A 56,830-nucleotide genomic window follows, 5' to 3' on the forward strand; every position below is an offset into this window, starting at 1 on the left:
GATGCCGAGCGCGATGTAGACGGCCTTGTTCCTGACGAAGCCCTCGTCCCTGATCTTGACCCGGATGGCATCGAAGAAGACGAGCGGATAGACCACATCCAGCGGGCGATTCTGCCACTCTGCCACTTCCTCCAGGACAGCGTCGGTGACGGCCGAGATCAGGTCCGGCGACACCTCTATGCCGTAGAGCTCCTCCAGGTGGCCGCGGATCTCGCGCACCGTCATGCCGCGCGCATACATGGAGATGATCTTCTCGTCGAAGTCTGGGAAGCGGCGCTGATATTTGGCGATCAGCTTCGGATCGAAGGTTCCGGCACGGTCGCGCGGGATCGTCAGCGTCATCTTCGATGTGCCCGTCAGCACCGATTTCCGCGAATGGCCATTGCGGCGATTGGCGTTGCCGTCGGTTCAACCTGAATGTCCGACGCTCTAGAGGTCGAACTGGCACTCCTTGATCCGGTACTCCCTGCCGATCGCCGACACCGACAAGCTAAACTGGGGGAAGATCCAAACGGCACTTATGGGGAGTATTGAGCCGGCATCGACACAGTCTGATCGGTTGTTCCAGCGCCATGACATCAGTCGCCTGCCAGGCATCGAAGGCGCCAAGCCGCGCAAGAAGTTCAAGGCGTACCCGATCGGCTACTTCCATATCGACATCACCGAAGTTTGGACCGAGGAGGGCAAGCTCTACATGTTCGTAGCCATCGACCGAGTAAGCAAGTTCGCCTTCGCCGCCTCGTCCTGACGGGCTCGGTTGATCCGACCTTTGCGGCCGCCATCGTGGATGCCTGCGTGTGCGGCGGTGATTGCGCGGCGACGTGAAGGTCGTGGTGGCGAGGCAGCCAGTCGAGTTTCGCCGCGGCATCAATGGCCTCATAGCCCTGGTCGCCTCAGCTCTTGCAGCCGATCTCTATTGCGGTGACATCTTTGTCTTCCGCCCAAGCACGGCGACAGGTTTGCACCTTCTTTTTTGGGACGGAAGCGGCATGGTTCTGGCCTCCAAATGGCTCGAATACGGGCGCTTCACCTGGCCACCTATCCGCGACGGCTCGATCCGGCTGACGCGCGAGGAGTTCGCCCTTCTGGTGGCCGGCCTCGGCGGGACGAGGGTGGCAAAGAAACACGTCAAACGACCGGTCAGAGCGGCGTGAAGTGACTGGATTGCTTGAAACTTCGGGGCTGCTTGGTAGGGTTGATCATGTCGCCCCGCCCTGATTCGGCCATCGGATCCTGCCGAGCTGCAGAGAATCGTTCTGGCAATTGAAGCCGAGAACGCGGAGCTGCGCGTCTATGCCGATCTGCTTCGGCAGATGATCTTCGGGGCAAAATCGGAGAAGCTGGCCGTCCTCGATCCGACGCAGATCGCGCTCGATCTCGGCGACCTCTGCGAGGTGCCGGTCGCGGCCAATGACGATGCCGCCGAAGACAAGGATCATCCGCGACGCAAGCACCGGTCGGCATCGCGCAACATCGGGCTGCCAACGCAGCGATGAAGACGATGCCCAACAAGACCAACCGCAATGACGCCCGCGCGCTGGCGCAGATCATGCGCACTGGCTGGTGTCGGCAGGTGCACAAAAGCAGGCAGTGCCGGCTGTGGCGTTCGCCGAACGTAGTGCGGGCTGATCCTGCGCGCGGCCCGCGTCAAGCTGGGCCTGCCGTCGCGCAGCGCGTTTGCCGGCCGCCTGCGTGAGTTGACGGGCAGCCGACGCCGAGGTGATGGAGATGGTCGACCTGCTGAGACTCGGGCGCGGAGAACGGCAGACAATCGCGATTTTCGGACGCTTAGAAGGCGTTCGTTGTCAAGCAGGGTAAAGACTACGCCGGTGGCAGAAACTTGTGGCAGGGTAGAAGAACGCAATCCCGAACACCCCGTGTCGAATTGACGGCAGGTCGACCATTCGCGCACTGCTTCCGCGACTTCAAGCAGCCGAAATGTAGTAATACCGTTCTTCGTCGTAAAATCTCAACCTTGATTTAGGATTGACAGTTGCTTTGAACGAGACATTGGAATCCGCGCTTTAAAATTCAATAATTCCGAGTTTCAGCGCTTTTAGAGCCGCGGTTGTTCTGCTGGCCGCATCCATTTTTCGCTTTACGTTTTTTATGTGAAAGTTAACAGTATCTACAGATATTCCTAGAATCATACCTATTTCCCACGACGATTTCCCTTTCGCCGTCCAAAGGATGCACTCTTTCTCTCTTGGGGAAAGATTAGGTGTCTGCTCGATGCCGCTTGATTGAGCGAATTTACCAACTCTCAGATGGAAATGTAACGCCGCGAGCTGCAAGTAGGTGATTGCTCTATTTTGGAATTCACCGTCCCAGGCTTGAGCAAAGTTCATGATCGCAAAGCGGCCGTCGGGCCCGTGCAATGGAACGCTAATGCCTGATCTTAAGCCGAACGTCGCCGCCTCGTCGAAAACGCGCCGTTCGTCTTCGGTCGTGCTTTCGTCGTTGTACACATCGCTCCACCGAAAGACTTCTGCTCGCCTCCGACTCCTCTTGATGGTGGGGTCTATCCTGTCATAACCCATTTCGAAATATCGCTCCTGCCATTCAGGAGGATAATTCAGCATGACCGCCGGATCGCCTCGGGCCGGCCTTAGGCCTTTTTGGTCCGGTGCAATAGAGCCATACGCAATCCACGGACAATCAAAATTCAGGGCAAAATCAGACAACAGGTCGAACAAATGCTCGGATTTTGCAACACGATCGGTTTGGTCGAGAAATCGGCCAAACTCGAGCGCAAACGCCTCCCTGGCAGCCTCAGGAAAATGCATCGCCGGGACCAAAGAAAACTGGCCGGACACTCTGGCTGAGAGCCCTCGAAGTGGAGAGACAGCAGTCATCCGCGGGCGTTCCATGGTCTCTGCTCCGTAGCCATTTTGCGCTGGATTTGTCACTGGCGCACCAAAGCTGCCGGCAGTAGAGCTAGGGGCTTCGCGCGCCGTCCTAAGCAGGCCAGCATCGTCAAAGTTCTAACATCTCAATGCGATCGGCGTAGTTATTTTAGTTTGAAGTTATTTCATGCTGGCGTCATTCGCACGCAACAAAGCTAGAACAAAGTCGACGTCGTATTTTTTATATACGCGATAATGGGTATCAATATTTTTGAGCGTTTTACATACCGCATGATTTAGCCGCCGCGCAGACATTCTACCGAGAAAGTAGTCGAAATCCGCGACCTCAGACCGGCGTGTCACATCGGCGGCGCGAAGACTTTTCTTGCACCTGCGCGGCCCGTGCGGTGGTGCACTAGTTGGGTCCAGCTCGAATAATTGCGATCCTATCTGAGACCGGTAGCACCTGGAGCGCCAAGAGCTTTATGATAATGTCGGTTCGGATCAACCCGAGGCCGTGACTGAAAGGCCCCCATTGCGGCGGATGTGACACCTTCACCTGTCAGCGGAGGCCGGTCGGTCGCCTGACATCCAACTTCAAGTCCACCAGAGAACTAGATCCGGCCGCGCAAACCCGAAAAAGCTGTTCAATACCAGGCGACGCTTTCCGTTGCCAGATTGACCTGTGACTCCGTGAACGAAACCGCCATCGATCAGGCCGATATCCCCCGCCCTAAGCTGGAAGTCGCGACAAGGAACGCCCTCGAGATAGGCTGCCGAATAGGGATAGCCCGTAGTCTCTACACCTTGAGACTTTCGGTCGGTCACTGTCGGCTTGTGGCTCCAGAGCCGCAGATTGCCACCTTCCTCGGGCATGCTGGGATAGAAGTTGAGTGCTGCGACGGTGTTGTGCGCCACCGCAGAAAGCTCGTAATCGTTCCCAGCACATAACACTTGAGCGACGTCGTCGTGGGGGTCCAAGGAGAATGTGCCGCTGCCAGACCAACTGAGAGCGCGACAAACATTAGCCTGACCGTGCTCCGAACGGGCCAGCCGCAATTCAATGCCCTGTTTGTGAAGCTCGCGCTTCAACGCGTCGAACAATGCTCGGACCGGATCAACCAGATTCTCGAAAAGGGCGTCGACGTACGGTCGCGTACTTTCCGCCTCTGCGAAATAGGTGGCTGCATCCTTCCTGTAGTGGGATGCGCCGACATATTGTCCGGGGACGCCATCCTTACGCTCCTTGAGACCGGGACTATCACTGAAGTTCGCGGTGATCTCCTCGGCTATTTCGGTGCTGAAAGCTTGCCTGATGTGCAGAGCGGTGATCTCACCTTTCAGGACTGAGATGATGTCCGCAGTGCTGATCGAGCCGGTTCGTTCTCTGATTGCAACTGGCGAGGTGGCGGGGGCTTGGGATACTTGATTAGTCTCCATTGGCTTGCTCCTTTAGTGCGTGATCAAGGATGGCGATGCCCCGATGGAGTTCGTCATCGGTGATAGTTATCGGTGGGAGGACTTTGATGACGTCTCGATTTGGTCCTGAAGATTCGATCAGCAGGCCATTTTCGAATGCGACATCGTGCACACGGCCGACAACGGCCTGTGAACGGCATTTGAGACCGGCCATCAGACCACGGCCGCGCTTTTGTTCGATGCACCTGGGAAATTTCGCAACAAGCCTGTCCAGGTGTCTTTGCAGTTTGGCGGCCGTCCGCTCGACGCCTGCAGTAAACTGCCTGTCGGACCACATTTTGCACATGGCCCCTGCAGTCACAAACGCGAGATTGTTGCCTCTGAACGTCCCGCTATGTTCGCCGGGATTCCAAATATCCAAGTCGGGGCGAATTAGAACAATGGAGAACGGACTACCTGACCCGCTTAGGGACTTCGAGAGGCATACGATGTCGGGATTGAGCTTCGCGAACTCGAATGAGAAGAACTCGCCCGTTCGGCCCGCACCAGCCTGAATATCGTCGACGATCAATACAACGCCGTGTTTGCGGCAAATGCGCTGGATTTCGGTTAGCCAAGCTGCTGATGCGGCGTTCATGCCACCTTCTGCCTGAATGGTTTCCAGAATGATTGCGGCGGGCTTTTCAATGCCGCTTCCCGGGTCGCCCAATAAGGAGTCTATGTAACTCGTGGAATCGAAATCTTGGTTCGGGTATCCGTCATAAGGGACACGGATCACATCGTGGCGAGCAACGCCGCCTAGTTGCCTGGTCGAGGCCGAACCCGAGACCGCCAGAGAGCCGAGCGACATACCATGGAACGCATTCGTGAAGGCCATGACGCTTGAGCGGCCGGTATATTTTCGCGCCAGGGCTAGTGCCGCTTCGTTAGCGTTTGTGCCGGTCGGCCCAGGAAATTGTATTTTGTAAGAAAGGTCCCTGGGCTTCAGGATCGAACCCACAAACACCTCAATAAAGTCCCGCTTCGCCGCCGTATACATATCAAGCGACAGGAGAATGTTCTCACCAACGAGATATTCGATTGCCGGTGCAATAATATTTGGGTTGTTGTGTCCGTAGTTGAGTGCGCCGGACCCCACAAGGAAATCGATATATGGCTTACCGGCCTCGTCCCAGATTGTCGCTCCAAGGGCCTTCGTAAAGACTGCGGGAAACGACCGCCCGTAGCGACGAACGTTGGACTCATGAGCCGTGAAGATTTCAGTGTTCATTTCAGGGTCCCTCTGCGTGTCGCGTCGCGTTCAACGAGCAAGTGATTAAATGCGTTTGGTTTGTTGCGGTTGTTTTCAGCTTCACTTGAAGATCGGAACGGTCCGGGCGGAACTTTGGACGGTCGTGACCTCCCATGAATATGTTAGGAATGCCGACACGCTCCTCAAAAACGTCCGTTACAAAAGGGAGACCGGACTCGCGCGGCAGCTCAACTGCTGCACTGACGCACTTCGAAACCTCCTCTACCGTAGTCACGTTGCTCTGCACGGCGATATCTCTCGTCTAAGCGTTGGTCGAGCTCCGTTCTAGAGTTTTCGGGGAGGCGTCGATACTACGGCATTTGGTAGTTGACGCACCTCTTGTACCCGGCGAGACGCCCTGCCAATCCTATCAAGCTCAGCGCTTGCACCGGCTCATGGATGACAGGCGCTTCTGCCATGCAGCAGCACGCTAAAGTGTTGCAGGCGCTCCGGGCAGCAACACGAACCATCGTGCCCCGGCTCGTAGTGTAGCTCGGCGGTAGCGAAGCCGCTCGCGAGCGCGCCCTCAACAGCGCTGTAGCGAGCGAGCGGCGTAGCGGCGATGATCGGCGTTCTTCGATGTCGGGGCCGCTTTCGGACCGCTTCTGAAGCGTCTCGACCAATTGTCTCTGAATAAGGATCAGGGTCCCGAAAAGCCGACGGCGGAGGATATTGCAGTCTGTATGTGGGACCAGACTAAGCCGGTTCTGCCCCCTTTTAGGCCAACAAAAGTTTACCAGACACCTTGTGGTGGGAGATGCGACCACAGGTCGGTCGGAGCCGCGTAAGAATAGGCGACTAGACTCGTCGACCGGGTCCACATGAGCCCGCCTTATGCAGTCTCAAGAGGATCGACATTCGCTCGCGCTTCAGGCGGTTTGCCGACCTCCAGTCAGCATGCGGACGCCTTTGGATGGGCATATTCGCACATCCTACAAAGCAGAAAGCCATCCGTCCCATTCATGCGGTCGACGATTTGCCTAAAAACTAGCCCTTCAAAAAGATCTGCGTATTCGTCGCGCAGAAGATTGCCCAATACGTGGCGCCGTTCAAAATCCATGCAGCAGAGCGTAACGTCACCGTTTGGGAGAAGAACATTCCGATACTGCCGTCCGTCAACGCATGTCAGCGCGCCGACGACTGGCTGCCGTGGTTCGACGACCTTCGGGTCGACGCTTCAACCCCTGCTGCTCAGAGGCCGCGCGCGAACTAGCGCTTCGGCGGGGATTGCCCCGGCGATATCCGGATGGACCTCGCCCAGGACTATAAACCGAATCGAGGCGATGTCCGTGTCGACCACGTGACGAATCAAAGCGAGATAAGTGTCTCCGACAAGACGGCTATTCATGTATGCGCCATCATCGAGAACATGGACCACGAATACCCTTGAGCGCAGCGCTTGCAAGCGGTGTAGATCCCGCCCCTTCATTCCTACAAGCGTCGTGAATATCCGGATGCCATGGCCTCTGGCGTAAGCGTGCTCGACCATTTCGGTGCAATCCGGATTGAGCCAAGGCTCGCAGTACCCGGCGAAACTAATGTCGACGGAAGTTGGTACGCGCGCCAGACATCGCTTGAAATCTTCAAGACGAAGATGCTTCACATGAGAGACCGCTCTTTGCCGATGGGCGAACTTGTCCTGCGGACAATAAGCACATCCGACGATGCAGCCGGTGGTCGTCGTTATTTCCAAAACCGTGCCGCCCGGGATGGCAGAGCCCAGTTCCTGTAAGATCATCGGATATGCCTCCACTTGTCTGGTACTCTTGGCCAATTCTGAATATTCAACTGAAAAGTTAGCTTGTCAATTCTGTACATCGGCCGCAAAACAGGTGTTGAATTATGGCTATTATCGTATCTGTCGTTCAACTATATTTCAACACTTTCACGATAATACTCTAAAGCAAATTTAGATTTCGCTCAGCAAATATCCATCGATCAAAATTGTCAAAATGAACTCAGTCAGCTTCGCGTTGGGCGGCAATCAACCGCCGGCTCCCTCGGTTTGCTGGGCGGCCCTCGCACCTACTTTGGGCGCATCGCCGGCACGGCAGGACGGCGAAATCGCAATCTGTCGAGCGTCAGCCGTTGCGGAAGGTGTAGCTGTACCCGTTGATGGCCGGCCCGCCGCCGAGATGCGCGTAGAGCACCCTCGATCCCTCTGGAAAGAAGCCTTTCTGGACGAGGTCGATCATCCCTTGCATGGATTTGCCCTCGTAGACGGGATCGGTAATTATACCCTCGAGCCGCGCACACAGGCGGATGGCCTGCTTCGTTGCCTCGGACGGAAGGCCGTAACCGGGAGACGCGTACCCCTCGAGCAGCACCACGTCATCCTCGACGATTTCCATGCCCAGCTTGACGAGCTTCGCAGTATCCCGGGCAATACTTAGCACCTGCGCCTTGGTTTGGGCGGGGGTGGCGGAGGCATCGATACCGAGCACGTTGCGCTGTCGACCGTCCTTGGCGAATCCAACGAGCATGCCGGCATGCGTCGAGCCCGTGACCGTGCAAACGACGATGTAGTCGAAGCCAAACCCAAGCTGTTTCTCCTGGGCTCGCACCTCCTCCGCGAACCCGACGTACCCAAGCCCGCCATATTTGTGAACTGAGGCCCCGGCCGGTATCGCGTAGGGCCTGCCGCCTCTTGACTTGACCTCATCGAGCGTTTGTTCCCAACTGCGGCGGATGCCGATGTCAAAGCCCTGGTCGACCAGGCGTACCTCTGCTCCCATGACGCGGCTCAAGAGAATGTTGCCGACCCGGTCGTAGACGGCATCCTCATGTGGAACCCAGCTCTCCTGAACCAGGAGGCATTTCATGCCGATCTTGGCGGCGACCGCGGCGACCATCCGCGTGTGGTTGGACTGCACGCCGCCGATGGAGACGAGCGTATCGGCATTTGACGCGATCGCGTCGGGGATAATGTATTCGAGCTTGCGGAGCTTGTTTCCGCCGAACGCGAGACCGGAGTTGCAGTCCTCGCGCTTGGCGTAGATTTCCACCTTGCCCCCCAGATGCTTGGAGAGGCGGTCGAGCTTCTCGATGGGCGTGGGTCCAAATGTGAGCGGATAGCGTTCGAACTTTTCCAGCATCTTCTCTCCGGCAACACGCGATGGAGCTGAATTAGCCATTCACTTTCATTCTAGAGGCGTCTTTGATTTGACGTCATCTGATCATCCGGCGCCAGAAGAATCCCATTACTATTTCCAGCGCCTCGTTCGTCATTGAGAGTTGCAACCGCACGCCGGCGTGCGAGAGACTACCCCAATGCGTATGGCATTCAAGAACTGCATCTCCTGGATAACTAGAATGACCGGATTGCGGTCACCATCGACTTCTCAAGCACAGTATTCCTTCTAATATCTGCTCAATGTTTATGGTTGGTCCAAAGTGGCGCCAGCTTGAGCACTGACCTTGTCATGGGGCCTCAGGGCAGCAGCAGCGATATGGCCAGCATTTGATCGCGCTGGAGCAAATCTGCGGATTCATTCGTCACCTCATCAAGGTCTGGCGGCTCGGATCCAACTTCCTTGCAACTGTCGAAATGCTCAGCCCTTTGGCCAGCTCGGCTAACGCAGCCAGACCGCCAGATCAGAAAGAGCACGCTTGCGAAATACGCCAGCTGAAGGATCAGCGAACAAGTCAGCGTCGTGACGACCACTGTGCCGATGGAATGAGAAGCGAAGTAGAGAGTCAGTGCGGTGCTGCACAGCACCAGCCCCAGGACGCGACAAAAGATTCTAAAGGGCAACGCCGTTCTCCTGGTTTTGTCTCCTCAGATCATGCTGCGACCTGGTCGGCCGCAACATGGGTCTGGCAGTTCTTCGGGCAGACGCGGGCGCAGGCTCCGCAGCCAATGCAGCGGCCGGCATGATCGACGACCATGATCATGCGATTGAGCTCGCCATCGAAATCGTCGTCTTCGCCGTCGCAGGCGCCGAGGATTTCCCCCGCGTCATCGACGCCGTAAAGATGCATGACCCCGCGCGAGCAGACCTTGAAACAGCGGCCGCAGCCGATGCAGGTCGTGCCGTCTATAGCGGTGAGATATTCCGGCACCCATCCGGAGCCGTCGCGGGTGGTGAATGTGCTCGTCATCGCGACTTCTTCATTGCAGCGAACTCTCTCTTGGCACCATCCAACTCGGCAAAAACGGCCGACGTTTCCTCGGCAACTTCCTCTATCTCCGTCCATTTTCCCGGGAGATTCTCTGCAAGGTCGCGCAATTTCATCTTGGCAACTGCCGCGCGCAGCTGAAGTCTTCGGACTTTCTTCCCCATCTCATCTAGCTTTGACATAAGTCCTTCCTCGAAATCGGTTTCTTCACGCCCGTGCCACGTCGGGATAGGCTTCGATGGCTGTAGTCGCATCGTCGACCAGTTTCGTACCGGCCTCCGCGAGCTTCCTGAACGTCTCGAAGCCGAACCGGTGGATGTCTCGACAGAGCGACCAACCGCTCGGCCGTGAAAAATCGTCCGAAGCCCCCATGGGTTTCATCTCCATTGTTGGCGACGTGATCAGGCCGGAGCGTTCCTCGATCCAAAGCCCGACGGCCGTGTAGTAATATTGAGCCTCCACAGCACGTCCGGATCGGGATCGCCGATGATGGGGATCGCACGGCGCTGTTTTCTGGTGATGATGAAGTCGCCCAGCAGTTCGGTGTCCGATTTGCCTTCCAGTGACCCGGAGGCATCCTGAGCACGGATCAGCCGCACGAGGCATCTGACAAAAGGCATGGCAAGGGCCGCCTCGTCCTCGTTGACAGCCGGGCTGACCGCAGCAATAGACATTTCGCCTTCTCCTCATTTCAGTCCTCTTCGTCGAAGCACGATGTCTGTTTTCTGGGATGCCTACTTCGGGCACACTTGCGCAGCCGACGCCCGGCTCGGCGCCGCTGACGCCACGCAATTGATATCCCTCTGGCCGACCTTGAACACGTCCTTGACTGCGAAGTCTTCAACGTGAATTCGCGTCGAACATCACTTCCGCCGCAATGCGGCCGGAGGCCATGAAGTTTCGAGCCTCGATCCTGCTGCAGACGATCGACCAAGTGCTGCATGGACCCTCCTGCTGCGGTCACGCCAGGGAAATGGACGAATTGCCCAGTAAGCCATTTCGACCAATTACCCTTTTTTATCTTTCCTCCTCGCCCGACCGCGCTTTGGCACCTTCGGGAAATGGTTTTGCGGAGCCGCACAGAGTGCGCCGCAACAAACCTTCCCACCCCTGTACTTGGCGAGGGCCTGCAGCAAATCCGGCAGATGCTGCTCTTTCAATTCGGCCGGGATAGGCTCCGGACCGTCCAGCGACGTCAGTGCCAGTTCGACCAACTCGATCGCGCGATCATTGTTGCCGTTCTCGTGATAGTACCGGGCGACCGCGGGATAGGACCGGAACTTAGGGCTGTCGCCTTGCGGGGGATTCAGCGCCAGGATGTGTTCGGACAGCTCCTTGCCCATCGCGAAGCGCTCAGCAGGGGGAAGGCGCGAATGGTCATTCGCCGGATGGAAAAGTTGGTCTAGCGCCGAAACCATCCAGTCCTCAGAGTTTTTGTCGATCGCGTCGCGCACGAATTCGCGCATCACGGGCAAGCCGGTCCACATGTCTTGTATTTTGTGAAGCAACAGGTGCGCATGAGCCAGGCGGAAATGGATGTCGTCGGGCATCAAGGCGATGCCCTCTTCGATCGCCCAGAGCGCCGTCTTCCAATCTTCTAACTTCACCGCCGCCCAGAATCTGTCATCGATCGGCTGCTTCAACGCTTGTTCGCGCGCCATGGGTTCGCTTGTGGCGATCCGCTCCGTATCGGCGGCTTTAGCTTTATCGCTGATGCGCCAGCTGCCGTTGAGCACTTTCGGCAAAACCTCATCGAGTAGGCTGGGATGACCGATAAAGGCGATGTGGCCGTCTCGGTCGACCACGAACGAGGTCGGAATCCCAACAGAAAAGCTGGGTTTCATCCAAAGCTTGTTCATTTCACCTGTGTGGTCGAACGCGATCCGATAGCTCAGATGCGAGCACTTTTCGGTCAACCACGCGTCCAACTTGGTGCGAGCCTCAACGGCCGTTGGAGCGTCTTCATTAGCCGCGACACCGACGACCTCAAGTCCGCTGTCCCTGTATTTTTCCTGGAGCCGCATCAGATCGAGCATCTCCGCCATGCATAGTTCGCACCAAGTTGCCCAAAATTCGATGATATAGACTTTGCCGGGCTGGAAGTTCGCAAGGGGCTCGCCACGCAGCCAGTCCTCCATTTTGATCGAAGGAGCCGGTGACCCCATCTGCAATACCATGTTGTCTCCAAAGCTGTTGCCAAGAGTTGCGTGACGTTATGCGCAAGCTTGTTCCCCCTTTCAGACGGGGCACGAGGGTTCAAGGAATGGAGAGCATCGCTCGTCTTGCGCATCTGCGTGCAGTCAGCCTTCACTCAGTGTTGCTGATCTCAATTCGCAAAGGCCGTGCCAACGCGCTCAGCGCGCAGTAAACGCTTGATTACACTTTAAAAGACTACCGGGGTGCGCAAGATAGCCGGTTGTATTGGACGCGACATGTTTTCTGCCACTGTCAGGTCTTGAACAGCATCACGCGCTTCGCGTCGCCCGAGAAGCGTGGCCACGGACGACTCGACAGGGTATTCGGCTGAGGGACGTGATGGACATTATGACTGCGTTGGCTACCGTCAGGCTCGTGATCATCGTCCGCCTCAAGCCTTGCTTGAGCTTCTTGCCGTTTCGGTCGCTCAGGTGGTAGCGGAACGCCGCGATTGCAGGGGCCGCTCCATCCGAGCATCGCCTCTGCCCTACCTCTTCCGCTTTCGATTGAATTCCTGGCTCGCGACGCCGGAGTTCTTCACGACGAAGCCGGTCATGTCCGGCTGCGGGTCGCGAGTACCGTCTTCGCCAGATTGACGATGATGATCGTGGCGAAGAGGGCCAGGATGAGTGCCGGCCTGTGCCGGCGCGGTGAACTCTCCCGGATTCCTGCTTTTGTCGTTCTGTGTCCCTGTTCACAGGGCCTACAGGGACCGCCTGGTGCGAATGTGAGCGTTGTCGGAATTGACCGGCCAAAGACCACTCGGTCGCCACGTGGGTTGGGCCGGACCTACTGAAAACGCTGAGATGCGGCCGTCTTCACCCCTAACCCGCCTGCCATTCCAGACCATGGCAACGTGATTTATGCGATCGATTCCCGCCGACCGCGGCAGGAGCTCGACCGTTTCGACTCGAAGTTGAGGGCGTCGGCCACGGCACGGTCGTTGCTTTGTTAAGCTCCTGGCTGGTAATGAGGAGATCGTGATAGCGCGCATACGATGCCGCTTCGGGTCCGAACTCGGCCTGCCGCGCTGAACGACTCTCTTTGACCCGACGCCGACCTGCGCCGTGATCGTGGCTGCATTGAGGACTGCCCATACCTCTGCCCGGCCGTTGGTCTCAGCATCACGGACCAACTCGGGCGAGCAGAACCACCCCCGCGCGCGCGTTAGCGGCGTGCGCGGATGTTGTCGGGCGGCGCGTGCAGATTGGCTCCGAGAAGCTCCGCGAAGCTTGCACGTTTGCCGCGATCTTTCTCTGACTTGGCATCAGGATAGTGACCCAGTGAGTAGAGTTTCGAACAGCGTCGGTGCTGCTTCGGAACCCGTCAGCGAGCCAAAAACAGCGGCAATGGCGGCTTCCCAACTATCCATCTCGTCACCCCACCGAAGAGCCGCTCGCGCAGCCGGCGGCTGCCATAAGCTCCCATGACTATCACATCGGCAGACGTGTCGATTGCGTGCTGCGCGAGCACCATAGCCACCGGTTTGCCGGCGCTCGCCAGCCGGTCAACCGACACCCGAGCACCGTGCCGAGTGAGATAGGCAGCGATGTCGGCTCCCGGCTCGGCGCCGTTTCCGGTGCAGGTCGCCTCCGGATCGACTAGTGCGACACGAACTTCCTCAGCACCGGCTAGCAGATCCAGCGCTTCCCGAACCGAACGGGACGCCTCGACTCGCGAATCCCAGCCGACCAGCACGCGCCGTGGCGACAGAGTGGCCTCAGCGCCCTCCGGCACGACAAGCACCGGCTTTCCGGTATCGAACAGGCTGCCGTTGATAACTAGGGGTCCGAGGTTAATGTCGTTGAGAAGTGCGGGGCCGATGATTGTCAGGTCGTTGCAGAGCGCCCGCTGTCGCACCGCGTCACCGACGCTGGCCTGATCGCAGTTGGCAATATCGACATCATAGCACCGCCACGTGGCTCTCAGCAGTTTGTGAATTTCCCTGGATGTTTTTTCCAGACTGGCCGTGTCCTGTGAAAATCTCTCGATCTGCCTAAACCGTTTGTCCAGTCTGGCGATGGCCTGTGCGCGTTGTCTGGGCCACTCGGGGATGCCATCGCCGAGCAGCGGAGACGGTATAATGAGCGGCGGAGGCGACATCACCAGTACGGAAAGATACGCGTGGACTTCGGCACATAGACTGGCAGCTGTTCTGACATCCTGATCGGAGTGGTCAGCTCCCGTCACACTGAGTACGCTTCTGAAAGCCATTTGACTGCTTCTTTCTGAATATGTCGTACCTGCCGGCGCGTTTCGAAGCCGCAAGACTTGCCCTCAGCACGGCGGAAATGCGGAGTGGCACCACATCGGTTATCTATTCAGCCGTCCGGCCACTCGAGCGAGTAGCCGGCCGACCTGACGGTACGAATGACGCTGGAGGGGGAGGCCGCCTTCAGAGCCCTTCTGAGCCGGCTGATATGGACATCCACGGTGCGTACACCGACATGGATATTGGCCGGCCAGGCCGCGGTGATCAGCTCGTCTCTGGTGAAGACCTTGCCGGGAGTCTCAAGCAAAAGCCGCAGCAGGTTGAACTCGATCGGCCCAAGGTGGACTTCGTGGCCATTACCCCGAACGCGGTGGGCATCGAGCCTTATCTCAAGGTCGCCACAGGAGATCCAGCCGCCGTTTTCAATCCCGTTCGAACCCGGCTTTGGCAGCGCCAGCTTCGTCCGTAGACAGTCGAGCAGCTTGGCCGGCGCGAAGGGCCGCACAAAGCTCTCGTCAATACCTGCCTTCAAGAGATCGAGGTGCTGGTTCTCGGCGCCGGGCGCGATCAGCGCAATTACGGGCAGGCCGCCGGTCCGGGGCTCGCCCTTGAACCGGGCGCAGATTGTGGAGCCTGTCGCGCTTGCTGGCCCGCAGTCCAGCACTACCGCCTGGAGCTCCCGTTCATCGGCCAACGCAAGTGCTTCCTTCACGCCGCCTGCCGGCTCACTCGTGAAGCCGTCCACCCCCAGAATGTGGCTGAGGAACAGATACAACTCCGCATCTTGCGAACAGATCAGGACCAGTGGCTTCATCAGCGCTACCCCAAGAACCACATCGGCCTCGATCGCCTCGATTGAGAGGGCTGGCCATCGCATGTCCTCAAGGCCTGACATGATCCCCTTGCTCGAAAATCGGTTCCATCATGCCCGCGCCACCTCGGGATAGGCTTCAATGGCTGTGATCGCATCGCCGGCCAGTTGCGTGCCCGCCGCGGCGAGTTTCCAGAACGTCTCGAAGCCGAACCGATGGACGTCGCGCAGGGTCTTCGACAGAACGACCAACCGCCCGGCCGTGAGAAGCACGCGCCCAAAGCCCTCATGGCTCATCTCCATCATCGGCGATGCCATCAGGCCGGAGCGCTCCTCGATCGCAAGCCCGACGGCGGTGTAAAACATCTCGAGCCTCCACAGCACGTCCGGATCGGGATCGCCGATGATCGGGATCGTACGGCGCTGTTCCCTGGTGATGATGAAGTCGCCCAGCAGCTCGGCGTCCGATTTGCCTTCCCAAGACCCGTGGGAATCATGAGCCCGGACCAGCCGCACGAGACATTTGACGAACGGGGTGGCAAGGGCAGCCTCGTCTTCGGCGACAGCAGGGCTAACCACGGCGTCAGACATTTCGCCCACTCCTCATTTCAGTCCTCGTCCTCGAAGGACGGTTTCTGTTCGGCGACACCTGCCTGCGCCAGCACTTTGCGCAGCCAAGGGGGAGGACACGTCCTGAGCATCATCTGCGTGCGCAACAGCACCTCTTGGATGGTTTGGGGCTGCGGCACTTTGATCGGATGAATTTTTGCCGAAACAACCCTGGCTGCCGAAGGCCCGCCGATCGCCAGACAAAACAGGAGATGACATCCCTTCAGCGCCTCCACCTTCGGGGTGATGGGGTCATCGCCCTCAGTTCGATGCTTCCCGCTCTCGTCGGAAACGTCATCGAAGGCCACGGCTTCCACGAGATTCCACTCCTCGCGCGTCACGTCGTAGACAGCAAAGCGCCTGGCCGACCCGAAATGGGCGTTGATGTTCTTCATGTCCTGCGTGGCGATCGCCACGCGCAATGCGCCGGCTCGGCGTTCCGGCGTCGGTGCGTGAACCTCGTCAGTGACGAGCGAGAGGCGACGAACGGAGCTCATCTGGCATTTCTCGCTTACGGAGTGGATCAAGCGCCTCAGGCGTCGGCGCGTGCCGGTTGGCTTCAAAGATATTGGCAACCTCGAAGATCAGGTCGCGGGTCCCCTGATAGAGGATTGTGAGCTTGTGCTGGCTGCCGAGCCGGTCGAAGATCGGGAAGCCGACCCGCATGAGCGGAATGCCGAGGCGCTGCGCCGCCTGGCGGCCATGGGAATGGGTGACGAGAAGATCAGCGCCCGCGCCAAGAGTTTCCAAATCGCCGAGATCGCCGATCTGAACCGACTGCGCCGGTACTTCCTCCAAAATTTTCGACATGTCGGTCGTGGTGACCGCCGCCGCGATTTCGGAGCCCATTCCGATGAAGAAGCTCGCGAGTTGGTAGAGTTGGTCTGGTTCAGCAGCGATCGCAATTTTCTTGCCTCCAAAGTGGAAATGTCCGTCGAGCAACGCGTCCTGCAACTGCGCCCGGCGACGGCGCATCTCAGCCGGCGCCGCCGCGCCCGAAACCGCGCACAGCAGCGAGACGAACCGGTCTGCGTCCTTCAATCCAGTCAGCGACCGGAACAGCACGTAAGGCACGCCGGTCAACCTCTGCAGCAGCTCGGCCGGGCGGCGCATATGCTCACCGATGACGATGCATTGCTCGGCCGTGCCAAGCTCGCGGATATCCTCGACGCTGGTGCCGCCATAGGTGCTCGTGACCCAGCGGTCGGGCACCGTACCGTCGAGCGAGCCGGAGACGTCCGGCAGAATCACCGGCTTCAGTCCAAAGCTTTCAACCATCTCACGCAAATGCTCGATATCAGCCACAGTGAGGTTCCAGCCAGGCAGGATCACGATCTTCTTCGACTGCCGCGCCTGCTCGCCGGGCCGCGTAATCCTTTCGATCATCGCGGTGACAGCCTTGGCCCAGCCCTCTTCGATCGCGCCGTCGAAATCCGGTGTGTTGGCTAGCACCACCTCCGTACCCGCGAGTTCTTCCGTGCGCTTCAGCCTGATGTTGGCGATATCTCCTGCGCAGTCTTCGCCCCGGGTTTCCACCAGCGCCGTCGTGCAGACCCCGATCAGCGTTGGCTTTGTGCGGGCCTTGAGGTTGAGGATCGCCTCTTCCAGATGGTCTGCCCCGCCAAGGATCGTCGCCACCTCGTCCATCGCTGTTGTCTGCAAGGGGATGGCTTCCTTGAAATGCCGCACGAAGAGCACGAGCGCGAAGCTGGTGCACCCCTGGCTGCCGTGGAACAACGGCATCGCGCCGTCGACGCCAAGAAAGGCCAAGGCGGCACCCAGCGGCTGCGATGACTTCAGCGGATTGACCGCCGCCGCTTTGGTCTGGGGAAGGATGCGGACCATCGGCTTTCTCAACACTCGCCGAAATCGTCGGCCGTCGTGCCGGCGAATTCCTGGACAGCATGTAAGGTCGCGGTCTCATTTTTCGTGCTCGGCAGTTCCTCCCTCACCGCAGGCTGGCAATCCCATGGTGCCGGCTCCCGCACCTGGCACCAGATTGGGTTATGAATGGCGAGATCAATCTGGCGTATGAGTTCCACCATGCCGTCATAGCCGGCGTAAGGGTGTTGGCGCTCCTGGTTGATATCGAGCCAGGGTGTCTTGGCCTTCAGCGCGATGAATTGCGTGCGCCCGCCCGACAGCATGATATCGGCCTTGTGTTCTGAGAGCATGGCGTAAAGCTCGCGCGCTGCCATCTGCTCAAACATGTGGTTGTCGTCCTTGAGGATGTGCTTGATGCGCTCCTTGTCTTCGACTGTGGATTTCTTGACAGAGGTGCCGACGATCTCGATGCCGATCTCCATCAGCGCATGGACGACCGACCAGGACTTCACACCACCGGTATTGAGCAGCACGCGCTTGCCTTCGAGCCTTGGCCGGTAGGCCGCGAGCTTCGTCCATGCGATCGCCTCCTCATCTGCAATCAATGCCTCGGTGCGGCCGAGGATCTCCGGATCGGCACCCTTCTTCACGAGCAGCTGAGAGATCTGTCGGAGCGCTTCCGAGGTGTCGGTGATGCCGTAGAAGGAGCCCTCGAAGAACGGAATATCCCAGCGCTGCTCCATCTTGCGGGCGAGATTGATGAGCGCGGTCGAGCACACCATCATAGCCGCCCGGGCGCGGTGCGCGGAGGCAATGTCGAGGTAGCGCGCGTCGCCCGGAATGCAGGCGCGCACCCGGATGCCCAGCCGATCAAGGAGCGGCTTCACCAGCCAGAATTCGCCCGAGAGGTTGAATTCGCCAAGGATATTGATGTCGTAAGGGCCGGCATCGGCGGGCTCCACGGTGCCGATGACATGATCGAGCAACGCCTCGCCGGCAAGCTTGTTGCCAAGATTCTTGGAGCCGACGAAGCCCGGCGCATTGACCGGCACCACCGGCAGGCCGAACTTTTCCGCCGCGCGCTTACAGACGGCCTCGATGTCGTCGCCGATCAGCGCCGTAACACAGGTCGGATAGACGAAGATCGCCGGCGGCCCATACGCTTCCTTGATCTCGCGGATCGCTTTGAAAAGCTTCCGCTCGCCCTGGCCCATCACAACGTCGAGTTCGGTGAGGTCGGTGGTGAAGCTTGTGCGCCACAGCGTTGGCCCGGACGAAGCCGCACCGCGGTTGTCCCAGGAATTGCCCTCGCAGGCGAGCGGCGCATGGATCAAATGCGCAACGTCGGTGATCGGCTGCAGCACGATCTTGGCGCCATCGAAGGCACAGCCGCCGGCCGCCGCCCCGGGGGTCAGTGGCTTCGAACAGCCCTTTTTGCTCGCCTTGGCATCCTTGCCGCGGTTCTTCTCGCAGGCAGGCTCGTTGAAGACATCCTGGATTTTGGCTCTAAGCAAGGACATTGCGTCGGTCTCCAAAGTCCCTCGGGAAGACGACCGGCCAAAGCCGACCGTCACGCTTAGCGGGTGAGGTCATACGAATAGTCCGTCACGCCCGTCTCGCTTGTCTCGCGATCGAGCTTGTCGAAGATCTTGTCGAGGATCGTCGTCAGGACGCGCAACCCGCCTTGGTAGCCCATGAGCGCAAAGCGATGGTGATGGTGGCGGTCGAAGATCGGAAACGCCAGCCGGATCAGCGGCGTGCCCGTGTCGCGCTCCAGATACTTGCCATAGGAGTTGCCGATCAGCAGGTCCACCGGCTCGGTGAAGAGCAGCGAGCGCATCGCCCAGAGGTCCTTGCCCGCCCAGACTTGAGCATCCTTGCCGAAGGGCGAGGATGCAAGCAGTTCCTTCAACTCCGCTTCCCAGGCCGAGGTGCCGTTGGTGGCGAGGCAATGGGTCGGCTCGCCGCCCGTCTCCATGATGAAGCGGGCCATGGCGTAGACAAAGTCCGGATCACCGTAGATGGCGTATTTCTTGCCGTGCAGCCAGGATTGGCTGTCCGCCATGGCGTCAACAAGTCGGCCGCGCTCCAGGCGGATTGCCTCGGGGATTTGCTTGCCGGAAATCGCGGAGACCTCCATCAAGAAGTCGTCGGTCGCCTGGACTCCGAGCGGGTAATGGAACGAGGCAGTCGCCTGCCCTACCCCCTCGCAATACTCCAGTGTTTTTCGGGTGTTGTAATGCTGTAGCGACAGCGTCGCCTCGGCGTTGAGTGCCTTCCTCACGTCTTCGATCTTCGTGCCGCCGTCATACATGCGGTATTCGCCGTCGGACGGCGTGTCGAACTGGTCAGAGGCGTCTTGGATGAAGGTATAGGACACGCCTATCAGATCGAGCAGGCGCTTGAGTTCCCGGTTGTTGCCAACACAGAAGCCGTCGAAACCCGGAATGACGTTGATGGTCCCCTCGGCTTCCGTTCGCTCCTCGCCTTTCCAGAAATGCTCCAAAATGCCCTTGACCGTTACGTCATAGCCATCGACATGGCTGCCGACGAAGGCCGGCGTGTGGGCGAAGGGCACGTCGAAGTCGCGCGGGACCGAGCCTTGGTCCTTGGCGTTCTCGATGAAGCTGTGCAGGTCGTCGCCAATGACCTCCGCCATACAAGTGGTCGAGACGGCGATCATCTTCGGGTCGTAGAGTTGGTACGTGTTGGCGAGCCCGTCAACCATGTTCTTCAGGCCACCGAACACTGCCGCGTCCTCGGTCATCGAGGAGGAAACTGCGGAAGCAGGCTCTTTGAAATGGCGCGACAGGTGCGAGCGGTAATAGGCCACGCAGCCCTGGCTGCCGTGGACGAAGGACATGGTTCGCTCGAAGCCCGCGGCCGCGAACACCGCGCCAAGCGGCTGGCAGGCCTTGGCGGGGTTCACGACAAGCGCTTCGCGAGCGAGGTTCTTTTCGCGGTATTCCCACGTCTTGGTGAATTCGCGTTGGTCGGTAACGACCTGGTCCGGGTGCGGACATTCGAAATTCAGCCTCTTCTCGGCGAGCATCTGCCTGTATTCCGGCTCGCGGAACAGGGGCGCATGGTCGAGAACTTTTTCAGCCGACTGCGGCATGGGTGGTTACCTCTTCTCCATCTGGCCCGCCATACGGCGGCACAGGGACGTCGAAACGTTTCAGGTCTCCCGCGGACAAAGGGCCACAGGCGTTTAACGGCCTCCCGGCTTACGGGAGGCCAGGCTTCTCATTCGGCTGCGATCGCCGCCGACGGCTCGGCTTTTTTCTTCCAGGGGGCGTCGTAGAGGTTCCAGACCGGGTTGTTGATGGCCAGATCCATGTCGCGGGCGAAGATGGCGAAGCCGTCGTAGCCGTGATACGGGCCGGAATAATCCCAGGAATGCATTTGACGGAACGGTATGCCCATCTTCTGGACCGGGTACTTTTCTTTGATGCCGGAGCCCACGAGATCAGGACGGATCCCCTCGATGAACTTCTCCAGCTCGTAACCAGTCACGTCGTCATAGATCAGCGTGCCCTTCTTCACGTAGTGGCCAGTGCGCTGATAGTCGTCGTTATGGCCAAATTCATAGCCAGTGCCGACGATAACCATGCCCAGGTCCTCATATGCCGTGACGACGTGACGGGGGCGCAGCCCGCCGACATAGAGCATCACCGTCCTGCCTTCGAGGCGCGGCCGGTACTTGGCTATGACCGCATCGACCAGGGGCCGGTATTTGGCGATGACCGCCTCGGCCTTGGCCTCGATTTCCGGCCCGAAATGCTTGGCTATCTTGCGCAGAGAGGCTTCGGTCTGGGAGGGGCCGAAGAAATTATACTCCATCCAGTCGATGCCATACTTTTCCTCCATATGCCGGCAGATGTAGTTCATCGACCTGTAGCAATGGATGAGATTGAGCTTGGCCTTTGGCGCTCGCTCTATTTCGGCCAGCGTAGCGTCGCCCGACCAGTTGCCGACCACGCGCAGGCCCATCTCCTCGAGCAGGATGCGCGAAGCCCAGGCGTCGCCGCCGATATTATAGTCGCCGATCACATTGACATCGTACGGGCCGGCCTCGAACTCGACCTCCTTCTTCTCGAACACCCAGTCGCGGATCGCGTCGTTGGCGATGTGGTGGCCGAGTGATTGCGAGACGCCGCGGAAGCCCTCGCAGCGCACCGGCACGATCGTCTTTTCGTGCTCCTTGGCCTTGTTGCGGGACACCGCTTCGGTGTCGTCGCCAATCAGGCCGATCGGGCATTCGGATTGCACAGTCATGCCCTTGTTCAGCGGAAACAGTTCCTCGATCTCGTCGATGATCCGTTCCAGCTTCTTGTCGCCGCCGAAAACAATGTCCTTCTCCTGGAAATCGGAGGTGAACTGCATCGTGACGAACGTGTCGATGCCGGTCGTGCCGACGTAGTAGTTGCGGCGTTGCGACCAGGAATATTGCCCGCAGCCGACCGGGCCGTGCGAGATATGGACCATATCCTTGACTGGACCCCAGACCACGCCTTTCGAGCCGGCATAGGCGCAGCCGCGAATCGTCATCACTCCGGGGATGGACTTGATATTCGATTTGACCTCGCATTCGGAAAGGACCTCGCTTTCCTCGCCAGCCTCGTCGCCGCTCTTTGCGACGCTGAGGTGCTTTTTGCGGCGCTTCGCCGCCTTGTCAGGATATTGCGACAGCACCTCCTCGATAAGCTTCGCATGTAGGGCGCCGTCATTCTCGTATTCCAGGCTCATGAGACCCCTTTCAAGGTTCAGGGTGACGCCTCACCAACGAGGCGCCGTTCTTTGAAAGGCGCGCCACGTCAGGCCGCGCCACCAGTCAGTAGCGGTCGTTACCGTGCGGCCGCCTTCGCCGCTTCCTTGACCTGAAGCTCGGCAAGCATCTGCTCGTCGGTCTTCATGATGCCGAAGTCGAGCAGCATGTCCTCGAGCTCCTCCATGGTGATCGGGGTGGGGATGGTGCCCTGGCCCGAATTGTTATGGATCTTCTCGGCCAGCGCCCTGTATTCCCCGGCCTGCTTGGAGTCCGGCGCATACTGGATCACAGACATCTTCCTGAGCTCGGCGTGCTGGACGATGTTGTCGCGCGGCACGAAGTGGATGAGCTTGGAATTGAGCCTGGAAGCCAGCGCTTCGGCGAGGTCGAGCTCGCGGTCGGTTTGGCGCTCGTTGCAGATCAGGCCGCCGAGCCGCACGCCACCCGAATGAGCGTATTTCAGGATACCCTTGGCAATGTTGTTGGCGGCATAGAGCGCCATCATCTCGCCGGACATGACGATGTAGATTTCCTGAGCCTTGTTCTCGCGGATCGGCATCGCGAAACCGCCGCACACTACATCCCCGAGCACGTCGTAGGAGACATAGTCGACATCGTCATAAGCGCCGTTCTCCTCGAGGAAGTTGATCGAGGTGATCACGCCGCGACCGGCGCAGCCGACACCCGGCTCGGGGCCGCCCGACTCCACGCATTTGATGCCTTTGTAGCCGACCTTGAGCACATCCTGGAGTTCGAGGTCTTCCACCGAACCTTCCTCTGCCGCGAGGTGCAGGACCGTATCCTGCGCCTTCGCGTTCAGGATCAGGCGGGTGGAGTCGGCTTTGGGGTCGCAGCCGACGATGAGGATTCTCTGCCCGAGGTCGACAAGGGCGGCGAGGGTATTTTGGGAGGTGGTGGACTTGCCGATGCCGCCCTTGCCGTAAAAGGCGATCTGACGCAAACCTGACATGTAGCTTTCCTTCCTTCGTTCCATTCATCGCGGCTGCCGCGACACGAATGCCGGTCGGGCAGCTGTCGCCGCCTCGCACTCAAGGTTTCAAGACTCGTGCCAATTTGGCTCATCGAATCGAAGAATAAATTTGTGGTTGTTTTTCAGGTGTTTAGCTTGAAGCCGCAGAAAGGATCGTCGGAACAAGCCGTGTAGCGGACCCGACAATGGCGACACAAAGCGTCGGATCGCGATCCCCAGTCACGCATTCGTTCGAACCGCATCATTGTGTTGAGGTGGGCGAACAGCATCTCGACCCTCTTGCGTTTTTGCGGGATGCTGCGAACTCTCCTGTTCCGGCGAGCTGACGTGCTTGGTCTCGCGTGCCCTCATCGACACTGCGCGGAATCTTGCGCCACGCTGGCATACCTGCGAGCCACCGCCATCAATTCGGGGCTGCGGGCGATCATCCGCAATATCATCAACCCAAGAGGCTCGGCTCACTTATTGGCGCAGGAGTTCAGTATCGGCGTCATCGCCTTCACATGTTCGTCGATCCGCTCGAGCACTTTCGCCGCGACAACGTCGCGCTCAGGCAGATGCAGTGCTCGTTGACGAGTTCGACGGTCTCGACCACTGCCTTCAGGACTGCCGGCTCCGGAAGCCTTGCACGGTTCGCGAATGCTTTCCATCGCGGTGCTGCTAGCGCCTTGAACGAGCGCTCCCCTCCAAGCGAAAGCGCCATGGCGTCGGCGGGAATATATGGCACGGTCGACAGAACGTCGTAGATTGGTGCAAGCACCGGCTTGTCGCCGTTGCCGGGATAAACCAAAGACCAGTTCTTCAGGTGCATGTCGCCATGGCCGGTGATGACCGTCAGCACCAGGCGGCGGACGCATTCGAGAGCCGCCGTAGGCGAGACGGCTACGCCAAGGGGCCAAGGCTATGTCGTGATAAGCGGCCCCCTCATTTTTGCGCGAGGATAGACACCGAAGACCTGAGCGAAATCCTCGATGTGTATCCTCTCGCCATCGGCGCCGCGATCGAAGCGTTTGACGAGAAGGACCTTGCCCTCCGACAGCGTGTTGAATTCTTCGGGAACGCCCTCAAAATCGGACTTCTCGACCAGTTCGCATTCAGGAACCTCCATGCCGATCGCTGCAGCCAGCGCCAGGTTGGCGAATTCGTTCTCGGAAACGCCCGGAAACGCCGCCGAAGGGAACTTGGCGATGTACCGGTCCTGCTCGTCGTCCATCGGCAAGGTAAGGCCACCGCCTTTTCCAGTGTTCTTCATGACCGACAGCTTCATCTGCACGCCGGCAAGTGAGAACGTGCCTTGGGCTTATCTTTTGAAGCATCCTGCGAAACCGCTATCGCGCCGTCACTGGGCAACGCCCGTACGGCTCCCGGCAGATCGGCGCCCAGCGCTGCTAAAAGATCGAAATCATTGCCTGGCCGGACATTGCCTTGGTGGTGCTTTTCCATCGCCTCGCGCAATTTCTCCTCCGGCAGGAGGTTCGCGAAGAAAGCGGGCAAGGCGCCCGCCAGAGGCTTCGGATCTTTCCGCAATCCTCCCGTCGCTGCCCGGAACGACAGGCTGAAAACCGGAAAGCCGCCCGTCGCGCGGTAGGCCTCATCGAAGTTAAATGCATTGAAATCGCCCGGCGTCCTAACGATTGTGCCGACCTTCAGTGCGTTCAAGAGCACGTCCAGCGACGGGATCGTCTTAGGTGCGCGAAAAACTGGAGCCATGATCGTCATCGTCAGGTTGAGGAACAAAAGCGGGTCGATCGTCATCATCATTCCGACGCAATAGAGCCTGGACAGCCGGCACCATGACTTGCGGAACCATCATCATTTCCAGACCGAGTGCGCGAGCGATATTCATGAGCGTCGTCGCACGCGCCGCTGCGGCTCCCTTTTCGATGTCGCGATAGCGGGGACGGGATATACCCGCCAAATCAGCGACCTGCTCCTGCGTCATGGCAGCGGCCAGCCTCGCCTGCCTGAAAAGCCGACCGATTTCGCGCAGAATTTCCGATTCAGATGCCATCATGATACCTATACGATCTATTCCAATGCGCGATGATACGCAAAGGTATCTCATTGCTCCGGTGAGTGCGATATGAGCCCAAGGAACCGGTGCGACCTGGGAGAGCAACTCGGCGGGAATATCGATGCCCTGGCTTCGGACATAATCGACAGCGCAGCTGAGATAGACGGTAAAGCGCGTAGGCTGTTGGCGGCCCGTTCAGTTCTGGCTGTCGGAAAGGCGCCCGAAGCCGGTTGCGAAGTTCGCCCTTGATCTCCGCCGCCCGGAGCTGCACGAGCATATGCGCACCGTGAAGTGACCAGCGCATCTGCTGCTTCTTGACCATACGTTTCCCGACGACTGAGTTCACCGCCGACTCGGCGAGAGTGGTGGCGACGGCGAAGCCCAGCCCGGTAGCGCTTTCCATCCTTTCTGACTCAGTAAGACTAGGCGCCCGCCGCCACGTGCGGGCGACGCCGGCATCAACCGACGGGCAGACGCGCTGAGGGCAACAAGCGCGCCTGACGCAACGCCGCCAGATCAGCCGAGCCGGTGCAGAAGCAGGCGACGGCCAACTGGCGGATGACGATCTCGAAATGCGCGACAACCGCCTCGGTGGATACCGTAGCCGCGCGCAGCACGCCGGCCGCCTGCCCGGCGATGTCCGCGCCCAGGCGGATGGCCTTGGCCACGTCGACGCCGTCGCGGATCCCGCCCGACGCGATCAGCTTCACCGTTGGCAGCGCCCGACGTACCGCCTGCACGCTGGCCGGGGTCGGAATCCCCCAATCGGCGAAGGCCATCGCCACTGCACGGTCGGCGGCATCGCGGGCGCGCTCGCCCTCCACCGCGGCCCAACTGGTGCCGCCGGCGCCGGCGACATCGATCACCGCCGCGCCCGCCTCGACGAGCGCACAGGCCACCGAGGCGGACAGGCCTGACCCCACTTCCTTGGCCACGATCGGCACGCCCACGCTGCGCGCGGCGCGAGCGATCTGCGCCAGGACGCCGCGCCAGTCGCGGTCTCCCTCCGGCTGTACCGCTTCCTGCAGCGGATTGAGATGGACGATGAGTCCATCGGCCTCCAGCGCATCCACCGCCCGGCGCGCCAGGTCCAGGCCGTCGGCCTCGCGCAGTTGCGCGGCGCCGATATTGGCCAGCAGGGGAATGTCTGGGGCCAGGCGGCGCAGCGCGCGCGTCAGCCCCTGGGAGTTGCGGGATTGCAGGCTCACGCGCTGCGAACCGACGCACATGGCGATCCCCAAGGCTTGCGCTGCCTCGCTCAGATGCCGGTTGATGGCCTCGGCGCGTGGCATGCCGCCGGTCATGGAGCTGATCAGCAGCGGCGCGCGCATGGTCTTGCCCAGCAGCCAGGCGCGCAGGTCGATCTGCGTCAAGTCCAACTCGGGCAATGCGCAGTGTTCGAAACGGATGTACTCCCAGCCGGCGGCGACCGTGGCCGTCGCCGTTCGCCGATCCAGCACGATGTCCAGATGGTCGTCCTTGCGCCGGCTCAGGGCGGTGTCGCTCACGCTCGCTCCATCCGTCGCATCGGGCGACGGCGTTGTGTCGGATCGGACCGACGGCAGCGCGCGCACGCCGCCGCCTCCCGTGCGTTCAGGCCGGCGCACGCTGGCCTCCCCCCGCAGCGTCGCTGCGGTAGCGGCTGGTTGAGGTCTGGTAGTACTGCGCGCGGATGGCCGCCATGGCCTCGATCAATGGTCCCCACGGCGCGGGAAAGCGTTCTTCCGCCATCACCCGGTGCAGAATGCGCGTATGGCCGGCCAGCTCGTCCTTGAGGAAATCCACCACAGGCATAGCCGGATAGCGCTGCAGCAGCACGATCGCCGCGTTGTCGGCCTCGCCAGCCGACCTGTCCTTGTCGCGTCCATGCAGATCGTTCTGCAAGCGCCCTATCGCGGAGATGAGCCGCAGGACCTGGCGAAACGCCGGACGCGCGCGCAAGGCCGCCATGTCCAGCCCCCACAGCAACGACAGGCAACAGAACACGTTCGTGTAGGCGATCGAATCGATGCCGTTGTGCAGGTACTCGGCGTAGGACCAGCGTTCCGCCCCTGCCGCCTGCGCGCGTCCGGCGCGCAGCGCCGCGCAGTAGCACCGGGTATCGTCGAGAAGCTGGGCATAGTCGCGACGATCGTAGGCGAGCGCGGCCAGCGAAGCGCGCAGCACAGCGCAGCCCTCGAATCCGGGGAGCGCGCACGGCCCGCCCTGCCCCAGCGCCTGCTCCACCGCGGCGAGCTGCTCCGGCGCGATCAGGCCAAGGTCGTTGCAATCGTCGAGCCAGAACAGCAGCGCCAGTTCGCGATAGAATGCCACGATCAGCGTTTCGTCCTGCGGATCGCGGCCGGTGCGGGCGCTGGTGTCGCGCAGGCTCGGGTGGATGCGCTGCAGGATGTACTGGCCGCCCCTGACCGCTTCCACGGCATGCTCGTCGGCGAACCCGGTCAGGGAACGCCCCCACTCCAGCACCTGCTGCAGCGCGCGTTCGTTCTGGATCATGGCGCCGCTCCTGCTCCCTCGGCCAGGACGCGCCGCCCCCAACGAAGCGCCAGCCACAACCCGGCGAGTTCGGCCACGCGCACCACCCGGGTGGGGCAATACAGTTCCTTGCCGATCCACAGCGGCGTCTGCGGCAGTGCATGCGCCGCATGGCGGGCGAGCATCCACTCCCGCGCACGCGCCACCGCCTGCGCGATGCGCCGGCGCCCTGTCGGCTCTTCGCTCCCGTCCATCACGTGCAACGCGAACAGCGCATAGGCGGTTTCCTCGAATGTGGAGGCGCGACCGGCGCCCCAGCCGCCGTCGTCGCGCTGCGCCTGCATGAGCGCCGCCAGCGCGCGCTCGTCGCGCCACTGGGGCTTGCCTTGCGCCAGCGCAGCGACCGCATGCGCGGTGGGATACAGCCACGAAACGTGCCATTTTTCGTTGTCCCATAGACCGTGCGGGTTGCGATTGGCCTCGACGTAGGCGCTGGTGCCGGCGGCGGGCTTTCCCAACATTCGCAACGCATGCAGGGCATGGATGTTGGTCGACACCGAGGCATTGCGCTCGCCGGGGAAGGTGACGAACAGCTCGCCGATTTCGAAATGGCGCAACGAATCGACCGCCGGGTCGCGGCCTGCAAGGCGCAGGACGCACATCGCAACGGCGGTGTCGTCCGCATCGGCCGCGAAGTGCAAGGCCGGGCCCAGACCGCGCACGCCCAGGCGGGCGTCGAGCTGCGCGACGATCATTTGCACCGCCTCGGCGAGCGCGGGATGCGCGAACAGACCGGCCAGATGCAGGGTGTACAGCGACCAGCATGGCTCGAACACATTGATCGGCCAGACGTTGGGAACGACACCTTCGATGCCGCTGCGCGTTGCCCGCGATGCCGCCTGCAGATACGCGTCGGCGCGCCCGACATGCGGCGTGTTCCCCTGTGTCACGGCGTGCGCACGCCACGCGGCGGTGGCCGCCGGACTGATGCCGATGCTGCCGTCGTCATCCGGGCATGCGGTGGTCGGCGACGTCCCCCAGGCTTCCCAGGAGTGCAGCAACGGATGGCCGCTCGGCAACGTCCCCACCGCCCCCAGCTTGACCAGGCACGCTTGCCGCAACGGCAACAGCGCCGGGTGGCGCGGAAACGCCACGCCGCCCAGCAAGGATACGGCCTCGCCGCACAACTGCGGCAGGATCAGCTCCGCGCCGATCGGCGCGTCTTCCGGCACCGCATGCGCGTAGGGATCGGGCTGGCGCTCGAGGAACCGGGTTGCAGCCTGGACTGCGTCGGCGGCGCCGGGAAGAGGATCGGCACGCTGCAATGCCAGCAACGCCGCCCACGTGGGCGCATGGCGGAACAGCGGGAAGTCCGCACTTCCCCATCCGCCATCGGCCTGTTGCTGCGCGATGAGCCACGCGTACGCGTCCTGCCGACCGGTGGCGTTGCCGTGGAACTGGAGAGCTCGCGCCGTGTCGTAGACGGACGGACCGACGCTGCCGCCCTCGCTCATCTCGCTCAGCAGGTGGCGCAATTCGGAAAGGATCTGTTCGGACAGCGCGTTCACGCGGGATGTTCCTTCTGCAGACGGTTGACGAGAACCAGGATCGGCAGACGCCGCGCACATCGCCGCGGACTCGGGCACAGTGCAGCATGCACCGCTGCCGCCGGCCGATCGCAGTGGCACAGGGGCGACTCCATGTGGACGGGCGTGCTCATGCGCATGGCGCGTGCTTGAACAGATACCCGTTGGCCCGCTGCAGTATCTGCGCCAACCGTTCCGCACGCGGCCCCAGCGGGGCGATGGCTTCCCCGGCGTCGCGCAACAAATCCAGCGCGAACTGGCGCGCTGCCTGCAGCCCCATGATCGACGCGCAGGTCGGCTTCTGCGCCGCCGCGTCCTTGCCGGGGGTCTTGCCCAGCGTCGCGGTATCCGCTGTCGCGTCGAGAATGTCGTCGATCACCTGCAACGCCAGGCCGAAACAGGCGGTGTACCGATCGAGCGCACAGTACAGCGCAGCGTGCGCGGCATCCTCCGCGATGGAGCATAGCGCGCCCATGCGAACGGACGCGCGCACTAGCGCTCCGCTCTTCATCCGGTGCATCGCCACGATCCTGTCCAGGTCGGCGTGCTTTCCGACCAGCGACAGATCCATGGCCTGCCCGCCTGCGGCACCCTCGGCGGACACGGCCTGCGCCAGTTCGCGCACGAGCGCGATACGGTTGTCGCCCGGCGCATCCAGGCTCGCCAGGGTCAGGAAGGCGTGCGCCTGCAGCGCATCGCCGACCAGGATCGCAGTGGCTTCGCCGAACTTGACGTGCACGGTCGGAAGGCCGCGGCGAAGCACGTCGTCGTCCATCGCGGGCAGGTCGTCGTGGACCAGGGTACAGGCGTGCATCATCTCGATGGCGGCGCCGACGTCGTCGAGCATGTGCGCCGGCGTGTCGGCCAGTGCGCCGGCAGCCAGACAGAGCAAGGCGCGGGTGCGCTTCCCGCCATGCAAGGTGGCGTAGCGCATCGCCGCCATCAGCTCGGTCTCACCGTCGTCTTCGGCGCAGAGAAGACGCGCCAGTACCTGTTCGACCCGCTTTGCGCCGTCCTGCATCCAGATCTCCGGCAGCAGCCTGCCGGATGCGCCGCGCGCCTGCGCGCCCAATCCGCCGAGCGCGGAAACGCCAGTTCGGTCGTCGTGTAGCGTGGAACCGGTCTGCATGTTTTTCATGGTCCTTGTACCTGACACGAGATGGCCACGGCGAGCGCCAAGCCGCAGCGGTGTTGCCGGCGTCGCACCGAACGCGTGCGCTGAGTGCAGCAATGCCGGGCCTCGCCGGCGCCGCTGCCTCGCCACACGGGGCATGCGATGCCAGCTCATGAGAAATCTATGCGGATTGCCATGGACGGATGTGCGGTCGGGTAATAGCGCCGGCCTTTTTCGACGCCGCTCAGCAACCGCGGCCGCACCCCGGCCTTGTGCATGGTCAGCGCCAAGGCGATGCAGAACTGCACCATCTCCAGCCATACCAGGTGGTAGCCGATGCAGACGTGTGGGCCGGTACCGAACTGCAGCATGTCCACCGGCCGGATCGGCTCCGTGCGTTGCAGCCACCGCGCCAGGCGGAACTGATCAGGCGCCTCGTGCAGCAGCGCCGAGGTCGAGAAATGCAGCAGCGGGATGCACAGATGGGTGCCCGCGGGAATGCGCCGTTGGCCGAGTTGCAATTCCTGCAGGGCGCGACGCGGCAGGAGCGTGGTCGCCGGATGCAGGCGCAGCGTCTCGCGGAACAGCGCCTCGGCGACCGGACACTGCGCCAGGTCCGCGTGCCGGGTCGGCACCGCGCACACGCGTTGCGCCTCCTCGACCAGGGCGTCCCACAGCACAGGCTGCCGCGCCAGCTCGATCACCATCCAGGCCATCGTCGAGGCAGTGGTGTCGTGACCGGCAAGCAGCAGCAAGCGGATATTGGCGACCAGGACGTCATCGGAAAGCGCATCGTCGCTGCGGTCGGAGGCGCTCACCATGTCGTTGATCAACCCGGTGCGCGCGGCATGCGCGCGCGCATCGCGGACGAACTGGCGCAACTGCGCGTCGATCCAGTCGCGGGCGGCGCGGCCTCGCCGCAAGGGCAGTCCGGGCAGGTCGACCGGGGGCGCGACGATCAACTGCAGCAGTTGCCGGTATTTGCGATGCCATCCCGGCAGGTCCTGCGCGGGGATTCCCATGAGGCTGAAGATGAGCTTGAGCATCAGGTCGCCGGTTTCGCGCAGGATGGTTACGTCGCCGCGGTCGCGCCACGCCTGCACCCGTGCCCAGATGACGGGCGCGAACAGGTCGCCGATGCCGGCCTGGGTCAGCCCCTTAGGCAGGAACGCCGCCTTGATCGCATCGCGCGCCTGCCGGTGCGCGCCGCCGTCCTGGGCAACCAACGTTCCGCCAAGCAATTCGGGCGCGATCTCTTCGATCAGCGCCGAGGACACGTCCTTGTGCCGGAGCAGTGCGAACGCATCCGGATGCACACAGGTCATCAGATGTCCGGCAGGGCCGAAATCCAGCCAGAAGTGGCTGCCCAGCGTCCGTTCTGCGCGCTGCAGCAGGCGCGGCAGGTCGCAGACAATGGCGGGAAGATGCCCGACCAGGGGGAAAGCGCCAGGCATGACCGGGATGTCGCATCGCAGCCGGTGCCGACGGTCGAGTGGGTTGAGCAGCATGTCCATCAGCAGCGCGCCGCCGCCGCCGATTCGGTGTCGCCGGCAGGGCGCGCGGCGCAGCTGTTGCCACCGTCGGCGTATGTCGGCACATGCGCCAGCATGCCGCCATCGATGCACACGACCTGGCCTGTGATAAACGCAGCATCGTCGGAGAGCAGGAACGCCACGAGCGCGGCCACGTCCTCGGGGCGGCCGACGCGCTGCAGGAGCTGGTGCCGGCGCAGATGCCGTTGCATGCACTCGTCCAGCTTGGCGAGGAGACGCTCGGTCATGACGAGACCCGGCGCAACGGCGTTGCAGCGGATCTGCGCATGACCGTATTGGGTGGCGAGCGAAGCCGAGAGCATGTTCATCGCCGCCTTCGACGCGGCGTAGGACGTCTGCGCCGTGTCACCGCTGAGCCCCTGGCACGACGACATGTTGACGATCGCGCCACCGCCGCGGGCGATCATCCGTGGGATGGCCTGCCGGCAGCAGAGCAGCGTGCCGCGCAGATTGGTCGCCATGGTCTGGTCCCAGACTGCCAGGTCCAGGTCGAGGATCGCGCGGTCGCGCGGGGTCAGATGCATGGCGCTCGCATTGTTCACCAGCAGGTCGACCCCCCCGAAGTGCCGCTCCGCCGTCTCGAACAGCGCTGCCACCGCCTGCTCATCGGCGATATCCATGGCTATGGGCAGCGCGTGGCCTGCTTCGGCCGCGATCTGCGCGGTGCAGGCGATGGCCGCCGAGCCATCAATGTCGGCCACCACCACTCTGCCGCCCCCGCGCGCGATGGCGAGAGCGCATGCCTTGCCGATGCCGGCGCCGGCGCCGGTCACCACGGCCACCTTGCCTTCAAACCGTCCCATCGTGTCTCCTGAATTGCATTGGTCTTTCGCAGCATGCCGCTCGGCCTCCGCCGGAGAAGGCGCAGGGTCGGCGCTGGCGCGCTCGTCATGGCCAGTGTCGCTTTCGATGACCCGAATGGCGGCGACCGGGCACTGGTTGGCCGCAAGCCGCACGGCGGCGTGCAGCGCCTGCGGGACCGTCGCCACGCACACTTCGGCCACGCCGTCCGGTTCGCGCTGGCGAAATGTGCCCGGCAGCGTCAGCACGCACTGCCCGGTAGTTCCGCACAGATCCTGATCGACCAGGACGCGCATCTCAGCCCTCCTGCCCATGCAGCCGCACCGGCAGCGCGCGGAACGTCCTAAGGAACGCGGAGGGCTCCCGGGTCGGCTGCTCGGCCAATGCCAGCGTGGGGAAGCGCGCCTGGATCCGCGGCAGGCTCTCGGCCACCTGCACCCGGGCCAGTTGCGCACCCAGGCAGAAGTGGATGCCGTGGCCGAAGGTCAGCATGATCTTCCCGTCGATCGACATGCCAGGACTGGTGCCGTAGAACCGCACGGGATCGAAGCGGTCGGGATCGGCGAAGGCGTCCGGGTCGCGATTGCCGGCCGCGATCAGCACGCGCACGTCCGCGTTCTTCGGGATCACCACGCCGCCCAGTTCGATGTCGCGCTGGGCGATACGCGGAATGGAGCTGAACATGGCGGGCGCGTCGTAGCGCAGGGCTTCTTCGACGAATGCCTTCACCCCCACGGCATCTCCCTTCAGCCAGTGCCGCTGTTCGGGATACGCGAGCATCGCCAGGACCGCATGGCCGATGGCCGCGGCAGTGGTGGCGAAGCCGCCCAGCAGCATGCCCCAGAGCATGCTGATCAATTCCGCATCCGACAGCATCTCGGCATCGTCGTCGTGTGCGCCGACCAGCATTGACACGATGTCGTGGCGGGAATCGGTGCGCTTGCGCTGTATGAGGTCGCCGAAGTAGGCCTGCACTCTGGCGCTGGCCGCGTCCCCCGCAGCGAGTTGGGGATCGCTGGCGTGCGGGCTCAGGCCTTCCAGAATGGCGCTGATGCCGGTGACGAGCCCGAGAATGTCGTCCGGGGGCATGCCGAACAGTTCGCCGAAAACCAGCATGGGCAAGGCCAGCGCGAATTCCTGATGCAGGTCCACTGCCTCCCCGCGCTCCAGTGCGGGCGCCATGCCGTCCAGGCGCGCTGCGACAATGCGAGCGATGGTCGGCCTCAGGTTGTCGATCTGGCCGATGGTGAAATCGCGCGAGATCAGCCGGCGCAGACGCGTATGCGTTGGAGGTTCCTTCATCGCTAAAGTGGACGCCAGCAAACTTAGCGACAGGCTGGTCGCCGCACGCGGGAAATAGCGCGCCAGTTCGCCTGGTGCCGGCCCCCGAAAAGCATCGCCCGTGGCCTTGAGCGCCCAGTAGATGTCGGCGTGGCGGCTCAACAGAAAGAGGCCCGACGCCGCGCGATGTACCGGATCGTGCTCGCGCAACCACCGCATGAATGGGTACGGGTCCTGAATGCACGCTGGCGACGCCAGTTCGGCGAAGGCATCCCGGCATGCTGCCGTGGTTTCTTGCACGTCCATCTTGGTCACCTGTTGGCTAGCTGATCTGATCGGCGCGCGGCAGGCGCGCCGGCAATTTGGAGAACATCGCGTTCCTCGTGGCGTCCGCGCATCACCAGAGCACCGGGAACTCCTCGAACCCGCCAGTGATGATCTCCTTGCGCAACTTCAGTTCTTCGGGCGCCACGGCCAGGCGCAGCGCGGGAAAGCGCTGGAAGATCGAACCGAACACCGCCTTGAGTTCCAGCCTGGCCAGCGCCAAGCCGATGCAGTTGTGCGGCCCGTAGGAGAACGCCAGGTGCGGGTTTTCGTCACGTCCGACGTCGAAGATTTCCGGGTCGTCGAAATGGCGCGGATCGAACGACGTCGCCGGCAGGCCGACCAGCACCTTGCTCTCCGCGGGAACATGCACGCCCGCGATGGTCACGTCGGTCCTCGGATAGCGCATGATGCCGTCCCAGCCGGCGCCCGGCGGGTACATGCGCAGGATTTCCTCCACCGCCTTGTCCACCAGGGATGGATCGCCGACCAGGCGTTCGCGCTGTTGCGGATGGCGGAACATGGCCAGCAGGCCGAATTCGATCTGCGCGACGGTGCTCTCGTGCCCCGCCACCAGCATGCCGGCCGCCAGGCCGATCGCCTCTTCCTCGGTCGCCTTGCCCTGGTCGACCGCCGCGAGCAGATCCGTCAGCACGTTGTCGCCCGGATCCTGGCGCTTGTCCCGCATCTTGCCGCGAATGTAGGCGCGGAGTTCTTCCCAGGCCAAGCGCGACGCGCTTCGCGGGCCGCTTTCATGCTGGTGCGTCATCACCTCGTCGGACAGCCCGGCGAAAAAGGCGTGATCCTCGTAGAGCACGCCCATCAGCGCGCCAATGACCATGGCCGGAAGCGGAAAGGAGAGGTGGCGCCGCAGATCGGCGGGCTGGGGCTGGGCCGCCAGCGTCTCGAACAACTGCGTGGCGATCGCCTCGACCTGCTGCGCGAGCAGCTTCACCCTGCCGTTGCTGAAGCCCGGCGCCACGATCGTGCGTAACCGTGTATGCTCGCCCCCCTCGTGCGAGACCAGCCATCCTGGCGAACCGAGAATCACCGAATCCGGGGTGAATGCCGCCGGCGGCATTCCCGCGGGCCGGAACGCCGCGTCGGACAACACCGCCTTGGCCTCGTCATAGCCTGTGACCCACCAGCCTTCGTGCCCGGACGGAAAGCGCACGTGGTGGATCGGACCGTTGGCGCGTAGCGCCAACATCTCGGGCGAGGGCTCAATGTGATCGACGCGCCACATCGGCAGCGTCGGCAAAGGTTGTTCGGACATGGTGGCACTTCACTCTATAGCGATGGAAGGGCGGAAGGTGACCGGCGGGCGCTGCGGCAGCGAAGACCTAAGACGGCATGTAGACGACGTCGTCCGAAGGCAGACCGATTATCAAGATCGGCTAACGCGTACCTGTCTAGGCACATCGCGCGGCGAGATGCAGAACGTTATCCTGCACCTTCGAGGTCAGGATAAAGTCGGTGTGGTGGGCCTTTGACTCGCCGCCGGCCAAGATTTCCTGCGCAAGGGTCGACAAGGGCGGCGAGCTGTTGGGTAAGGGCGGTTTCGCCGAGGACCCCCTGTCCATAGACGCTATCCGACGCGGATTTGACATTTTGCTTTTCTTTCTTCGTTCCATTCGTGTCATCCACGAAATGAAAGTCGGTCGGCGGCTCCCGGCCCGCAACGAAGGTGCTTCAAATCTCGTGCCAATTTGGCCGCAGCAGAAAAAAATTGTGGCAGCTTCTCAGCGGCTTAGCCTGAGGCCAGAGAAGAGCTAGGCGAAATAAGCCGGTGTCGCGGGCCAACAAAGGCGACGGAACAGTGTCGGACAGAACGCCTCGGGCGACCTTTAGGTCGGGCTTGCGACATTCTGGTCCAGTTTCGAACATAAGAGGGCGGCAAACAGACACGATTGGGGAATTCGATCCTCACGGCGCCGGGGCGCTTGTCCAAGAGCGCGCGCTCATGTTGCTGCGACAGGCGCGTGTTCGCGATAGCCGTGCCTGCGCACCCATGAACGCTAGCGGCACACGCTACGACTGGAGTGCCCGCCATGCATCGGCTCGGCTTCCGGTTCTTCTTTGCCCAGCCGGGGCTGAAGCGCCGAATATCCGCACCATACAGCATCGTTGTTGCCTGTGTGACGAGGCGATATAGCGCGCGCCCGATCTTCCAAGCCTCCGAGAAGAAGGGGGCGGTCCAACAGCACCTCTATTTGAAATGGCACGCCGCTTGCTGCTCCTGGTTAGAGCACCATCAAATCACGATGAAAGCGACTTGCACCATGCCCGACACGCGAAGCTCTAGACAGTGGCCTGAGGAGACGGTGCCCGTTCCCGCTGAACATCGGGACATCGTCTCCTCCGGAAGTCCGTTCTCGGTGGCCGCTTTGCGCATGGCTGGTCCGATGCCGGCACGCCAACACGGGCCGCTCGCGCAAATGCCGTTTACCGGTTCTGTTCAGCATGTGAGTGCCCAAGAGCCCCGTCAAAGGGTCACCCAAGCCAAGGCCGGCGGGTCACTGCCACATATCGACAACACGCTGAACCAGTCCAGTGACGCGAGTCTGTTGCGTGAAGTGACATTTCAGGCCCCCACATGCTTGCGATATTGGCTACTTCCGGCCGCTATCCCTTTTCCAAACGCACGATCGCGAGTGACCGATCCCGCTTCCGGCGCCATAGCCGTGGGAACCAAGCAGCTCGACGTCAGCTCGCTCAGATCGATTGCGTTCGGGTGGCCAAGACCAGCCGCCAAGACGTTCCCATACGTCGGGAGGGAAAAAGGAGGTTGCGAGCCGCGAGGTCCTCATTCCGTGCCGGGCATACGAGCCTTTGCTCGGTATTGCGCCAGCCTCTGCCAGAATTCAGCGCCCGTATTCTTCTTTAGGAGCAACTTGATGACAGTTCAAAAGAAAGTTCCCTTCGTCACCTTTCTCACGCGTGTTCACGATAAGTCAGTCCAGGGGCCAAATCCATATCGCTGGCAAGAAAAGACATCTGACGACTACTTTGCCGGCAGGCGGGTCATCCTGTTCTCGCTGCCTGGCGCCTTCACGCCGACCTGCTCGACCTACCAATTGCCCCAGTTCGAAGAGCTCTATGATGAGTTTGAGAAGGAGGGAATTGACGCGATTTACTGCCTCTCAGTCAACGACGCCTTCGTCATGAATGCGTGGGGGAAGTCCTTGGGCCTGCAGAAGGTCGAGCTCATCCCCGATGGCTCAGGCGAGTTCACACGCAAGATGGGCATGCTGGTCGCCAAGGACAATCTCGGCTTCGGGATGCGCTCCTGGCGCTACGCCGCCCTGATCAACAATGGCGTGGTGGAGCACTGGTTCGAGGAGGAAGGTTTCTCCGACAACTGCGAGGCCGACCCCTATGGCGTCTCGTCCCCGCAAAACGTTCTCGAAACGCTGAAAGCCGCCGCATGACCTAGAATACGTCTCAGTGGTGCCATTGCCGGCCCCAAGAGGCTCCTCGACAGGATTATCGCGCTCACCATGCAATCCTCAGCAAGCCTGCTTCAGCGCCAGAAGCAATCCATGGTCGCATCGCCTCAACTCATTGAGTCGATTCGCTTGCTGCAACTGGCGCATACTGAACTGCATCAGTTCGTGGAGCGGGAAATCGAGAAGAACCCGCTTTTGGAATCTGCATCAAGCGATGGCGGGCCTTTTGACGACGTTTCGATTTCGGGAGCGGATCAGCCTGTCGGCCCTGGCGCAAACGCCGTTGAAGGACCGACCGGGGCAGGGTCGCCTGAACGGCTCGGGCAATGGAAATCACTTGGCAACACGACCAACAACCCGCCGGGCAATGGCCCTTCCCTCGACGAGTTTGCCACCCTCGCCGAAACATTGCACGACCATGTCGCTCGTCAGATCGCCCTCACTGCGTTCACACCACAGGAGCGGCTGATCGCTGGCCAGCTTGCCGCCGATCTGGAAGACACTGGCTATCTTCGGGCAAACCTTTTGGAGCTGGCCGAGAGCCTGAATGTCCATGAGGCTGTTGTGGAACGGGTTCTCGGAACCTTGCAGCAATTTGATCCACCGGGAGTTTTTGCGCGAAGTCTCAGAGAATGCCTCGAGATTCAGTTGCGCCAGCGAAATCGGCTCGACCCGGCAATGGCAGCTTTGGTTGCCAATCTTGAAATGCTTGCGCGACGCGATTTTGAGGCACTGAAGCAGCATTGCGGCGTCGATGAAGAAGACCTTCTCGACATGATGCATGAGATTCGGGCGCTCGATCCCAAGCCTGGGAACCGATTCCAATCCGGTGCGTCTGAATCAATCATACCCGACGTCTGGGTCACGCCCTCGCCGCAAGGCGGGTGGCAGATCGAACTTGATCCCGCCACGCTGCCAAAGCTGCTGATCAACCAAACCTACTATGCCGAAGTGTCGCGTCAAACTGTCCAAAATTCAAAAGATCAAGCATTTCTCAACGAATGCTTGCAAAACGCGAACTGGCTAATCCGCAGCCTCGATCAGCGCGCCAAGACGATTGTTAAGGTTGCGGCTGAAATCGTGCGCCAGCAGGATGCGTTTTTGGAACATGGCGTCGCCCACCTGCGGCCTCTCAATCTCAGAACCGTCGCTGACGCGATCGGCGTGCACGAGTCGACGGTAAGCCGGGTGACCTCGAACAAGTACATGCTCACCCCGCGCGGAGTCTTCGAACTCAAGTATTTTTTCACCGTCGCGATCGCGTCCTGCCAAGGCGGCGACGCGCACTCCGCCGAAGCTGTCCGCCATCGGATCAAAGCGATGATTGCCGCAGAATCTCCCGGCGACGTGCTTTCCGACGATGACATCGCTGTCCGGCTGAAGGAAACCGGCATCGATGTTGCGCGCCGCACCGTCACAAAATATCGCGAAGCAATGAACATCCCCTCCTCCGTGCAACGCCGCCGCGAAATGCGCTTGTGTCTTTAATGTGGGTCAAGGCAGCCAACCTCATGTTGCAGTGCATCCAAAGTGGAGACTTCGTTCATGACCCGATCCGCGGCAGGCGTCATGGACGCTGTTCTGCACGACCCAGAAAAGCCCGACCAACCGTCTGGTCCCAAATGGGGTGCGGTCATTTCGCTTTCCTTGGGCACCTTCGGGCTGGTGACGGCAGAGTTTCTGCCTGTCAGCCTCCTCACGCCCCTCGCGCATGATCTCGGTGTCACCGAGGGTGCGGCTGGACAGGCGATGACGGCGACCGCTATCGTCGGGGCGATCTCGGCGCCGACGGTGGCCATCATCACAAAGCGCCTGGACCGCAGGATCGTCATGTGGGCGATGACGCTGCTGCTGATCCTGTCGGACGTTCTGGCGGCCGGCGCGTGGTCGCTGGCGGTACTCCTGACGGCACGCGTCGTGCTCGGCATAGCGCTCGGAGGCTTCTGGTCGATGTCGGCAGCACTGGCGATGCGGCTCGTTCCAAGCCACCTCCTGCCGCGCGCCCTATCGATCATCCTCACCGGCGTTTCCGTCGCTACCGTTTGCGCAGCTCCAATCGGCGCTTATGTCGGCGATATCTGGGGATGGCGAAGCGCCTTCATGCTCGCCGCAGTCGTCGGCGCCGCTACACTGCTGGTGCAACTCATAACCATTCCGAGGCTGCCTCCGGTTGGAGTGGCTAGCTTCCGCAGCCTGCTGGATGTGGCCAAGATTCCGATGATCAAGGTCGCGCTTTTGGTCGTCCTGCTGGTCGCTTCCGGCCACTTCGCCGGCTTCACCTATATCCGCGCCTTCCTCGAGAAGGTTCCCGCGCTGGATGTCGAGACGATCTCGCTTGTGTTGCTTGCTTTTGGCATCGGCGGATTCTTCGGCAATTTGGCCGGTGGGCTGCTGGCCGAGTACAGTCTCAAGGCAGTCGCGGCCCTTGCACCGCTGCTCATAGCGATAGCCGCTGTTTCGCTGCTGACGGCGGGAGCATCGGCCTCGGCCTCGGCGGTTGCGGTTGCCGCGTGGGGCTTTGCCTTCGGCGCAGTGCCGGTGGGATTGCAGACGTGGATGGTGTGGCGCGCCGCTCCCGAGCAGGCCGAAAGCGCCGGTGTGCTGATGGTCGTAGCGTTCCAAGTGGCAATCGCAGGCGGCGCGATTTTCGGCGGACTATTGGTGGACAATGCCGGGATTACCAGTGCCATTGCGTACAGTGCTGTTGTCACGTTCCTCGCCGCCCTGACAGTGTTCCTGCTCGGCCCGAAGCGCGAAACCTAGACCGCCTGACAGAAGAGGCCTCAGCAGCGCAGCGGGACGAGAGATGCAATCGCATGCACGGCGCGGCGCGATCCTCCGCATGATTACGCATGGAACCAACGCAAGCGCCTCGCCGGCTTTACCTCCGGGCCATGGCGACCTTCGCCGCCAGACACGCGAACCTCGCCGGCACCGATTTCCATTTGGCGACGATGAGCGCTGCCAGCGCCATGGAACCCGTGCTGGCGGTCATATCCTTCACGACAACCCGGCATTCTGGGCGAGCGACAGCTACGCGCCGGCCATGCCCGTCAGGACGCCGGTGAAGATGCCGCACGATAGCGCAGACAGGTCGCGAAATGCCAGTCTGTCAACGGCGGCCGGATTATCGTCGACCGCGCGAAGCCCTACGCCGACGCGGGTGCTAAACAGCACCAACCAGGTAGATGGCATCATCAGGACGCGACATAGACCAGCAGTGAATGGCCGGTAGATCAGCTCGGGATAGATCAGCCGGAGCACCGGCACGCACCCCTTCGGCGCTGGGCACAACGATCGAATCGCGAGTCTTCAGCCAAATTGGATGCCTCGTCGATGACACATCTTGTGCAGCTTGTGCAGCTGCCGAAGACGCGGCGCTGGCTTAGGTGATTGTGCCATGTGGATACGCCTCCGAACGCTTCGCTCGCCAGGCGCGGTTGCGGAGAATGTCGGAATAAGGTGAGCTATCGAAAGTCGACATTGCCCTCTCCATTTGGCCCGTTGGCGCAGGGCCAAGGAATCGCCGCTAATTTACCGCTCGTGGCATCAATCAACAAGCTCGAGGATGAGATGGATAGGCAACTGATCTGCTGGCCAGCCTACACAGCACGTATTGATGGCGGCCTTGTGGCATTCATCCACACCGCTGCCGCGTCATCCTCGTCTTCGGTGGGCTCGCCAGCGTCCGGAAATGCCGCATCGTCCCAGCCCTCCAATGCGACCATGCCATCGGCGGCCTGTTCCGCCGAAACACCTGCGGATACAAAGACGACACTGGCAGCCTCGATCCCGTGCTGCTTTTCCTCTTCCGACGCACCCAGAATGTTCAAGCGAAGCTGCATATTCGCGTCCCCAGGCAGTTGGCAGACAGTGAACGAAATGAGAACAAAGAGTCAAGGCAGCCCCTTGACGGGAGAGGAACAGATTCCTTATTCCTGTTTCGATCTGAGAAGGGTGGGAACGGCGGCGAAGCGCCAAATGCGCTGGCCGGCGAAGCTATGGCGAAAACAGCGGAGGACAATTTCCGGATCGAGGTTTGGGACCGGGAGGAGACGGCCCTTGTCGAGACTATTTCGCGGTCCCCGGATTCGAGCGTCAGTCAGGCAGCCTGGCAAGCCGCTATCCGTCGGCGCCCAGGGATGCTCCTGATTCACTACAATGCCCGCTACGTGATGGAAAAAATCATAACGCCAGGCGAAGCGACTGTGGCACCGCAGACCATTGTCGACGGCAGCGTGCATGCAGGCCTGGACGTATCGCTTGCCGATCTGCGCGAGTGGCACACGCTCCGCGCTTGGTGCAAAAAGTGCTCGCATCATGCACAGGTAAACCCAGCGGACCTGATTCGGCGCTACGGGAAGGACGCTTTATTCAGCTCGGTCGAAAGGGCGCTTTTCGACCGGGGCGGTCCAGTGAGGTTGGAAATCCACAAGCTGCCAAGGAATTGACGCTCGGGTGTCCTAACGGCATCCCCTCATGTCAAAACGATGTTTCCGACATCATCGATTTGCACTCCCGCTAGGAATAGCCTCGCGCGGGCGGCGGCAAGCGCCGGTTGGCTAAAATGGTCCCTGTGCCTCAGGACGATGGCCTCGGCCGTGAGTTCCGGTGTCCCGTAGCCCATCACCTCCGCGAAGCACGTGGGAAAATTCATCATTGTAGAGTTCATCCGTGTTCTTGATGTCGGCACGGCTGAATGCCACGATGCTATTAATAGCCGCTACCCCAAACTGATGCTGGAATGTGGTGGGATAGGTCTCCCCCTCGCCTGTGATCCCGACACCGTAAGCAGTATCGGCTCTTCCATCACCTATTTTTCGTGCACGGAGTCATGACAAGATGACGGCAATTAAGTTGACTGGCCGCGTCGTCGATTGGGACCACGAGGAGTATGACGAAGTCGCGATCAAGCCCGAGGAAGCGGGGGATTTCGAGGCTAACGGCTATTTCGTCGTGACCGTCGGGAGCAGCATTCTTGCAATCCGAGCGGCGAAGCCGAATGACGGTGATATCAAGATCCAGCCGAAATCCGACATGCACGGACGCTTCGCCTCGGCCGGAGGTCACACGAATTATGGCTTTAGCGGCTATTTCAAAGGATTTGTCTATCTCGCGGGGAAGAGGAAGGCGCTAGTCGACTGGTGGACCCTGTTCCCCGGCAAGGAACACCACTACGCAGCGCAGCAGGATAGGGGGAAAGCGGAAGCTGCCATTCGCGAGATCATAGAGACGCGGGCAGGGAACGAAGTCGCTAAGGTGAAGGGCGGCTACGCGTTTGATGCCGAGCAGGGTGATGGTCAAGCATCTGGCTAATGGAGGACAGGAAATCTAGACCAGGGACTGGAATCGTATCAGCCCTCTATCCTAGAGCGATAGGAACAGCGCCTCGTGCCTCAGGGCGGCACACCAATCCGGACGGGGACGAGGGCCTTGGGTGGAGTTGTCCGGCTGACAACGAGCCACTCAGCCTTTCGACCTCAGAGATCGTGCCATCCGGTGTACGGCATATCAACGTAAATGCCTCCGTCGCTAGGACGCGTGAATAACCCATATTGATTCAGCAGTTCTTCTAGTACTGCGATCAAAGGATCATAGATCTCCTGTCCGGTCCATTCTTTCATCTTGAAGAAGGGTATCACCGCTTCCCGGCACTCATCAAGAAGCCAACCGGAGGGCAACTCAGAAAGCTGTTTCAGCCTCATGTCATATTGGGCAGCCAGATCCGGATGTTCATCAGCATACTCGGCGACCCAGTCGGCATGGCCGATCCCATAACCGATAGCCTGAAACAGAAATGTCAGCCTCTCGATCACGATCGGCCAGAAGACATTCATGTCTCCATGAAGTCGATACTGGAGCCGAGCGGTTCGGATTTGATCGTCCACCTCCTTCAACGCATTACCGAGCATGTCGAGGAGTTCGAGGCCGACTTCCGGCGCAACCCATGCGGAACGCCGCTGGGCGGAGTATTCGGATTGGCACGGGTTGACGATTCTCTGAAGTGCGTCGTCGCGACCGTCGCGCGGCTTGGCCTCCTTCCAGCCACCTGGGTAGGTCTTCGTAAACAGCCGAAGATCGTCAACGTGAACAAGTTCGTGAAAGAAGGTGTGGAGCGCGCGCTTGTGGTCCTCGTGGCCTTCGTCAACCACCCGGCGGACTAGTGGCATCCAGATCACCACCACGCTCCATATCTCGCCGTTCCGCATGACGTGCATAGCCATTGCGGCACCTTGTCCGTACTCGTTGGATGTTGGATCAGCGGCTGGGCTGCCTTCGCCACGGTCAACGCTCGCCAATGCTTCGTAATAGTCCGTGCCAACCACGATAGACTCGAGACGGCTTAGGTCGAGATACCTGGAAATGCCCCGAGTCGCTCCCAACAAGCCCGAGGCAAACGCTCTTGCCTCTTCCTCGTTGTCCCTCTCCCAGCCCCGAATATTCACATTGAAGTCAGGGTAAAGGGTTGGCTCAGGAGCGTCGCCGTCCTGCGGCTCTTCAATGCCTTGGTCTGAACTGCTCTCCTCCGTCATTCACCCAAACCGAAAACGATTCTCGTACGAGTATATCCGTTGACGCAGCCTACAGCTAGTTCCCAGTTCCTTTGCTTAGGTAAGAAGCTTCGTGCACTCATCGATCACATACTCAGGGACGCTTTCAAATTTGTGCGGATTTAACTGCATCACATACTCGTTCTCGATGTGGTAAGATTCGTTAATGAACTTTGTGATGACATCATCGTCATGTTCTCTAACAATGCGGAAAAGCTGAATTTTTTCGTACCCAACATCGGTCGCAAGAAACTTCGCTTTCATCAGTGCGACATCATTAAGTTGTTTAACAAGCTCGTCGTAATCAAAGTCCGAAATAAACACTAGGACACTTTCCTGTGCCTTCGTTTTTTCTTCGACACTCATGTCGCGATTCTCAGTTATGGTTTTCACTGTCGGTATAGGCCTCTTCTTAAAGAGGCTTGCCAATAGATTGTACTCCAGACCCACATCATCCGAAATCTCGTAATGGCGGCGTAAATAGATGGCCTTCACGATCGGATCGGCGAGCTTAGCAATATTCTCCCTGCATATCTTGGTGAAGGTCTGGATGTCCCCCCGTTGAATGGGCACCTCACTCACCTTCCCACCCCTAGCAGTAAGGAATGTTGCCGATGGATTGGATCCCTTAAAGACATCGCTCGTGCTCTTAATGACATCAATGGCAGGCTCGATATCGTGCGTCAGCATGATAGTTGTGCGGCCTCTAAGGCTACCCTTCCCTTGAAACAGCTCGTGAAGTATCGCAAATTTCTTGTTCTTATCAAACGAGGATATCGGGTCGTCCAAAACAACTATATCTGGATTTTCGCTCAGAACTTGATACATGAAGAGAACCAAGGCGAAAGCATTCTTCTCACCATAGCTGAGATGTTTTGCCGCAGACGCAACGTGCTCGTTCAGGTCATTGTGAATGAGTTTCATCTTGTATGAATCGGGCTCCGGGATGATCGCCACCGAGTACTTGTACCCCGCCGATTTCAGAAAGCTATTGATGCTCGCTTGATTCTCCTTGATCGCCTTCTCAATTCGCGCCTTGTGCTTGTTGACGCTGCCCTTCAGCACTCCGACCTTCTCGATAAGCTCTTCGAGTTGGGAGTTGATCGGGTCCGTTACCTTTCGCGTTTCCACCGAATCGAGCTTGTCCATCATCGCAAGGTCGATTTTCAGTTGTTCAATTTTTTCGCCAACTTCGCCAACGTCCCGCAAAGTGAAGAAGGAGATTGTGCGAAGACCTTCTAGTTTTTCGATGAGAGCATCGGTGTCAGTCTTAAGGCCGCTTAGAAAGCCTTGCTCTTGGGCTGTCAACTCGATCTTCGCGGTGGTTACTTTTTCCAAGTTCTCCCGACATTTATCACTAAAGTACTTCCCCAACCTCCCTATGATTGCCTTCAGAACATTAAGGTGACCAATGGCGGTTGCATCATACTCCTTCGCTACAGCGAGTGCGGTTTCCTTCTGCGGCCCTTCCGGCAGCCCTGTTGAACAGTAGGGGCAGGTATCGCCGAGCTTAAGGAATTCATTCCCTTTGATCTGCCATGAAATCCACTTTGAAGGCTCTGGACTCTTAATAAATGTCTCGAACGACTTTAGAGATTCTGGCACGTTTTCAATCTTATTGCCTGTGCCAAAGGCTTTGTGAATCTTGCTGTTTTTTGGAATGGCACCTGTCTTGGAGTTGCCGAAAGCCTCGCGCAGCTCCTTTAGGTCCTTGGTGGTCTGCTCAATCTCAACGCTGTCTGCGAAAGCTTTTCTAATGCCAGTAAAAAGATCTTCTATTTCCGCCATTGTGGTAATGTACTCTGGCGTTTTAACAAATATATTGAAGCTATTCTTAACAACCTCGTCTTGCTGAAAAGCGAACTGGTTCACATACTCTTCATCAAACACGAGCACTGATTTTACGTCGTCGATGCCATCAACTTGCGGGTTTTTCGAACCAGCCTTGCCTCGATTTTTGAACGGAATAAGGGCATCAAGTGTGCCATCGCCCCGAGCCTGGCTTACGATCGCTCTGGCTATTGTGCTCTTGCCTATGCCGTTCGGTCCATACTTGATGTTGAGGCTGCCTTTTTCGATGCGGATAGCCGCGAGGTCGATGCTGTTGCAGTTTTGGATAGATATTTCGTATGCAGCCATGGTGCCCCCCCAAAGTTTCGGGCCCAGTCATAGGCGAGGTGTTCTGGGGCTGTAAAGGCGAAATACTTTCGCAACATTGCGCGAAGAAAGTTCTGCAACACTCCAAGGTCCGCTTCTGGCCATGAATTCGGTCGAGCGCGAATGGCTTCCGTCGAAAGCGTAGCGGGCTTTCCCGGCACAAGGAGCTATGACTTCGAGGCCGTCATTCGTCGCTCAATTTCCGGAGTTCGGAAGCCGGGGACGCGGCTGCGATTTTTTCATTGCTTCTTTCGATTCCATCTCCTGATACCACAGCGGCGTTTGGCTGCTGGCCTTTTGGGGAACGCCATCGCCTTGGCCGAGAGACAGCACACGGCCAAGAGGCAGCACTTGGCCGAAGGCCTTGAAGGGCACGGGCCTGTGCTTGGCCCATTCCTTATCGACAGCCTCGAATACGGCCGTCGTCCACGCTTCCATCGCCTCTCGCTTTAACTCGATTCGTTGGCTACGGCTGTAGGCCAGCCGTGTGACGTCCGCCTCCTGAAATTCGACCTCCCCCGGTGTTCCGGATGAGTGGTCCAGCACGGCGGAGGCCGCGTCTCCGCGCACTTTCAGGTCCGTCAGGATCGTCGTGAGGCTGCGCCGAAGGTCATGCGGGGAGAAATGCGGGATGCCTTCCAGCAGGTCGACGGACTCCCGTTTCTTCCCGACCGTATCCTTTCTCCGAAGCTTCCGGATCGGTCGTGTCATGGATGTGTAGGTCTTCGATTTCCTCGCTACCCGGCCGACGCACCTTCTTCGACGGGAAGGCCCATTTTGAATCCCTGTCGATGCCGATCCGCGCCCGTTCCAGCAAAAGCACCACGCGTGGAGGCAGCGGCAGCGCGTGATACCGTTTCGACTTCATGTCCTCCGCCGGGAACGCGGCGATCTTCCAGCCTCGCGCGTCCTATCCCCTACCACGCGGGAGGCCAGCAGGGACATGCTGGCGGTGGTCCGCTGGGCCGTCAGGGCGATCCACCACAGGGCAGCTAGCGCCGCCTCCGTTGTCGGTTTTGCTTGCAACCTGTCCGGTCGGTCCCGATGCTTCTCCGCGATGTAGAGAACGCGGGCAATCTGTTCGAGGTCAAGATACCTCCCACGTGTCGGCCGGGTGTATCCCGGAGACACGCCTTTCCACCACGCGAACCCTGTCCCGAGGCCAGTGTGCAGCTTGTGCTCCTCTTGCCCCTATGACAACGCCCCGCTGATCCACTGGACGACCTTCCGGCCCGCGTTCAGGCCGTTCGTTCCCTGCGCCAGGTTTCGGATCTTCTCTATCAGTTCCGGAGTCATGTCCCGCACCAGAACGTCGTTCAGGTGCTTCTCATGGTGGGCTGTCGAGGTGTACCGCTCGAAATCCTTGTACGACTGACGAAAGCGGCTCTCAATCCGAGGCGATGCCGTTCTTGACCCGTGTGAGGCGGGTTTCGCCTTCCTCCGGGCCGAAGCAGTTTTCGAAGTCATTGCATTCCCGGCAACTGGGCGCGCTGCACAGCGAAAAACCTTCGGCCTCGCAGAGCTTGCGGTAAAAGTATTTCTTCCATTTCATGTTTTGGGTGTTGCCGGCCGCCAGCGTCGGAAAATGCGAGGCGAGCAGGCGGCCGAGGTCGGTTCGATTAAAAAGGCCAAGGTCCTGCCAGAGGTGGTCATTGCGCATGGCACGCCGGGCGATGATCTTGGCGAAGCGGGCGCTCGCCGGGTCGCCATGTCGGGCATGCGCCAGCAGCAGTCCATGCAGAAGTTCTTCTTCCAGATCCGGCTCGGGCTCGCTCACCTCTTTCAAGGCAAACGCGTTGATAGGAAAAGCAGGGAAACAGCGGACCAGGACATCGCGCAACTCGGCGCGCGAAAGTCCGGTTGCCTCCGTCGCCGTCGCCTCGCCGGCCTCGATCTCCTCGAGCGCACGTGAAAGCACACAGGCAAGCACATGCTGGTCGAACCTCCTCTCCAGCTCGATGTGCGGCCATTGGCCGGTGCTGAGCCGGGCATAATGTTGGGCAAATATGGTGCGTTCTCCTGGTTTCGTCCTATCAAATCATGCAGAGACCCGGCCTGCCGCAACATGGGTCGGGCAGTTCTTCGGTATGGCACTCCGGGTCGCCTCGCGTCGAGTAGTTCGGCAATTCTCGTCTGGTCCATCGGCTCTGACGCAAATTCTGTGATTGGAAGAGGTGTTCGCGAACCCCTGCCCTGCCGTTTGCGCCTCACGGGGAACACTGGCGCCGGAAATGGCCCTGCAGAGTTGGACGTGAACCGTGCGGGACAGAGGTCGCGTGCTGAGTGCGGCCACATGGTTCAAGCCCGCCAGACTCTCGGTTGAATGAGTCCTCAAAGCGCGCAGCGGGTGAGTTCCAGCGCACGCTCAGGACAGGATCGCGCGCCCCGCGATGCAGGCAGTTCCTCCCCTTCCGCAACTTCAATGTCACCAGGCAGGATGTAGCCCTCGTCATCAAGCTTGAAGATGTCCGGCGCTTGCGCCGCGCATCGCGCGTGACCCTGGCATTTGGCCTTTTGGACGATGATGCGCATGGCGCTGCCTCCATTGTCTGTGCCCCGGGTCGGGGCGGGCCTAAGACCAGTCCAGGATCAAATTTTCGATCCCGAACACATGGCCGCCAGAAGTTATCGGTGCCGTACCCTGCTTGATCCTGAAAGCCGGGATGCGCGCCAACCACTCCTCCAGGCCAATGACAATCTCCCGCCGGGCAAGGTGTGAGCCAAGGCAACGGTGGGGACCATAGCCAAACGCTGCGTGGCGGTTGTCCTCCCGCTCCAAATCGATTGTGTTGGGGCATTCGAATTCCGCCGGGTCACGATTGGCAATCATCGTGGCGCAGGAAACATAGTCCCCCTTCCGGATCGGCGCGCCTTCGAAGTCGATATCTTTCGTAGCCACGCGGATCAACTGAATGGGCGGATAGGCCCGCAGCAATTCTTCGGTTGCGAGCGGGATGCGGTCCGGTTCGCTCCGCAGCAATTGCTGATCTTTGAGGTTGCGCGCGAGGTACGCCAAGTCAAAGCCTATAGCTGCTGCGACCGTGTCGAGCCCAGCGACGAAGACAAGCACGCCGATACCGCGGACTTGGGTGTCCGTCAGCCGGCGGCCCTCGACCTGTGCCTGCACGATAAAGCTCATGAAATCGTCAACCGCCTCCTGGCGGCGCATGGCTGCAAGTTCGTCGATGAATGCCACGATCGTCCGGGCAGCCACAGGTCGTTCCTTATCGTCGCCGTGGAGCAGATCTTTCCCCCAGCCGACGAATGTATCGAGTCGGTCATCGGGCAACCCCAGAAAGCGAAGAAAGGTGCTCACCGCGAAAGGAAAGGCAAAATCCTTCATCACGTCGCAGCTTGTGCCCGACGCGGCGATCCTTTCGATCAGCTCGACCGCCCGTTCGCGGACAGCCGGTTCCAAAGCCAACACCCGCTTTGGCGAAAGCAGCGGATTGAGCAGTGAGCGAAAGACGCCATGGGCCGGTGGATCGAGCTCAAGCGGGATCGTCGGCCAGTTTTCACCCAGTATGGAGGAGAAGATGCTGCGATGGCTGGAAAAAGTCTCTGCGTCCTGCAGCACCTTCCGCTGGTCCGCGGCACGGGTGATGACCCAGGTACCCCGGCCATCTTGCGTGTTGTAGCGGGAGTAAAAGATCGGAGGCCCGTCATGTACGCAAGCGACAGCTGCGTGTGGATCCCCGTTGGGTGTTGGTGGCATCCCTGGCGATGTAAACAGGCTGAAGTCCCTCACCATTTCGGGCGGGACATGATCTGGAACGGGGTTGGTCGCCATTTTGTTTTCTCTACATTGGCGTTCATGGCTCGATTGAGATTGCACCGCTGTTCATAAAGTCGATTTCCAGCATGGGCACGTCTCTTGTCGGGCGCCTTCTAGATTCTGTCGCCTGATACAGCCCACCTGCACCAGCGCGGATGAGATCGGTTGCGAAGTCGATCAGAAGGGGCATCTCCGCCGCGCTGCGGTCATGAAGCAAAGCCGCCGCTTATCCCCGTTAGGGTTGAGAGGCTGGTCAATCACCTCTGAGCTCCGTGACGCACTGCTGATGCCCTGCTGATCAAATTCTCGAAGCAAGTCGCGTGCCGGATAGGCGTACCCATGGCGCTGCACGAAGCAATGCCAGCCTGCACTAGGCCCGCCGCTGATGATCACCTGTCCATCATTCTTAGGCAACGTCCGACAACCGACATCCGTGGTCGGTTTTGTCGAGTCCGCGACATCGGGCTGTTCGGCTTGGCTGCTGCTGCACAGCCTTCCGGTCGACGAGCGAGGAGATCGCTCGCACGGCCCGGATTGAGCAACGACGCGATCCAGCGCAAGGTTCGGGTGCGGTCCGACAAGACCCGGCCGCGCTTCCGCTTCGGTTCGGCGCTGATGGCATATGCGTTGTTGTAGCCGCTGCAAGGATTTCCGGTCAGACGAGCGATGCACTCGTGCGCAGCGATCCGGCCGGCGACGAGCCTGACTGTATCGATGCGGTCAATTCCGGCGTGCACACCTGACCGTGCGTATGCGCTAACACGGCAAGCTCTATCGCAGATGGACCTATATTTCCTCGCGAGCCGCTGTCGGAACGTGGTGCCGAGTCCTATGGCGGCCGGTTCAATCCGAGGGCCTGTCGGCACTCTACACATCCCGGTCGGTCGGACCGGGAACGCGTGGCAGACTCTCGGCCAGAAACCGCCAGTCGCTGCGCTCGCGTTCGCCTTCCTTGCGCGTGCCGAAGAACTGGACGATCATCTTGCCGTCGGCGCCATAGGCTTCAACGGACGTGACGTGACCGTCCCTCGTCGGCTTGCGCACGGCCCAGACCTCGCGGATGTGATGAGTCCTAAGATGGAGATGGAAGTTCTCGTCGAGCACATTGATCCGCGGCCCGATCTGCTTGACCGACTTGATCGGGCCGGAATGGATCTGGATGCAACCACGATTGCCGACAAAGCACATAATCGGCATCTCGTCTTCGGCCGCCTGTTGGAACAGGGCGCCAACGGCATCATTGTCGAGCAGCCAGGCGTAATCCTCGTCGGCCATACGCATCGCCTGGCAGCGGCTGAGCTTCAGGGTCTTCAACATAGGGTAGAACTGATGCACGTCGCTCAGCCGGCTCCAGTGCTCGCGTAGGTCGTCGACCGTGGCGGCTTGGTCTGGACTCACTGCATTATCGAGCGCCCCGCTCGCCTCGACCGATATGATCGGCTCCTGGTCGGAGGATACAAGCTCTGCCGCCAGATTCTGATAGGCGTGCAGGTTCGAGGCGGGCCTGAGATGTACTTTGTGCATCGCCTCGCCGGTGGCATCAAAGAATTGCAGGCTGCGGCGGATCTCGGCTCCCTCGCGCTTCTCGACGGCGAAGCCATACGCCCACGCTTTCGGGAAGATGCGCAGGTCGATCTCGTCGCCGAGCACCATGGCATGCGGGTTGCCGGTGACCACTTTGTCGTAGACGCCGATCTTTTGGTGCACGGCACTTTGGTTGCGGGTGACCGCCATCACCTCGCCGACCGCTTCGAGGCCGGTCAGCAGATCATCGACGCGCGGCTCGATGCGCACCGCGCCGTGACCACAATGCGCCGCGACCAATTCGGCTTCCGAAATGCCCAATCGAGCGGCGAGATCATGCTCCCGGATTTTCGGATTGTCTTCGCATGCCCGCCGGATTTCGTCCGGCGACGGTTTCTCGCGCTGGTCCATGTCTTACCCCTGCTTCCACCTACGTGTGAGGATCAGCTGCCCTGCCGGTGAATCTTCAGCCGATCGGGCGCGCCGTAATGCTCGACCCTGATCTGCTGCTGGCCCGTGAACAAAGTGTCGCTGGACAGCGTGCGCACGTCGTCGCACCCGCGCGAAAACCGGGGGTGCTATCGGAGCGGCGAGACCCGAGTGACACGAGCAGGCACATGCCGATGGAATGTCATCGAGCCGGTCGGTGGCCACCGGGCGGTGGTGAGCGATTGTGGGTGTTGTCGCAATCGGCCAATCGGTCATTCGGATGCCACGGGCGGCGCTGCTTCGCCAAACAAAGCGTGTCTGACCCAGTCCTGACATGTTGCTCCCTTGCTTCGCCGCATCGATCGCGAGGGCACCCACGACACGATTGTGGATCGGCAGTCTCTTGCCGCCTCGCCAGTGGAGCTTCAAAAACCGTGCCAATTGCGCCGAAGCAAGCTCAGAAGGAGTCTTCTGTAATGGTCATTGGTTTAATGTGAGTTCAGCCAACAACTCAGGCCCAACATCCCGCGTGGCGGACCCGACAAACCCGACAGTACGTGTCGATTGGCCGACACCTTCGCAGCAATGGACTCACAAGAACCACCGCAGGGTCAGAGATGCCGCGCTGTGTTGAAACGGTTTTCGCTTTGGCACGGTGCATGCAGCGTGATGCGCAAGCAGGTCCCGGACTGAGGAGAATGGAGCCATGATTACGCTCACCGACAACGCTGTTGCCGCCATCAAGACTGCTCTTTCCCGCGCCAGCGAGCCGGCGGAAGGCTTTCGCATCATGGTCCAGGCCGGCGGCTGCGCCGGCTTCAAATACTTAATGGGCCTGGAGAGCGTGTCGCGCGAGGGCGACGCGATCACCGAGACAGATGGGATCAAGCTGTTCGTGGACGCGGGCTCCCAACCCCATGTCGCCGGCATGACCGTCGACTTCCTCACCGGGCTCGAATCTTCCGGCTTTGTCTTCGATAACCCCAACGCGCGCGAGAAGTGCGGCTGCGGCAAGTCCTTCAGTTGATCGCCCGAAGCGCCTGTGCGGGTCCATGAAGCGATTGCCGCCAACGGACTCTTTTGCGGAAGAGGAGGCTTACATGGCCGGCACAACAGATGTCCCCGTCCTCAACAACAAGGCAAGGTCAAAGCCGATCTCGGGACCGGCAATCGCTTCCGGTAGGATGCAAAGAACGTCGCCTGCCGAAACAGTTCGGTTCCTGGTGGCACCCGAGCTGCTGGCGGCCAAATCGCGCCGCTGCGCCAAATTCGGCTTATCGATAACGTTGTCGTGTTCGGGCGTCCTTACCTGCGGGCTGACGGCGGCCACTGAGGACTTGGCCATGTCGACGCCGATCCGGTCTAGGTCAAACTCTCGGGCGTCCGCGCCGGCTGCCAGTTCGGGCCCATCATCATCAACGGCATACGCCAGAGGCTCAATGAGGCGGTCGCGCGCTCGCGTCATTCCGGTCAACTGAGGATCGCACATGAAACCTGTCTACCTCGACAACAACGCAACCACACGGGTCGATCCTGAGGTCGTGCAAGCGATGTTGCCGTTCTTTAGGGATCAATTCGGCAACCCTTCGTCGGCGCATGCTCTCGGCGCCTCAGTCAGTGCGGCGGTGAGAAAGGCGCGGAGGCAGTTGCAAGCTCTGATCGGCGCGGAGTTCGACGATGAGATCACCTTCACCTCGGGTGGGACAGAAAGCGACAATGCAGCGCTTCTTTCGGCGCTCGAGGCAACGCCCAACCGAACCGAGATCGTGACGTCCGCGGTCGAGCATCCCGCCGTGCTGACGCTCTGCGCGCATCTTGAGAAGACCCGCCGCGTCAAGGTGCACAGGATCCCGGTGGATTGCCGTGGCCGGCTCGACCTCGACGCCTATATGGCCGCCCTCACCCCACAGGTGGCAATCGTCTCGATAATGTGGGCGAACAATGAGACTGGTGTGATCTTCCCCGTGGCCAGGCTTGCCGAGTTGGCCAAGGAAGTGGGCGCCCTTTTCCATACCGATGCTGTGCAGGCGGTCGGCAAGCTTCCGATGGACCTGAAGTCGACCGCAATCGACATGCTGTCGCTCTCCGGCCACAAGCTGCACGGGCCGAAAGGGATCGGCGCGCTTTTCGTAAAACGTGGCGTCAATTTCCACTCGCTGATCAAGGGGGGTCACCAAGAACACAACCGGCGTGCTGGCACCGAGAATACGCCCGGCATAGTCGGGCTCGGCATGGCGGCCGAACTCGCCTTGAAATTCATGGACGACGAGACCACACGGGTAAAGTCGCTCCGCGACCGTTTAGAGGACGGGATTCTCCAGCGCATCCCAAGCACCTGTGTCACTGGTGATCCCCTGGAACGGTTGCCCAACACCGCAAACATCTCCTTCGAACATGTCGAAAGTGATGGAATTCCACTTCTCCTCAGCCGCGTGGGCATCGCGTGTTCCTCCGGCTCCGCCTGCACCTCCGGCTCGCTGGAACCGAGCCACGTCCTGAGCGCGATGAAAACGCCACACGCGGCAGTCCGCTTCTCCTTGGCGCGGGACAACGGCGAAGCGGACGTCGACCGGGTGCTCGAGGTCATGCCGGCAATCGTGGAGAAGCTGCGTGGCTTTCCCAGTTCTGGGCCGGGTAACCGAACCTCCGAAGACGGTCAATCCGGTCTATGCCTGAGCGGCAGCAGAACCGGCTACCGTTCATGACCCGTCATGTCTTTCTCAACGATACGACCTTGCGCGATGGCGAGCAGGCGCCCGGCGTCGCCTTTACCACGACGGAAAAGCTGGAGATCGCCGAGTCTCTTGCGGCGGCCGGCGTCACAGAGATCGAGATCGGCACGCCGGTCATGGGCGCCGACGAGATCGAAACAATTCGCGCCGTGGTCGCGCGGTGTCTCCCGGTTCGGCTCATGGCCTGGTGCCGGATGACGTCGCTGGATCTCGATGCAGCGATCGAGAGCGGCGTCCACGCCATCAATCTATCGCTGCCTGCGTCGGACATCCAACTTGCCGCCAAGCTCGGCCTCGATAAGGCGGGAGCGCTCCAGGTCATCGAACGTATGGTCAGGCGCGCAGCCGCCGCCGGCTTCTTCGTCGCGGTGGGCTGCGAGGACGCCTCGCGGGCCAATCGGGATCATCTCGCCCGCGTCATCGAGACGGCTGCACGCGCCGGCGCAAGCCGCGTCAGGCTAGCCGACACAGTCGGCGTTCTCGACCCGTTTTCGACCTTCGAACTTGTCGCCCAGCTCGTGCCGCAGTCTCCAATCGAGCTTGAATTTCATGCGCACAACGATCTCGGACTTGCTGCCGCCAACACGCTGGCCGCGATCCGCGCAGGCGCGCGCCATGCGTCCGTCACCGTCCTGGGGCTCGGCGAGCGTGCGGGCAATGCCGCGCTGGAAGAGGTGGCCGCCGCGATGGCGGTCCTCGACGGCGCGAATACCGGCATCGAGCTGACCGCATTGCCCGACCTCGCCGCCCAGGTGGCTTGGGCCTCCCGCCGGCAGACCGCGGCCATTAAGCCGGTCGTGGGCGCCGATGTTTTCACCCACGAATCCGGCATTCACGTCGCAGGGGCTGCTGAAGGACTCGCGTACTTATCAGGGGCTCGATCCGGCTCTCGTGGGCCGCTGCCGGCGTATCGTCATTGGCAAGCATTCCGGCGCCACTGCGATTGCCCATGTGCTGAGCGAAAGCGGTCGCGATCTCGACCCGGATTTGGCAGCCGCGATGGTGGCCCGCGTCCGGCGCGAGGCGGCCGAGACCAAATCGACCGTCACTGCAACTCAACTGGTCGAGCTCTACGATGAAATGTGCAGCGAGGCATCCCTCGCGGAGCTGTGCGGGTCCAGGTCAGCCGTGCGCGAGCCCACCGACACCACAGTTTTCCGACCAGGGAGAATGCAATGAATTGTTCCGCTGACAGCCGCCCCATCGATGTCACCGACATCCTCGCACGACTGAAGCGCCTGTCGGCTGCGGAGGAGTTCTTCGCAGTCCTTGGCGTCTCCTATGATCCGAAGGTGCTGAATGTCTCGCGGCTCCATATCATGAAGCGCGTGGGCCAATACCTTGCCGAAGAAGATTTCTCCGGTCTGCCCGACCAGGTGATTGCCGCGCGGGTGCGCGCGACGCTCGAACGCGCTTACGAGGACTTCGCGGTTTCCTCGCCGCTCACCCATCGGGTCTTCAAGGTGCTCAAAGACCACGATCCGAACAAACCTGCCACGCCGGGCCGCACCTTTGTCCCGTTCGACTCCGTACTGAAGCGGTTCGGACAGGAATGACCGCGACACGGGTTGCGACGCGACAATGTCGAGAAGCCGACAAATCCGGTCATCACCACGGCGCCCTCAGAAGCAACCAAGCGAAGTTCTAGGAATTGGGGGCAGCGCAAAACAGTTGGCACGAATGATGCAACCCAAGGAGATGAACCGCCAAGCCCGCATCCGGACAGGAGCCTGGAGAAACCGCCAATGCACATCGTAATCTGCATCAAGCAGGTGCCGGACTCGGCACAGATAAGGGTCCATCCGGTGACGAACACGATCATGCGCCAGGGTGTTCCGACCATCATCAACCCTTACGACCTGTTCGCCCTCGAAGAAGCCCTCAGACTGCGCGACGCCTATGGTGGCGAAGTCACCGTGCTCACTATGGGTCCGCCCATGGCAGAGGACGCGCTGCGCAAGGCGCTCGGTTACGGC

At 60.7% G+C, this 56,830-nt stretch carries 52 protein-coding genes and 7 pseudogenes (1 of these 59 cut by a window edge); 16 read left to right on the forward strand and 43 right to left on the reverse strand.

Annotation, left to right across the window (positions count from 1 at the left end; translation table 11 throughout):
• Nucleotides 1-402 (reverse strand): annotated as a pseudogene (locus NKH60_RS19050) (IS256 family transposase); the annotation flags it as partial.
• 154 nt (nt 403-556) lie between these two features.
• Here NKH60_RS19050 and NKH60_RS19055 point away from each other — a divergent pair.
• The 4 genes and pseudogenes from NKH60_RS19055 to NKH60_RS19070 all read left to right on the forward strand — a co-directional run.
• Nucleotides 557-733, forward strand: a pseudogene (locus tag NKH60_RS19055) (IS481 family transposase); the annotation flags it as partial.
• A gap of 76 nt (nt 734-809) precedes the next feature.
• Nucleotides 810-1,154 carry an IS66 family insertion sequence element accessory protein TnpB gene (tnpB, locus tag NKH60_RS19060; protein WP_352872935.1) on the forward strand — a complete coding sequence of 115 codons (345 nt, stop codon included), beginning with the start codon at nt 810-812 and terminating at the stop codon, nt 1,152-1,154.
• A 159-nt stretch (nt 1,155-1,313) separates the two neighbouring features.
• On the forward strand, nt 1,314-1,496 hold the full coding sequence (locus NKH60_RS19065; protein ID WP_502907751.1) for a transposase domain-containing protein: 183 nt from the start codon (nt 1,314-1,316) through the stop codon (nt 1,494-1,496).
• Nucleotides 1,454-1,700: pseudogene (locus NKH60_RS19070) on the forward strand (IS110 family transposase); the annotation flags it as partial. The gene NKH60_RS19065 and the pseudogene NKH60_RS19070, both read left to right, overlap by 43 nt.
• A gap of 324 nt (nt 1,701-2,024) precedes the next feature.
• Here NKH60_RS19070 and NKH60_RS19075 read toward each other — a convergent pair.
• The 32 genes and pseudogenes from NKH60_RS19075 to NKH60_RS19230 form a co-directional block, all read right to left on the reverse strand.
• Nucleotides 2,025-2,870: a helix-turn-helix transcriptional regulator gene (locus tag NKH60_RS19075; protein ID WP_352872937.1), complete on the reverse strand. Its 846-nt coding sequence runs from the start codon at nt 2,868-2,870 to the stop codon at nt 2,025-2,027.
• Between the two features lie 573 nt (nt 2,871-3,443).
• Entirely contained in the window at nt 3,444-4,286 is an 843-nt protein-coding gene (locus NKH60_RS19080; RefSeq protein WP_352872939.1) for a 2OG-Fe(II)-dependent halogenase WelO5 family protein, read from the reverse strand.
• Nucleotides 4,276-5,535, reverse strand: coding sequence for a diaminobutyrate--2-oxoglutarate transaminase (gene ectB, locus NKH60_RS19085; RefSeq protein ID WP_352872941.1), 1,260 nt, complete (start codon nt 5,533-5,535; stop codon nt 4,276-4,278). The genes NKH60_RS19080 and ectB overlap by 11 nt, the downstream gene beginning before the upstream one ends.
• Nucleotides 5,536-6,448: 913 nt before the next feature.
• Nucleotides 6,449-6,685: an SPASM domain-containing protein gene (locus NKH60_RS19090; RefSeq protein ID WP_352873057.1), complete on the reverse strand. Its 237-nt coding sequence runs from the start codon at nt 6,683-6,685 to the stop codon at nt 6,449-6,451.
• A gap of 48 nt (nt 6,686-6,733) precedes the next feature.
• On the reverse strand, nt 6,734-7,294 hold the full coding sequence (locus NKH60_RS19095; RefSeq protein WP_352872943.1) for a hypothetical protein: 561 nt from the start codon (nt 7,292-7,294) through the stop codon (nt 6,734-6,736).
• A 343-nt stretch (nt 7,295-7,637) separates the two neighbouring features.
• Nucleotides 7,638-8,651 carry a 1-aminocyclopropane-1-carboxylate deaminase gene (locus NKH60_RS19100; protein WP_352872945.1) on the reverse strand — a complete coding sequence of 338 codons (1,014 nt, stop codon included), beginning with the start codon at nt 8,649-8,651 and terminating at the stop codon, nt 7,638-7,640.
• 335 nt (nt 8,652-8,986) lie between these two features.
• Nucleotides 8,987-9,310, reverse strand: coding sequence for an exopolysaccharide production repressor protein (locus tag NKH60_RS19105; RefSeq protein WP_352872947.1), 324 nt, complete (start codon nt 9,308-9,310; stop codon nt 8,987-8,989).
• 29 nt (nt 9,311-9,339) lie between these two features.
• Nucleotides 9,340-9,657, reverse strand: a complete 318-nt coding sequence (gene fdxB / locus NKH60_RS19110) for a ferredoxin III, nif-specific (protein ID WP_352872949.1) — start codon at nt 9,655-9,657, stop codon at nt 9,340-9,342.
• On the reverse strand, nt 9,654-9,857 hold the full coding sequence (locus NKH60_RS19115; protein ID WP_352441373.1) for a CCE_0567 family metalloprotein: 204 nt from the start codon (nt 9,855-9,857) through the stop codon (nt 9,654-9,656). The genes fdxB and NKH60_RS19115 overlap by 4 nt, the downstream gene beginning before the upstream one ends.
• A gap of 25 nt (nt 9,858-9,882) precedes the next feature.
• Nucleotides 9,883-10,349, reverse strand: a pseudogene (locus NKH60_RS19120) (DUF269 domain-containing protein).
• Nucleotides 10,350-10,682: 333 nt separating this feature from the next.
• A complete protein-coding gene (locus tag NKH60_RS19125) occupies nt 10,683-11,852 on the reverse strand; it encodes a TlpA disulfide reductase family protein (protein ID WP_352872951.1) in 1,170 nt (389 codons plus the stop codon).
• A 1,345-nt stretch (nt 11,853-13,197) separates the two neighbouring features.
• On the reverse strand, nt 13,198-14,085 hold the full coding sequence (locus tag NKH60_RS19130) for a universal stress protein (protein WP_352872953.1): 888 nt from the start codon (nt 14,083-14,085) through the stop codon (nt 13,198-13,200).
• A 107-nt stretch (nt 14,086-14,192) separates the two neighbouring features.
• Nucleotides 14,193-14,978 (reverse strand): response regulator transcription factor, encoded by a 786-nt coding sequence (locus NKH60_RS19135; protein ID WP_352872955.1) that lies wholly within the window; start codon nt 14,976-14,978, stop codon nt 14,193-14,195.
• 27 nt (nt 14,979-15,005) lie between these two features.
• Nucleotides 15,006-15,485, reverse strand: a complete 480-nt coding sequence (locus NKH60_RS19140) for a NifX-associated nitrogen fixation protein (RefSeq protein ID WP_352516022.1) — start codon at nt 15,483-15,485, stop codon at nt 15,006-15,008.
• 17 nt (nt 15,486-15,502) lie between these two features.
• Nucleotides 15,503-16,000, reverse strand: a complete 498-nt coding sequence (nifX, locus tag NKH60_RS19145; protein ID WP_352872957.1) for a nitrogen fixation protein NifX — start codon at nt 15,998-16,000, stop codon at nt 15,503-15,505.
• The gene (gene nifN / locus NKH60_RS19150) at nt 15,966-17,348 is read right to left on the reverse strand and encodes a nitrogenase iron-molybdenum cofactor biosynthesis protein NifN (RefSeq protein WP_352872959.1); all 1,383 of its coding nucleotides are present in this window, start codon (nt 17,346-17,348) and stop codon (nt 15,966-15,968) included. The genes nifX and nifN overlap by 35 nt, the downstream gene beginning before the upstream one ends.
• Nucleotides 17,349-17,356: 8 nt before the next feature.
• Complete coding sequence (gene nifE / locus NKH60_RS19155; protein WP_352872961.1) at nt 17,357-18,847, reverse strand: nitrogenase iron-molybdenum cofactor biosynthesis protein NifE; 1,491 nt, start codon at nt 18,845-18,847, stop codon at nt 17,357-17,359.
• 56 nt (nt 18,848-18,903) lie between these two features.
• Nucleotides 18,904-20,445: a nitrogenase molybdenum-iron protein subunit beta gene (gene nifK / locus NKH60_RS19160; RefSeq protein ID WP_352466635.1), complete on the reverse strand. Its 1,542-nt coding sequence runs from the start codon at nt 20,443-20,445 to the stop codon at nt 18,904-18,906.
• A gap of 128 nt (nt 20,446-20,573) precedes the next feature.
• Complete coding sequence (nifD, locus tag NKH60_RS19165; RefSeq protein WP_352623436.1) at nt 20,574-22,076, reverse strand: nitrogenase molybdenum-iron protein alpha chain; 1,503 nt, start codon at nt 22,074-22,076, stop codon at nt 20,574-20,576.
• 98 nt (nt 22,077-22,174) lie between these two features.
• On the reverse strand, nt 22,175-23,068 hold the full coding sequence (gene nifH, locus NKH60_RS19170; RefSeq protein WP_352706820.1) for a nitrogenase iron protein: 894 nt from the start codon (nt 23,066-23,068) through the stop codon (nt 22,175-22,177).
• 520 nt (nt 23,069-23,588) lie between these two features.
• Nucleotides 23,589-24,356 (reverse strand): annotated as a pseudogene (locus tag NKH60_RS19175) (type II toxin-antitoxin system HipA family toxin).
• Entirely contained in the window at nt 24,353-24,844 is a 492-nt protein-coding gene (locus NKH60_RS19180; RefSeq protein WP_352872964.1) for a HipA N-terminal domain-containing protein, read from the reverse strand. Before NKH60_RS19180 ends, NKH60_RS19175 begins: the two are co-directional and overlap by 4 nt.
• Nucleotides 24,774-25,100, reverse strand: coding sequence for a helix-turn-helix domain-containing protein (locus tag NKH60_RS19185; protein WP_352873059.1), 327 nt, complete (start codon nt 25,098-25,100; stop codon nt 24,774-24,776). Before NKH60_RS19185 ends, NKH60_RS19180 begins: the two co-directional genes overlap by 71 nt.
• 461 nt (nt 25,101-25,561) lie before the next feature.
• The gene (gene fni, locus NKH60_RS19190; protein ID WP_502893773.1) at nt 25,562-26,668 is read right to left on the reverse strand and encodes a type 2 isopentenyl-diphosphate Delta-isomerase; all 1,107 of its coding nucleotides are present in this window, start codon (nt 26,666-26,668) and stop codon (nt 25,562-25,564) included.
• A gap of 28 nt (nt 26,669-26,696) precedes the next feature.
• The gene (locus NKH60_RS19195) at nt 26,697-27,599 is read right to left on the reverse strand and encodes a terpene synthase family protein (protein ID WP_352872968.1); all 903 of its coding nucleotides are present in this window, start codon (nt 27,597-27,599) and stop codon (nt 26,697-26,699) included.
• Complete coding sequence (locus NKH60_RS19200; protein WP_352872970.1) at nt 27,596-29,146, reverse strand: hypothetical protein; 1,551 nt, start codon at nt 29,144-29,146, stop codon at nt 27,596-27,598. The genes NKH60_RS19195 and NKH60_RS19200 overlap by 4 nt, the downstream gene beginning before the upstream one ends.
• Before the next feature lie 148 nt (nt 29,147-29,294).
• Entirely contained in the window at nt 29,295-30,293 is a 999-nt protein-coding gene (locus NKH60_RS19205; protein ID WP_352842915.1) for a polyprenyl synthetase family protein, read from the reverse strand.
• Between the two features lie 155 nt (nt 30,294-30,448).
• Entirely contained in the window at nt 30,449-31,792 is a 1,344-nt protein-coding gene (locus tag NKH60_RS19210) for a cytochrome P450 (RefSeq protein ID WP_352872972.1), read from the reverse strand.
• A complete protein-coding gene (locus tag NKH60_RS19215; protein ID WP_352578896.1) occupies nt 31,792-32,634 on the reverse strand; it encodes an SDR family oxidoreductase in 843 nt (280 codons plus the stop codon). The genes NKH60_RS19210 and NKH60_RS19215 overlap by 1 nt, the downstream gene beginning before the upstream one ends.
• Nucleotides 32,635-32,802: 168 nt before the next feature.
• Nucleotides 32,803-32,946 (reverse strand): annotated as a pseudogene (locus NKH60_RS19220) (ferredoxin); the annotation flags it as partial.
• Entirely contained in the window at nt 32,930-34,219 is a 1,290-nt protein-coding gene (locus NKH60_RS19225; protein WP_352872974.1) for a cytochrome P450, read from the reverse strand. The pseudogene NKH60_RS19220 and the gene NKH60_RS19225, both read right to left, overlap by 17 nt.
• A gap of 91 nt (nt 34,220-34,310) precedes the next feature.
• Nucleotides 34,311-35,513: a cytochrome P450 gene (locus NKH60_RS19230; protein ID WP_352872976.1), complete on the reverse strand. Its 1,203-nt coding sequence runs from the start codon at nt 35,511-35,513 to the stop codon at nt 34,311-34,313.
• A 200-nt stretch (nt 35,514-35,713) separates the two neighbouring features.
• On the opposite strand from NKH60_RS19230, the gene NKH60_RS19235 reads away from it, so the two are divergent.
• From NKH60_RS19235 to NKH60_RS19250, 4 genes are all read left to right on the forward strand, one after another.
• The gene (locus NKH60_RS19235; protein WP_352725454.1) at nt 35,714-36,013 is read left to right on the forward strand and encodes a hypothetical protein; all 300 of its coding nucleotides are present in this window, start codon (nt 35,714-35,716) and stop codon (nt 36,011-36,013) included.
• 1,121 nt (nt 36,014-37,134) lie between these two features.
• On the forward strand, nt 37,135-37,668 hold the full coding sequence (locus NKH60_RS19240; protein WP_352872978.1) for a peroxiredoxin: 534 nt from the start codon (nt 37,135-37,137) through the stop codon (nt 37,666-37,668).
• Nucleotides 37,669-37,737: 69 nt separating this feature from the next.
• Nucleotides 37,738-39,174: an RNA polymerase factor sigma-54 gene (gene rpoN, locus NKH60_RS19245; RefSeq protein WP_352872980.1), complete on the forward strand. Its 1,437-nt coding sequence runs from the start codon at nt 37,738-37,740 to the stop codon at nt 39,172-39,174.
• Nucleotides 39,175-39,231: 57 nt separating this feature from the next.
• On the forward strand, nt 39,232-40,449 hold the full coding sequence (locus NKH60_RS19250) for an MFS transporter (RefSeq protein ID WP_352872982.1): 1,218 nt from the start codon (nt 39,232-39,234) through the stop codon (nt 40,447-40,449).
• A 270-nt stretch (nt 40,450-40,719) separates the two neighbouring features.
• Here the strand turns inward: NKH60_RS19250 and NKH60_RS19255 are convergent, their stop codons facing one another.
• On the reverse strand, nt 40,720-40,950 hold the full coding sequence (locus NKH60_RS19255) for a hypothetical protein (RefSeq protein WP_352872984.1): 231 nt from the start codon (nt 40,948-40,950) through the stop codon (nt 40,720-40,722).
• 338 nt (nt 40,951-41,288) lie between these two features.
• Nucleotides 41,289-41,531, reverse strand: a complete 243-nt coding sequence (locus NKH60_RS19260) for a hypothetical protein (protein ID WP_352872986.1) — start codon at nt 41,529-41,531, stop codon at nt 41,289-41,291.
• A gap of 156 nt (nt 41,532-41,687) precedes the next feature.
• Here NKH60_RS19260 and NKH60_RS19265 point away from each other — a divergent pair, with 156 nt between their 5' ends.
• Nucleotides 41,688-42,137, forward strand: coding sequence for a hypothetical protein (locus NKH60_RS19265; protein WP_352872988.1), 450 nt, complete (start codon nt 41,688-41,690; stop codon nt 42,135-42,137).
• Nucleotides 42,138-42,528: 391 nt separating this feature from the next.
• Entirely contained in the window at nt 42,529-43,002 is a 474-nt protein-coding gene (locus NKH60_RS19270; RefSeq protein ID WP_352872990.1) for a hypothetical protein, read from the forward strand.
• A 164-nt stretch (nt 43,003-43,166) separates the two neighbouring features.
• Here NKH60_RS19270 and NKH60_RS19275 read toward each other — a convergent pair whose 3' ends face one another.
• From NKH60_RS19275 to NKH60_RS19300, 6 genes are all read right to left on the reverse strand, one after another.
• Nucleotides 43,167-44,219 (reverse strand): hypothetical protein, encoded by a 1,053-nt coding sequence (locus NKH60_RS19275; RefSeq protein WP_352872992.1) that lies wholly within the window; start codon nt 44,217-44,219, stop codon nt 43,167-43,169.
• Between the two features lie 75 nt (nt 44,220-44,294).
• Entirely contained in the window at nt 44,295-46,376 is a 2,082-nt protein-coding gene (locus tag NKH60_RS19280) for an AAA family ATPase (protein ID WP_352872994.1), read from the reverse strand.
• Between the two features lie 213 nt (nt 46,377-46,589).
• Nucleotides 46,590-47,105, reverse strand: a complete 516-nt coding sequence (locus NKH60_RS19285) for a site-specific integrase (RefSeq protein WP_352872996.1) — start codon at nt 47,103-47,105, stop codon at nt 46,590-46,592.
• Nucleotides 47,106-47,781: 676 nt separating this feature from the next.
• Nucleotides 47,782-48,402 (reverse strand): nitrogen fixation protein NifQ, encoded by a 621-nt coding sequence (locus tag NKH60_RS19290; RefSeq protein WP_352873061.1) that lies wholly within the window; start codon nt 48,400-48,402, stop codon nt 47,782-47,784.
• Nucleotides 48,403-48,725: 323 nt separating this feature from the next.
• Nucleotides 48,726-48,926: a ferredoxin gene (locus NKH60_RS19295; RefSeq protein WP_352491466.1), complete on the reverse strand. Its 201-nt coding sequence runs from the start codon at nt 48,924-48,926 to the stop codon at nt 48,726-48,728.
• A 40-nt stretch (nt 48,927-48,966) separates the two neighbouring features.
• Nucleotides 48,967-50,184 (reverse strand): cytochrome P450, encoded by a 1,218-nt coding sequence (locus NKH60_RS19300; protein ID WP_352615343.1) that lies wholly within the window; start codon nt 50,182-50,184, stop codon nt 48,967-48,969.
• A gap of 324 nt (nt 50,185-50,508) precedes the next feature.
• Between NKH60_RS19300 and NKH60_RS19305 the strand changes: the two genes are divergently transcribed.
• Nucleotides 50,509-50,805, forward strand: coding sequence for a hypothetical protein (locus NKH60_RS19305; RefSeq protein ID WP_352872998.1), 297 nt, complete (start codon nt 50,509-50,511; stop codon nt 50,803-50,805).
• 231 nt (nt 50,806-51,036) lie between these two features.
• Here NKH60_RS19305 and NKH60_RS19310 read toward each other — a convergent pair whose 3' ends face one another.
• The gene (locus tag NKH60_RS19310; protein ID WP_352873000.1) at nt 51,037-52,104 is read right to left on the reverse strand and encodes a hemin-degrading factor; all 1,068 of its coding nucleotides are present in this window, start codon (nt 52,102-52,104) and stop codon (nt 51,037-51,039) included.
• Between the two features lie 724 nt (nt 52,105-52,828).
• On the opposite strand from NKH60_RS19310, the gene NKH60_RS19315 reads away from it, so the two are divergent.
• A complete protein-coding gene (locus NKH60_RS19315; protein WP_023678237.1) occupies nt 52,829-53,149 on the forward strand; it encodes a HesB/IscA family protein in 321 nt (106 codons plus the stop codon).
• Nucleotides 53,150-53,218: 69 nt separating this feature from the next.
• Here the strand turns inward: NKH60_RS19315 and NKH60_RS19320 are convergent, their stop codons facing one another.
• On the reverse strand, nt 53,219-53,596 hold the full coding sequence (locus tag NKH60_RS19320) for a hypothetical protein (RefSeq protein WP_352873002.1): 378 nt from the start codon (nt 53,594-53,596) through the stop codon (nt 53,219-53,221).
• A gap of 13 nt (nt 53,597-53,609) precedes the next feature.
• On the opposite strand from NKH60_RS19320, the gene nifS reads away from it, so the two are divergent.
• From nifS to NKH60_RS19340, 4 genes and pseudogenes are all read left to right on the forward strand, one after another.
• Nucleotides 53,610-54,827, forward strand: coding sequence for a cysteine desulfurase NifS (gene nifS / locus NKH60_RS19325; RefSeq protein WP_352873004.1), 1,218 nt, complete (start codon nt 53,610-53,612; stop codon nt 54,825-54,827).
• Nucleotides 54,824-56,033, forward strand: a pseudogene (nifV, locus tag NKH60_RS19330) (homocitrate synthase). The gene nifS and the pseudogene nifV overlap by 4 nt, the downstream one beginning before the upstream one ends.
• Nucleotides 56,030-56,410, forward strand: coding sequence for a nitrogenase stabilizing/protective protein NifW (gene nifW / locus NKH60_RS19335; protein ID WP_352503026.1), 381 nt, complete (start codon nt 56,030-56,032; stop codon nt 56,408-56,410). The pseudogene nifV and the gene nifW overlap by 4 nt, the downstream one beginning before the upstream one ends.
• 189 nt (nt 56,411-56,599) lie before the next feature.
• Nucleotides 56,600-56,830 carry the beginning of an electron transfer flavoprotein subunit beta/FixA family protein gene (locus NKH60_RS19340; RefSeq protein WP_352466656.1) on the forward strand. It continues 621 nt past the right edge of the window, so 231 of the gene's 852 nt are visible here — the first part of the coding sequence; it begins with the start codon at nt 56,600-56,602; its stop codon lies beyond the right edge, outside the window.

Source organism: Mesorhizobium sp. M1006 (assembly GCF_040318825.1).
Taxonomy (GTDB): domain Bacteria; phylum Pseudomonadota; class Alphaproteobacteria; order Rhizobiales; family Rhizobiaceae; genus Mesorhizobium.

Excerpts from the sequence above, each read along its gene's own strand:
- NKH60_RS19125 (WP_352872951.1), bottom strand. The coding sequence starts at position 11,852 with ATGGTATTGCAGATGGGGTCACCGGCTCCTTCGATCAAAATGGAGGAC.
- NKH60_RS19135 (WP_352872955.1), bottom strand. The coding sequence starts at position 14,978 with ATGTCAGGCCTTGAGGACATGCGATGGCCAGCCCTCTCAATCGAGGCG.
- NKH60_RS19300 (WP_352615343.1), bottom strand. The coding sequence starts at position 50,184 with ATGGCGACCAACCCCGTTCCAGATCATGTCCCGCCCGAAATGGTGAGG.
- NKH60_RS19310 (WP_352873000.1), bottom strand. The coding sequence starts at position 52,104 with ATGGACCAGCGCGAGAAACCGTCGCCGGACGAAATCCGGCGGGCATGC.
- NKH60_RS19075 (WP_352872937.1), bottom strand. The coding sequence starts at position 2,870 with ATGGAACGCCCGCGGATGACTGCTGTCTCTCCACTTCGAGGGCTCTCA.
- nifH (WP_352706820.1), bottom strand. The coding sequence starts at position 23,068 with ATGTCAGGTTTGCGTCAGATCGCCTTTTACGGCAAGGGCGGCATCGGC.
- NKH60_RS19100 (WP_352872945.1), bottom strand. The coding sequence starts at position 8,651 with ATGCTGGAAAAGTTCGAACGCTATCCGCTCACATTTGGACCCACGCCC.
- NKH60_RS19285 (WP_352872996.1), bottom strand. The coding sequence starts at position 47,105 with ATGACACGACCGATCCGGAAGCTTCGGAGAAAGGATACGGTCGGGAAG.
- NKH60_RS19305 (WP_352872998.1), top strand. The coding sequence starts at position 50,509 with ATGGCGCTGCACGAAGCAATGCCAGCCTGCACTAGGCCCGCCGCTGAT.
- NKH60_RS19195 (WP_352872968.1), bottom strand. The coding sequence starts at position 27,599 with ATGATCCAGAACGAACGCGCGCTGCAGCAGGTGCTGGAGTGGGGGCGT.
- NKH60_RS19065 (WP_502907751.1), top strand. The coding sequence starts at position 1,314 with ATGATCTTCGGGGCAAAATCGGAGAAGCTGGCCGTCCTCGATCCGACG.
- nifS (WP_352873004.1), top strand. The coding sequence starts at position 53,610 with ATGAAACCTGTCTACCTCGACAACAACGCAACCACACGGGTCGATCCT.
- NKH60_RS19275 (WP_352872992.1), bottom strand. The coding sequence starts at position 44,219 with ATGACGGAGGAGAGCAGTTCAGACCAAGGCATTGAAGAGCCGCAGGAC.
- NKH60_RS19260 (WP_352872986.1), bottom strand. The coding sequence starts at position 41,531 with ATGCAGCTTCGCTTGAACATTCTGGGTGCGTCGGAAGAGGAAAAGCAG.
- NKH60_RS19115 (WP_352441373.1), bottom strand. The coding sequence starts at position 9,857 with ATGTCAAAGCTAGATGAGATGGGGAAGAAAGTCCGAAGACTTCAGCTG.
- nifW (WP_352503026.1), top strand. The coding sequence starts at position 56,030 with ATGAATTGTTCCGCTGACAGCCGCCCCATCGATGTCACCGACATCCTC.
- NKH60_RS19210 (WP_352872972.1), bottom strand. The coding sequence starts at position 31,792 with ATGGACATGCTGCTCAACCCACTCGACCGTCGGCACCGGCTGCGATGC.
- rpoN (WP_352872980.1), top strand. The coding sequence starts at position 37,738 with ATGCAATCCTCAGCAAGCCTGCTTCAGCGCCAGAAGCAATCCATGGTC.
- NKH60_RS19140 (WP_352516022.1), bottom strand. The coding sequence starts at position 15,485 with ATGTCTGACGCCGTGGTTAGCCCTGCTGTCGCCGAAGACGAGGCTGCC.
- NKH60_RS19250 (WP_352872982.1), top strand. The coding sequence starts at position 39,232 with ATGACCCGATCCGCGGCAGGCGTCATGGACGCTGTTCTGCACGACCCA.
- nifE (WP_352872961.1), bottom strand. The coding sequence starts at position 18,847 with ATGTCCTTGCTTAGAGCCAAAATCCAGGATGTCTTCAACGAGCCTGCC.
- NKH60_RS19225 (WP_352872974.1), bottom strand. The coding sequence starts at position 34,219 with ATGGACGTGCAAGAAACCACGGCAGCATGCCGGGATGCCTTCGCCGAA.
- NKH60_RS19265 (WP_352872988.1), top strand. The coding sequence starts at position 41,688 with ATGGCGAAAACAGCGGAGGACAATTTCCGGATCGAGGTTTGGGACCGG.
- NKH60_RS19205 (WP_352842915.1), bottom strand. The coding sequence starts at position 30,293 with ATGCAGACCGGTTCCACGCTACACGACGACCGAACTGGCGTTTCCGCG.
- NKH60_RS19315 (WP_023678237.1), top strand. The coding sequence starts at position 52,829 with ATGATTACGCTCACCGACAACGCTGTTGCCGCCATCAAGACTGCTCTT.
- nifN (WP_352872959.1), bottom strand. The coding sequence starts at position 17,348 with ATGGTCCGCATCCTTCCCCAGACCAAAGCGGCGGCGGTCAATCCGCTG.
- NKH60_RS19270 (WP_352872990.1), top strand. The coding sequence starts at position 42,529 with ATGACGGCAATTAAGTTGACTGGCCGCGTCGTCGATTGGGACCACGAG.
- ectB (WP_352872941.1), bottom strand. The coding sequence starts at position 5,535 with ATGAACACTGAAATCTTCACGGCTCATGAGTCCAACGTTCGTCGCTAC.
- fdxB (WP_352872949.1), bottom strand. The coding sequence starts at position 9,657 with ATGACGAGCACATTCACCACCCGCGACGGCTCCGGATGGGTGCCGGAA.
- NKH60_RS19240 (WP_352872978.1), top strand. The coding sequence starts at position 37,135 with ATGACAGTTCAAAAGAAAGTTCCCTTCGTCACCTTTCTCACGCGTGTT.
- nifX (WP_352872957.1), bottom strand. The coding sequence starts at position 16,000 with ATGAGCTCCGTTCGTCGCCTCTCGCTCGTCACTGACGAGGTTCACGCA.
- NKH60_RS19185 (WP_352873059.1), bottom strand. The coding sequence starts at position 25,100 with ATGGCATCTGAATCGGAAATTCTGCGCGAAATCGGTCGGCTTTTCAGG.
- NKH60_RS19230 (WP_352872976.1), bottom strand. The coding sequence starts at position 35,513 with ATGTCCGAACAACCTTTGCCGACGCTGCCGATGTGGCGCGTCGATCAC.
- NKH60_RS19180 (WP_352872964.1), bottom strand. The coding sequence starts at position 24,844 with ATGACGATCGACCCGCTTTTGTTCCTCAACCTGACGATGACGATCATG.
- NKH60_RS19215 (WP_352578896.1), bottom strand. The coding sequence starts at position 32,634 with ATGGGACGGTTTGAAGGCAAGGTGGCCGTGGTGACCGGCGCCGGCGCC.
- NKH60_RS19130 (WP_352872953.1), bottom strand. The coding sequence starts at position 14,085 with ATGGCTTTCAGAAGCGTACTCAGTGTGACGGGAGCTGACCACTCCGAT.
- nifD (WP_352623436.1), bottom strand. The coding sequence starts at position 22,076 with ATGAGCCTGGAATACGAGAATGACGGCGCCCTACATGCGAAGCTTATC.
- nifK (WP_352466635.1), bottom strand. The coding sequence starts at position 20,445 with ATGCCGCAGTCGGCTGAAAAAGTTCTCGACCATGCGCCCCTGTTCCGC.
- NKH60_RS19080 (WP_352872939.1), bottom strand. The coding sequence starts at position 4,286 with ATGGAGACTAATCAAGTATCCCAAGCCCCCGCCACCTCGCCAGTTGCA.
- NKH60_RS19295 (WP_352491466.1), bottom strand. The coding sequence starts at position 48,926 with ATGCGCATCATCGTCCAAAAGGCCAAATGCCAGGGTCACGCGCGATGC.
- NKH60_RS19280 (WP_352872994.1), bottom strand. The coding sequence starts at position 46,376 with ATGGCTGCATACGAAATATCTATCCAAAACTGCAACAGCATCGACCTC.
- NKH60_RS19095 (WP_352872943.1), bottom strand. The coding sequence starts at position 7,294 with ATGATCTTACAGGAACTGGGCTCTGCCATCCCGGGCGGCACGGTTTTG.